This window comes from Lentzea alba, from assembly GCF_011067745.1.
Classification (GTDB): Bacteria; Actinomycetota; Actinomycetes; order Mycobacteriales; family Pseudonocardiaceae; genus Lentzea; species Lentzea alba.
The window spans coordinates 229608-287278 of sequence record NZ_JAAMPJ010000012.1 but is presented as its reverse complement, the minus strand read 5'-3'; the positions used below and the strand labels follow the sequence as shown (position 1 = coordinate 287278).

The following is a 57671-nucleotide window of genomic DNA, read 5'->3' as shown; positions in this document are numbered from 1 at the left end:
ATGACGGACGCCCCGGTCGCGGCAGGCGTCTTCCCCGTCTACAACTTCACCCACGGCTGGGGAAGCAGCCCGCAGAACTCCCTGTTCATCATCAAAGCCCTGGCCGCGGCGGGCTTCGTCGTCCCCGCGCCGCACTTCAACCACAACTTCGGCGACGTCAACAACGGCAACACGTCCAAGGACGTCTCACAGGTCCTCACCAACACGCTCGCCCTCAACGGCAGCGGACCGCTGGCGGGGCACATCAACACCGGTATCGGCGTCGGCGTCTCCGGTCACTCCCTCGGCGGCATGGTCACCCACGGCCTGCTGACCTCCTGGGCCGACAAGCGGATCATCTCCGCCAACCCGCAGTCCTGCGTCGACATGGGCAACCCGTCGAGCTCCGTCAACGCCAAGGTCCTGTTCGTCCACGGCGACAAGGACTCCACCACGAGCTACTCCTCCGCCCGGCAGGCCTACAACGAGATGAGGTGGCCCAAGGCCTTCCTCACCTTCGTCGGCGGCAGCCACACCAGCTTCTGGAGCGACCAGCGCTTCCCGAAGACGGTCGTCGACTGGGCTCGCTGGACCATGTACGGCGACACCGCCGCACGCGACCGCCTCCCGGCCGACGCGTCCGGCTCGAGGACCAGGTGGGAAGCCCAGCTGGGCAGCTAGTCCTGATGATCGCGGAGCCCGTGCCCTCGAAAGGGCACGGGCTTCGCGTTCAGTAGGTGACGCGGAAGGTCGCGTCCTGCTTGTCCACAGTGGAGGAAGAGCTGCTGATGGGGTCGATGCGCAGCACCGAGCTGTAGTGCCGCAGGTAGCGCTCCGGGTAGTTGAACGAGCGGAACGACGTCCAGCTCGCGTCGGCGAACCCCGGCACCTGCCGGAAGGTCGCGTCCGCGCGGAACGTGGAGGAGCCGTCGTTGGCCGCGAGCCGCACGGCGAAGTCGCTGTGCCGCAGGTAGGAACCCGGGAAGTTCACCGACTCGAAGGAGACGCCGGACGAGTCCGCCAGTCCCGGCACCAGCTTCCACAACTGGTCCTGGTACGGGTCGAACGGATAGGCGTCGATCCGGCCGACGTTGCTCGCGTGCCGCACGTACCGGTCGGGGAAGTTGTAGGACTTGACGCGCCGCCACGCCGGCGTGCCCCACCTGGCGGTGAGACCGGACATCTCGGCCGCCGTGATCGGCGTGATGCCGAGGTGTTTGGAGTTCAGGGGCTGCGTGTAGTCGCGGTCGCCCAGCTGTGTCCAGTTGCCCCCGGCCAGATCGGTGATCTGCCAGCAGAAGAACCTGCCGTTGGGGCTCCACGTGTCGCCCCACATGTACCAGCGGTTCTGCGTCAGCGACTTGACGATCTGCGGCGCCTCGACGCCGCGTCCCGGTGAGATGCCGGTCTTGTAGGCGGTGAAGCTGCCGGGGTTGAGCGAGGTCGAGCGCGTACCGACGAGGGTGCTGTTCGTGTTGTTCTTGACGTAGAGGTAGTTGACCCCGTTGACGGTCACCATGTTGCCGTCGATGGTGGCGTGGCCTGGATCGTAGAAGACCTGGGCCGCACCGACGTTCACGAAGTCGGTGGTGTAGTTCACCATGATCACGTCGTGCCCGCCGGACACGGCGGAGTAGATGATCGCGTACTGGTTGCGCGACGGGTCCCAGAAGGCCTCCGGAGCCCAGCTGTGCGTGGCCATCGAGTGCAGCTTCACCCTGCGGTAGCCGGTGAACGTCCGCAGGTCCACCGAGTCCCAGACGTGCACGTACTGGTTCTGCTGCGACCAGTCCGTGCCCTTGAGATCGGTCGCGATCACCACGAACCTGCCGTTCTGCAGGCGCATGATGAACGGGTCGCGCAGGCCGCCGGTGCCCGCGGTCGGGGTGACGACCGGGTTGTTCTGGTTCAGCGGCATCCAGTCGAGGCCGTCGGAGCTGACGGCGAGATGCAACCCGTAGTTGGCCGCCGCCATCGTCGGCGACTCCGTGAAGTAGGCCATGACGTAACCCGAGTACGTGGCCTGGGCTTGAGCGAACCTGGTGCCGAGCGCACCGGCGACCGCGGCTCCCGCCGCACCTGCGAGCAGTCTTCGTCGACCGAACATCGCCAACCCATCTCGTCGGCCGAGCAACCGGAAAACCTGCCCAAAGCTTGATGTTAGCGTTAACATTTCAGCCAGCGGCAGTGCGGTGTTCCCATGCTCGGAGTGAGTGGTCGTTTCTGCGTACCGGGTCGCAGTATGGTTCAGAGACGCCACACTCTTCAAGGTTTGACACTTCGGATTCGACGATCACAATTGCGCGAGGCTCGTGTTAGCGCTCACTTCACCGCGTCGACGACGCGGCCACACCTGGCGAGCCAGGTGCCGACGTGCAGCCACTCGCGGCCCTGGCGGTGGGTGACGAGCACCGTCGGCCGCAGGCAGCGCAAGCAGGGCTGCGGTGGCGAGTCGATGGTCATCGGCGTGTTCTCCGGGATGGTCTCGTGAGGATGGACTGCGGGGTGGACGGTCCGACCGCAGAGGCGCGCTGCGGCGAGCAGACCGTCCACCCCGCCTTGCCCGGTGCGTACCGGTGTCTGTCGGGGGAGGCGACACCGGGTTCGGGAACGACCGGGCACGCTGAGAGCGGCTGAGGGCACTCGAGCCGCCCCGAGCGAGATCAGGCGGCGGGAGCGACGACGCTGTGGTCGGGCAGCATCAGACCGCCGTCGTCGAACAACACGATCCCGTTGCACAGCAGGTACCAGCCCTGCTCGGGGTGGGAGACGACGATCTCGGCCCGTTGGCCACGCGGGTCGGCCGCGACAGGGCACTGTGGCTCGTGCTGGCACATGGCTGACACTCCTGGCGGGACCCGGCGGCCGGTATGTCACCGGTCTGTGTGTTCCGGGCCACATGTAGAAAGGGTGCTGGGCACGCGCCGCGGATACATCGGGAGAAGTACGTAGATGGCTACGGACATCCGTACGGGGCCGTGTTGGCCAAACCGTTGTCTGTTCTCCCCTGCGCGTCGGGTGACATCGCACTACGGTGCGTTGGTATGAGCACGGTCGTCCGGAGGAGACCGTCGGGATTGCCTCTGGAGCTGAGCAGCTTCGTCGGCCGCAGGCACGAGGTCGGCGAGGTCAGGCGCCTGCTGTCGGCGTCACGCATCGTGACGCTCACCGGACCGGGCGGAGTCGGCAAGACGCGCCTCGCCCTGGAGGTGGGCAGCGCCGTGCACCGGGCCTTCCCGGACGGGGTGGTGCTGGTCGAGCTGGACCAGTTGCGCGACGCGGCGCTCGTGGCGAACGCCGTGGCGCTGGCGGTCGGCATGCGCGAGGCGGGCCGGACGTCGGTGGAGATGCTGACCTCCTACCTGGAGTCCCGCCGGCTGCTGCTGGTGCTGGACAACTCCGAGCACCTGGTCGACGCGGTCGCCGGGCTGTCCCGCACCTTGCTGCGGCACTGCCACGAGATGCGGATCCTGGCCACGAGCAGGGAATCGCTGGGCATCGCGGGCGAGGTCGTCATGCCCGTGCCACCGCTCACCCTCCCGGACCCGGAGCGGCCGGTCACCGAGCAGGAGCTCAGCAGATCCGAGGCGGTGACGCTGTTCGTGGAGCGGGCGACGTCCGTGCGGCGCGACTTCACCGTGAACGCCGCCAACGGGGACGCGGTGGCCGAGATCTGCCAGCGGCTGGACGGCCTCCCGCTGGCGATCGAGCTGGCGGCGGCACGGGTGCGCGCACTGTCCGAGAAGGACATCCTCTCCAGGCTGCTGAACCAGTCCCAGCTGCTCACCACCCGGTTGCGCCACCTCCCCGCCCGGCAGCAGACGCTGCGGGCGTGCATCGAGTGGAGCCACGGCCTGTGCTCGGACCAGGAGAAGCTGCTGTGGGCGCGGCTGTCGGTGTTCGCGGGCGGGTTCGAGCTTGAGGCCGCGGAGGCGGTGTGCTCCGGTGACGGGCTCGCCGCCGAGGACGTGCTGGGCACCGTGACGTCGTTGCTGGACAAGTCGATCCTGGTCGGAGAACAGCACGGCGACGCGATGCGCTACCGGATGCTGGAGACCATCCGCGAGTTCGGCATCGAGCAGCTGGAGCGCACCGGCGAGCACGCCAGGCTGCTCCGCGCGCACCGCGACTTCCACCTCGGATTGGTCGAGCAGGCGAACGAGGACTGGGTGAGCTCCCGGCAGGTGTTCTGGTTCGCCCGCCTGGACCGGGAACACGCCAACATCCAGGCGGACGTGGACTACTGCCTCAAGCAGCCGGGAGAGCTGGACGCCGCGTTCCGGATGCTGTCCGGGCTGTTCCACTTCTACTGGTGGGGCCGCGGGTGGGCCAGGGAGGGCCGCCTGTGGCTGGCACGGGCGCTCGACCAGCCGGGTCCGCCGTCCATCCTCCGCGCCGAAGCCCTGCTCACCGACGCCAGCCTGGCGTCCGCGGACGGAGAGTTCGACATCAGCCTGGAGCGGCTGGCAGAGGCCAGGGTCATCGAAGAGGGCGTGAACGACCCGGCCACCACTGCCTTCGCCTGCTGGGTCGAAGGCAACATCGACCTGTACAGCGGTCGTCTCCCGACCGCGATCGCGATCTTCGAGCGGGGCATCGCGGCGCTGCCGCCAGGCGTCAACGTGCCGCGTCGCCTCGACCTGATGGTGAGCTACTCGAGCGCGGTGGGACTCGTCGGCGACGTGGCCCGCGCCACCGCCTGCCACGAGGAGTGGTTGCGGATCACCGAACCGGCCGGCGAGTGTTTCCACCGGTCCTACGCGCTCTGGAGCATGGGGCTGTTCGCGATGGCCAAGGGCGAGCTGGACCGGGCCGCCGAGCTGCAACGGGAGAGCATCCGGCTGCGCCGCGACATCCGCGACCTCACCGGAATCGGGTGGTCGGTGGAGTCGTTGTCGTGGATCGAGTCCGCGCTGGGGCACGCCGCGGTGGCGGCCACGTTGCTCGGCGCGGCGGATCGGATCTGGGAGATCATGGGCCGTCCGCTGCGCACCTACCAGCACATGTACCCGTACCACGAGGGAACCGAGCGTGCTGCTCGGGAGCGCCTCGGCACGAAGGGGTTCGAGGGGGCGTTCGGACGTGGCCAGGCGATGAACGTCGACGAAGCCGTCGCGTTCGCCCTGAACGAGCAGCCACCGGCCGTGGCACAGGCCGAGTCGCCGAGCGTGCTGACCCGGCGTGAGCGGGAGATCGCGGACCTCATCGCCGAGGGCCTGACCAGCCGGCAGATCGCGGACCGGCTGGTGATCTCGGTGCGCACCGCGGAAACCCACACCGAGCACATCCTGGCCAAGCTCGGGTTCCAGTCCAGGGTTCAGGTCGCGACCTGGGTGTCCCAGCAGCGGGCGTCGGGCTGACGCGCGGTGGAGGCCGTCGATCGAGACGCCGGGATCGACCTGGCCGAACTGCTGGCCGCGTTCTCGCTGGCCACCGACCTCGGGCTGGGTCAGCCGATGGAGCACGTGCTCCGGTCGTGGCGGATCGCGGAACGGCTCGCCGAGCGCATGGACCTGCCGGAGGATCAGCGGCGGTCGCTGTTCTACGTCTCGATGCTCGCCTGGGTCGGTTGCATCGCGGACTCCCCCGAGGTGGCGGCGTCGTTCGGCGATGACATCGCCTTCCGCGCGGACAGCTACGAGGTCGATCTCGCCGGGCTCGCGGGGTTCGGTTTCTTCTTCCGCCGTGCCGGCCGCGGCGGGCCGATGTGGCACCGGTTCCGGGTCGCGACGACGATGCTGACGACCGGCGGCCAGAACGTCATGCAGGGCATGCAGTCGCACTGCGTCACGACGTCGACGCTGGCGGAGCGGCTCGGGCTCGGCCCGGACGTCGTGACGGCGTTGCGGCAGTTCTTCACCCGTTGGGACGGGCGAGGGGTGCCGCACGGAGTCGGTGGCACGGACATCGCGCCGACCATTCGCCTGCTGCACCTGGCCGACGTCGTCGAGGTCCGGCACCGGACCGGCGGCATCGAGGGGGCGCTCGACGTCGCGAGAGCGCGGCGCGGCCGTCAGTTCGCGCCGGACGTGGTCGACGCGTCTCTCGCGCACGCGCCCGAGGTGCTGTCCGACACCGGCAGCGGGATCGACCCACGGCTGCGCCGCCCTCTGACTGAGGGCGAGCTGGACACGGCGTTGGAAGCTTTGGCCGACTTCACCGACCTGCGCTGCGCCTCGCGGGCCGGGCATTCCCGCGGTGTCGCGGAGCTCGCCGGCGCGGCGGCCCGGTCGATGGGACTCCCCGCCGGCGACGTCGTCGCCACCCGGCGCGCGGGCCTGCTGCACGACATCGGGCTGCACGGGGTACCGGTGACGGTCCTGGACCAGCCGGGGCCGCTGTCGGCCACCGACTGGGAGCGCGTGCGGCTCAGTTCGTACTACACCGAGCGCGTCCTCGCTCGGCCGGCGGCGTTGGCGAGGCTGGGCGCGATCGCCGCGACGGCCCACGAGCGCATGGACGGCAGCGGCTACCACCGCGGCCTCTCCGGCGCGGCGGTGCCGATGACCGGGCGCCTGCTGGCCGCGCGGCGTGCACGTACCGGGCGATGCTCGAACCGAGGGCGCACCGACCGGCGTTGACGGACAAGCAGGCCGTCAGCGCGATGCGGGACGCGATCCGGTCCGGCGCACTCGACGGTGACGCGGCCGAGGCCGTCCTGTCCGCCGCGGGCAACGGCACCCGGCGGCGGGTGTCCGGTCCGGCCGGGCTCACCCCGCGCGAGGTCGAGGTGCTGATCCTGATCTCGCGCGGCGCGCAGACCGGCGAGGTCGCCGACCAACTGGGGATATCCCGCAAGACGGCGGGCACGCACATCGAGCGGATCTACACCAAGACCGGGGCGTCGTCACGCTCGACCGCGACGTTGTTCGCGCTGCGCAACGGCCTGCTCGACCCGCTCGATCTGTAGGGAGAACGCCCGACGACACGGGACCTTCCGGCTCCTAACGTCCTGTTCCCGACGAAAAGGAGCAGATCATGTCGAACAAAGCAGTCATCAGTCTGGCGACGGGGCTCGAGGACTCGGAGAAGGTGACCGTCGCGTTCCTGGTCGCGATCGGCGCCGCCGAGACCGGACGCGAAACGATGATGTTCCTGAGCAAGGAAGCGGTACGCCTCTCGCTGACCGGCACCGCCGCGGGCGTCGCGTGCGACGGCTGCCCGCCGCTGGCCGACCTGTTCCAGCGCTACGAGGCCGCCGGCGGGCGCTATTACGTCTGCCCGCTCTGCTTCAACGCCAAGCAGCTCGACGCCGGCAACCTCATTCCCGGCGCGGAGATCAACGGCACCATCCCGTTGTGGAAGTGGATCGGCGACGAGCCCGCGACCACGTTCAGCTACTGAAGGCGTTCAACGCCATTCGGTGACGGTGACGCTGTCGCCGACGGCGATCTCGCCGGGAGTGAGCACGGCCGCTTTCAGACCGAAACTGACGCCGTCGGGTTCGCGGCGGTAGCCCGCCAGGGTGCGCAACGGCTCGGGACCGGCGCGCACCCCGGTCGTCTGGTCGACCAGGGTCACCGCGCACCGGATGGCCAGCTCGCCGAAGCCGATCTCGGCGCCACCGATCGTCATCCGGCCCACCCGGTCCTCGGTGTGCGGCTCGGGCCAGCCGCTGATCACGATGTTGGGCCGGAACCTGTCCATCGGAACGGGATCCGCGCCCCGCGCCACGATCCGCGCGTTCAAGTCGTCCAACGAGGACAGTGAGAGGACCAGCAGCGCCGTCGGATCGGTCGCGCCGCGGGCCCGGCTCGCCCGCGCCGGCTCGCGCACCAGCCGGACCGGTCTGCCGAGCACCTCGGACAGCCACTCGGCCGCGTCGTCACCCTGGTCGATCCCGCTGCCCGGCCACTTCTCCACCTCCACCGGCCGGGTTTCCCCGTCGGCCGCCACGTCCAGCACCAGCTCGCCGCCACCGGGCGCGCTCAGCTCCAGCTTCGCGCCGTCGTGCACCAGCCGGCCTCGGATCACGGCCAGCCGCGGCGCCTCGCCCTGCCAGATCGTCGTCCCGTCCGGCTTGACCGGTGCGAACAGCCGATCACAGGCCAGTCCGGTCGCGGTGACTTCGGCCTGCTCCACCGCGATCCCGGCACATCCCTTGATCGGATACAACGTCAGCGCGTGCACGGATGCCATCCGGCCAACATACCGGCGGTGCCGCCGTCGTCGGGTGAAGACGAACCGGTTCGACTCTCTGGTCCCTTGCAGGATATGGCTTGCTGCGCGTACTTTCACTCTTCGATCGAACCGGTTCGAGTCTCCGTCTCCCCTGACCAGTTTCGGAGTCCTCATGGTTCACCGACGAACCCCCACCACCGTCCTGGCCGCGCTGGCCCTCGCGCTCACGGCGGCGGCACCGGCCCACGCCGCGGACGAGTCCGTCAGCGTCAACTTCTCCGTCACCAACGGCACCCCCACCTACCGCGCCTCCGGCTGGATCTACGGCATGACGGAGAACGGCACGGGTCCCGCCGACCACTTCTTCAAGGACGTCAAGTTCCGGTACATGCGCGCCGGCGGTGCCCAGCTCGACAGCCCCGGCGGCTGGGTGTCCGGCAGGTACGACCGCCGCTGGAACTCGACCCGCGCCCAGCTGCTGCGCACCCGTTCGCTGGGCGGCGAGTTCATCCTGCTGGTCCACGACCTGTGGGGCGCCGACGGGTATCCGATCTCGCGCTTCCCCGACGACAACGGCAACTGGGCCGATTACGACAACTTCCTCACCCGCGTGATCGACGACGTGCGAGCGACGGGCGCCCCGGTGCAGTGGGACCTGTGGAACGAACCCAACATCACGCTGTTCTGGAACCGCCCGCAGTCCCAGTACTTCGAGCTGTGGCGACGCACCTACCAACGCGTCCGGGCGGCGTTCCCCAACCAGCTGATCGTAGGCCCGAGCTGCGCGTGCACCCCCTCGACCGGCGGCTGGTGGCCGCAGTACCTGGACTTCGTGCGCGCCAACAACCTCGTGCCGGACATCATCAGCTGGCACTCGCTACCGGGCGACCCGGTGCAGAACGTGAACGTGGCGAACCAGACGCTCGACTCGCGCGGCATCCCGCACCCGCGGCCGTACCAGATCAACGAGTACGGCGCCGGCGACGAACAGAACCCCGGCGACGGCGCGTGGTACATCACGCGCCTCGAACGGGCGGGCGCGGACGGCCTGCGAGCGAACTGGGCCAGCGCCGGCAACCTGCACAACGATCTCGGCAACCTGCTCGTCCGCAACTCGGCCGGGCAGCACCAGCCCAAGGGCGAGTGGTGGGTCTACCGCTTCTACGCCTCGCAAACCGGCCAGATCGTCGCCACGACACCGAGCCAGGCCTACGACTCGTTCGCCACGAAGTCGAACGGCGTGGCGAAGATCCTCGTCGGTGGTGGCGGCACCACCGGCAACGTCGCGGTCGCCCTGCAACGCCTGGACACCACCACCGGCATCGTGCAGAACAACCAGGTGCGCGTGCTCGTCCAGCGCATCCCGCACAACAACGGCGGCGCGGTCCAGGGCCCGGTCACCGTGCAGAACTCGGTGGTGACGCTGAACGGCAACGCGACCACGGTCAACCTGCCGCACAACAACATCGACGAGACCTTCACCATCACCCTGCTCCCACCGGGCAGCAGCGGCTTCCAGACCGTCGCCGCCGCCCAGCACTCCCAGCAGTGCCTCGACAACACGAACCTGAGCACCGCCGACGGCAACCTGCAGCAGCAGTTCTACTGCGAGGGCGGCGACCAGCAGCTGTGGAACTTCACCCCGGTGTCCGGCAGCACCGGCACCTACACCGTCGTGAACCAGCAGTCGGGCAAGTGTCTCGACGTCAGCGGATCCTCGACCGCGGACGGTGTCACCGTCGCGCAGAACACCTGCTCCCCCGGTTCGGCCAGCCAGCAGTACACGCTGCGGAAGGTCACCTACAGCGGCAACGATCCCCACGACTACCAGCTCGTCGCACGGCACAGCGGCAAGTGCGTCGACGTCAACGGGGTCTCGGCCGCGGCCGGTGCCCGGATCATTCAGTGGTCCTGCAAGCCTTCCGGGCAGGGTGGAGAGCTGAACCAGACCTGGCGACTCTGGGGCAGCTCATGAGCTGACCTGACCGGCGTCGACGGGCCGGGTCATTTCATCGCCGCTTCGCGACGATTGCGATTGGGGCTTGACTTCGGGGCCCTTGCGAGGCGCATATCGGCCTAGAAAAGCCGGGCTGATAGAGCGCCCGGCCGATCCGAACACGGTAGCACCTCGCACCCAAAGTCAAGCCCCAATCGCGCCGTGGTCGCGTCATGACCGCTTCCCGGCGTGGCATCAGGCGTTTACGACTCGGCTTCGCCATCGCCCCACCAAGACCGGCGGGGCGATCAGGCGGCGGTATGGAGAAGGTTTCTCCGGGGCTTGCGTTGCTCGTCGAGCCACCGGGGAGGGTAGAACGTGGGGATGCCGTGCTCCATTGTCACGTCCCATTCACTTTGGTGGATGAGCGTGTGGTGATGGCGGCAGAGCAGGACGGCATTGTCGACCGAAGTGTCGCCCCCGTCTGACCAATGACGTATATGGTGCCCGTCGCATTGTCTGGGTGGTCTGCCGCAGCCGGGGAAAGCGCAGCCGCGGTCGCGGGCGACGAGGGTGCGGCGGATTCCGGCGGTGAAGGTGCGGGTCTTGCGGCCGATGTCCATCGGCTGCGACTTCGCCCCCAGCAGCAGCGGGATGATGCCCGCGCTGCACGCCAGCTGACGGACCTGCTCGGCCGGGATGTGCTCGCCGTTGTCCAGCGTCGCGTAGCCGACCTGCTCAGCGAGGTCGTCGTAGCGCATGGTCACGGTGAGCGTGACCGGCTCGCCACCGTGCTCGGGCAGCTGATCGGCACGCAGCATCAGATCGACCAGCTCGGCCAGCGCATCGCCTTCGCGTTCGGACCGTGGCCGCAGGTCGGGGCCGTCCTCGGCGGTCTCCGGACGGGGCTTGGCCAGCGGGTCGAGCAGCGCCTGGTACTTGGCGCCGGTCACCGTGTCCAGCAGGGCCTTGATCTCCAGCATGCCGTTCTTCCACTGCATCACGTGCTGGTTGACCTGCGGCGCGGGCTCGGGCTCACGCGGCTCGGGATCGTTCTGATAGAGCCGGTAGGCCAGGTCCTTGCCGAACTCGCGCACCGCACGCGGCTCATGCTCCCGAGCGAAGCCCACCACGGACTCCTCAGCTTCGGCAGGCAGCGCCTTCATCACCTCGGCGACCACCGCGACATGCTCGATCGACAACGCACCCTCGGCCACCGCCTCGGCGGTCACCGGAAGCGCGGAAGCGAGCTCACTGCCGGTCGGCGTGATCTCGGAACTCAGCAATCCGGCATTCGCGACCCATTTCTTGGCCGTGGCGGGATCCCAGCGGACCGCGTGCCGCAACACCTGCGGCAAATTCTTATACCCGAGCTCGCCCGCAGCCCCACGCCGATCCAACTCGGCAATCATCTGCAAGACAGCATTCTCGCGAACCCGAATCTCCGTCACCACATCAACGAGACTGCGCAGCAGCTCGTCAGTGGAGAGGAGTCGGGTTTCGATCACGTGTTCTATCCTACCTCAAGATCACAACAGGATAACGCCTAAAGGCGACCACGATAGGGTGAACCGCTGGTCAAGCGGTAATAAGGCGACCACCGCGCGATTGGGGCTTGACTTTGGGTGCGAGGTGCTACCGTGTTCGGATCGGCCGGGCTCTCTATGCCCGGCTTTTGAAGGCCGATATGCGCCTCGCAAGGGCCCCGAAGTCAAGCCCCAATCGCAATCGTCGCGAAGCGGCGATGAAATGACCCGGCCCGGTAACGCTCGCCGCGAACCGTGCACGGACATCACGGCGTGGAGAGCTCGAACCGCGACACGGTGACCGCGCCACCGAGCGCCTGCGTGGCGTGGTTGAAGATCCCGAACCGGTAGCCCATGAAGAACTGCCATTCGTTCTTCAACGTGAACCCCGACCCGAGCGGTGAGAAGTTCACCCCGTCCGCACTGTAGGAGAACCGGGCCTGCCGACCGCTGCCCGGACGGATGTCGGCGTTGACGCGCAACCAGATCCGGTTGCCGGTGAGGTTCGCGCTCGCGATCTCCGTGCCGGTCCCGGTGGTGTTCCAGTTGCCGTCCATGGTCAGGCCGTTGACCATGACGACCCGGTTGCGGCCGTTGTCGCGTTTCACCCCGATCCACGCCGAGGAGTCGCGCAACATGACGAGGCCGCTGCGGTCGCCGTCGCGCATCGACGTCACGTCGAGCGCGACGGTGGCCGTCGACGACGGGCCCTGGATGCGGTGGGTCAGGGTGTTGCGGGCGTTGTACAGGTCGTTGGTGACGGTCGCCGTCGAGAGCCGCAAACCGTTGTTGACGCTGTACTTCGTGGTGTCCGGGTTGTGGTTCCACTCCCACTGCGGACCGAGTTTGGTGCCCGCGAACGTGTCCACGCCGATCATCGGTTTGACCTGGCGCGGTGGGGGCGGGAGGTTCGGCATCGGGTAGTTCGCACCCCAGCCGCCGTTGACCGTGGTGATGCGCGGCCAGCCGTCCGCGGTCCAGGTGATCGGTGCGAGCACCGGCATGCGGCCGCCGGGATAGGCGTCGATGAACGCCATGTAGTACCAGTCGCCGTTCTGCGTCTGCACGAGGCCGCCCTGGTGCGGCACTCCCGCGCCCTGGACCGGGGAAGGCATGTTCAGCAGCACCTGCTGGACTGTGTACGGGCCGAACGGGTTGGAGGCCTTGAGCACGTACTGGCCGTTCGCAGGCCTGGTCAGCCAGATGTAGTAGTTGCCGTTGCGCTTGTAGAACCGGGCGCCTTCAAGGGTTCCGATGTTCGACGGGGTCTGGAACACCTGCTGCGAGCGCACCTCGGACTTCCCGTCCGGCGAGAGCTGCGCGACGCTGATCTGGGTGTTGCCGTAGGCCACGTACATCGTGTCGTTGTCGTCGACCAGCATCCCGGCGTCGAAGTAGCACTTGTTGATGGTGGACAACTTGGACCACTGGCCGTCTACCGCCGAGGCGGTGTAGACGTGGGTCTGCGCGAAGTCGACACACCCACCCCAGTAGTAGGTTCTGTTGCTCTTGCGGTAGTTCAGGAACGACGCCCAGATCCCGCGCACGTAACCGCGGCCGCCGTTGAGGTCGTACTTGGCGCCGAAGTCCAGCCGTGGCACGGAGTGTCCGGCGTACTCCCAGTTGACCAGGTCGTAGGAGCGCAGGATCGGCGCGCCCGGCGAGTAGTGCATGGTCGACGCCGAGTAGTAGTACGCGTCGTCCACGCGGATGATGTCGCCGTCCGCGAAGTCCTGCCACACCACCGGGTTCTTGAACGAGGCGGCCTGAGTCGTGCCGGAGGCCGTGCTCGCGGTGAGTCCGCCGGCCGCGAAGACGAGTGCGGCGAGAGTCGCCGCGATCCGTGTGCGCTTCATGATCGTGCCCACTTCTGGTTGGACTGACCGTTGCAGGTCCACAGCACCAGCCGCGAGCCGTTGGCGGTGCCGGACCGTTCGACGTCCAGGCAGAGACCGGCGTTGGCGTTGCGGATCGAGCCGTCGGCCGCCACCGTCCAGCGCTGGTTCGCCTGGCCGTTGCACGACCAGCTGATGACGCGGGTGCCGGTGGCGGTGCCCTGGTTGTAGGCGTCCAGGCACTTGTCGCCGAAGACGCGGATCTCGCCGTTCGGCCACGTGGTCCACTGCTGGCTCGCCGCGGTGTGACAGTCCTGGATCACCGTGTTCGCACCGGCCGCCGTGGAGCCGTTCTCCACGTCGAGGCACCGGTTGGACGATGCGCCGCGCAGCCGGGCGGTGGTACCGGTGATCGGGCTGCCGCCGGACACGCGATAGGCGGCCACGCCGTGTGCCGGGACGGAGGCGGAGATCGCGCCCGAGGTGGTGGACGTGCCGCCGGTCCACAGGTCGGTCAGCGTGAAGCCGGTGCCGGACAGGCCGATCTGAGCGGCCGTGGTGGACACGGTCGCGGTGCCGTTGCCCCGGTTGAACAGTCCGATCGCGACCGAGCCGTCCGACAGCGGTTTGGCGAACACCTCGGTGGCGCCGTCATCGCGCACGCGCCGTCCGCCGGCACCGAGCCGGTCCTGGTTCACAGCGAGCAGGCGCGAGTTGCGCAGGATCGCGCTCACGTCGGCGGACATGGTGCGGATGTCGTTGCCCGCCATGAGCGGCGCGCCCAGCAACGACCACAGCGCGAAGTGCGAGCGGGCCTCGGTGAGCGAGAGGCCGGGGCGTCCGACGACGAGCATGTCCGGGTCGTTCCAGTGGCCGGGGCCGGACTGGACGGCGAGCGGGACGGTGACGTCGACGACGTTGCCCACGCCCATCGGGTAGCTGTTGACGTTGCCGTTCTGCCAGATGTCCAGCAGGTCCTCGGTGGTGCGCCACAGGTCGGCGACCTCACCCCAGTTGTACCTGTCACCGGTGATGGGGTGGAAGCTGTTGGGGTTGATGCTGTAGACGATCGGGCGGCCGGTGGCGCGCAGGGCGTCGCGCATGATCGTGAACCGGGCGACCTGCTCGTCACGGGTGCCGGCGCCCGAACACCAGTCGTACTTCAGGTAGTCCACGCCCCACGACGCGAACGACCGCGCGTCCTGGACCTCGTGGCCCTTGCTGCCGGTCGCACCGGGGTGGGCGCCGGTGCCCTGGGCGCACGTCTTCTCGTTCGGCGCCTGGTAGATGCCGAACTTCAGGCCACGCGCGTGGATGTAGTCGCCCAGCGCCTTCATGCCGCTCGGGAACTTCGTGGGATGCGAACGCAGGTTGCCCGCGGAGTCGCGCTGCGGGTCGAACCAGCAGTCGTCCACCACCACGTACTGGTAGCCGGCGTCGCGCATGCCGGAGGACACCATCGCGTCCGCGGCCTGGCGGACCTGGGCCTCGGTGATGCCGCAACCGAAGCTGTTCCAGGTGTTCCAGCCCAGCGGCGGGGTCAGTGCCGGGCTGCCGGGCGCGGCGGGTGCGGCGGCGGGGCCGGCGGTGATGGTCGCGGCGGCTACCAGCACGGCGGCGACGAGGTGCGGCAGTCGTCTAGTGCCGCGACTGGCAGCCTTTGCCCCGTATTTCGACGTCCAGACGGGTGCATCGCGGTGCCGGCCCCACGTCCTCATCCTGGTTGGCTGTGGGCGTGGGGCCGGTGCCGCGAGGCGCCCTGCTGGGCGTCGGAAGACGCGGCGAAGGTTGCCGGTCGCGGCACTTGGCCGGATGGGCATCGTCGGTCCCTCTCTGGCAGGGTGACGCCGCCGGGGATCCGGGTTCCCGGCGGCGTCGGTCTGGGGGTCAGCAGGTCGAGTTGGTCTGGGTCAGCAGGCCGAGCCGCCACGGCAGCTTGTTGTAGTCACCGCCGGAGTTGGGGTTCATCCCCTGGTAGAGGAAGCGGAGCTGACAGGGGTTGATCTCCATCGTCTGGTCGAGCCCGGCGCGGATCATCTCGCCGTGGCTGATGTCGCGCGTCCACTGTCCACCTGGGAACGTCACGTTGTTCGAGCGGGCGAACGGGTTCGACTCCTCGGCGGCAAGCGTGCTCCACGGACCGGTGATCGCCGGAGCGGTCCAGGTGCGGAACCAGCGGCGGCCGTCCGACCCGATCGCCTCGTGCACCAGCAGCCACTGGTTCTTCCCGGCGACCTTGTAGACGTTGGCGGCTTCGAACAACCGGTTGCGGTTCGAGTCCTGCATCGCGATCACGGTGTTGGTGAACCCGTTGGGGAACTGCCCCATGGTCGTTTCGGAGCGGTAGAGGTGACCGTTGTCGTCGGACGAGAACAGGTAGCACTTGGCGTTGTCACAGACCATCCAGAAGTCGACCCAGTAGCCGTTGCCGATGTTGTCGCGGATGATCTGCGGCATGCCGTTCGCGTAGAAGTTCTTCGGCGCCGACCACGACGACGGGTTCGAGATGTCCGTGGTCGTCGAGTACGACGCGTTCGATCCCGTCTGGTACACCAGGTACCACAGGCGTTGCGGCGCGAAGTAGAACACGTGCGGCGCGGCTTTGTAGCCACTGCCGACCGCCGTGCGGTCCAGGTAGTGGTGTTGTGCCGAGGCAGCCTGCGACCAGTCGGTGAAGCTCGTGTACATGATGTTGTAACCGGTGGTGTAAACCGAGGCGAACACGTGGTATTTGCCGTTGTGGTACACCACGCTCGGGTCCTTGACCGAGTAGACGTTCGGGTGTGCCGAGTCCGGTTTGGGACTGATCAGCGCGCCGCTGGAGGACCACCGGAAGCTCGACGGCAGGTTGCCGACGGGCGGATTGCCCGTCGTGGTGGTCGTGGTGGTCGTCGTGGTCGGGCCGACGTCGCCGGTGCACAGGGTGCCGTTCAGCGTGAACGCGGTGGGGTTCGGGTTGTTCGTGCCGGTGGCGGAACCGTTGAACCCGAACTCCACCTTCCCGCCGGTCGGGATCGCCGCGTTGTAGGAGACGTTTCGCGCCGTCACCTGGGCCCCGGACTGGGCCGCCTGGGCGTTCCACGCCTCCTTGACCTGCTGTCCGGCACCGAAGCTCCAGGTGAGCGTCCAGCCGTCGATCGCGTCACCGAGGTTGGTGACGCTGACGTTCGCGGTGAACCCACCGTCCCATTGGGACGGTGCGGCGTAGGACACCGAACAACCCGGCGCGGCCGCGGCGGGAGGCAGGGTCACCGCGGTGATCACGGACAGGGTGACGAGCGGTGCGGCGGCCGCGGCCGCGAGCCGGGCCCGCCGGGATGCGAACAGTCGTGCGAAGAACATGATCACCCTTCGGCGTTGGAGGGGGCGGAGGCAGGGATCACGGGCTGGAGCAGGTCGGGGCGCCGATCGACGGCGTGCCGGAACCGGAGGCGAGGAAGCCGAACGTGGTGGAGCCACTGGGGTTGATCGTGCCGTTGTAGAGCGCGTTGGTGACCGTGACCGAACCGCTGGCGGTGCCACCCCAGATCTGGGTCACGGTGTACCCGCCCGGCAGGGTGAACCGGACCGTCCAGCCGGTGATGGTCGACGCGGTGGGGTTGGCGACGGTCACTTCGCCCTGGAAGCCACCGTTCCAGCTGCCGGTCACCACCGGCGTCGCGGTGCACGGTCCGCCGGGCTGCGGCGGGTTCGGGTCGCCGATGCTGCCCGGCACGGACGACAGGGCGTTGAACCAGACCGCGGCCATCTTGCTGTAGCCGGCGGCGTTCGGGTGGATGCCGTCGGGCAGATCGGACACCGGCACCGCCGGGTACATGTCCACCACGTGCACCCGTTTGCCCGCCGCCGCCTTGGCCCTCAGCAACGGCACGATGGCGGCGTTGTAGTTGCGCACGGTCGCGTCGGCGAACCGGATCGGGATGATCGTCGAGACGAACACCTCCGCCGAGGGCGCCTGCGCGGTGATCTTGTCCACCAGCGCGGAGAGCCGCCGCGGCGCTCCTGCCGGATCGCTGCCGTACATGTCGTTGGTACCGATGTGCAGCAGGATCGTGCGCGGCGTGTAGGTGCGCAGCCAGTTCACGACGTTCGCGTCGATCTGCGCGATGGTCCAGCCGGGATGGCCTTCGTGGTTGCGGTCGGGCATCGAGGAAGGACCGTCCGACAACGAACCGACGAAGTCGACGGTGCGCCCGGCGGCGCGCAGTTTCGTGCCGAGGTCCAGCCGATAGCCACCGATCGAGCCGCCCTGGGTGATCGAGTCGCCCAGCGGCATGACCCGCACCGGATCGGCGAGCGCGGCCGGTTCCTCCACAATGGACTGGTCAGCGAGAGCCGGTGTCGCCGTCAGCAGGACGGCGACCAACACTCCGCACAGCGCCTTCAGCGGGCTCGACATGGTGAGCCTTCCTGGACAGTCAGCAACAGGGGCGACTTCCAGCAATGTAACGACGGCCGTCACACGCGGTCAAAGCTAAATGTGAGCGTTAACCTTTAGCTACTCGACATCGTCAGTGTCGAATTCTCATTCGACACAAGGGAAATCGAATCATCGACACGGCCGGAAGCCCGCCTGTCAGATCTTGGGCTGTTAGCGTGAACATGAAGTTCACCCGTGCGGCGCCGCCACCGAGCCGCCCTCACGCACCGGCATCGGCACGCGGTGGATCATCGGCGTCCGGGCGCGCCGGACGACCATCTCCACGAGAACCCTGACCGCCCACGCGCCCAGCTCGTGGTGCGGCAGCGCGACCGTGGTCAGCCGCGGCCGCATCCACGAGGCGACGGGATGGTCCTCGAACCCGATCACCGAGACGTCCTCCGGTACCGAGAGCCCGGCCTCGGCGAGCGCCTGGTAGGCACCGAACGCCAGGTGGTCGTTCAGGCACACCAGCGCTTTGGGCCGGTGCTCGCTCAGCAGTGCCGCGGTGGCGGCGAAACCGTGTTCCGGTGTCCACTTCGGACACCAGCGCGCCCCGGCCACCTCGACGTCCGCCTCGGCGAAGACCTCGCGCAGACCGCGGAGGCGCTCGGAGGCGGCGATGCTCTGCGGCGGACTGTCGTGCCTGGACGCCCCTGCGCCGATCAGGTGAATGTCGCGGTCGTGCCCGGCCTCGACCAGGAGGCGCGCTGCGGAACGGCCGGCCTGCACCTCGTCGGGCAACACCACCGGAACGGCCACGGCGGTCGCGGAGGTGGCGTTGAGCAGCACGGCGGGCACGTCGGTCAGGCAGTCCGGAACCACGACCGCCCTGGTGTGCGTGGACGCGATCACCACGCCGTCCGCGCGCCGGTCCCGCATCGCGTCGACCAACGTCCGTTCGACCAAGGGATCTCCGCCGGACTCCCCCACGAACAGCATGAACCCGTGCCGGTACGCCGCGTCCACCGCGCCCTTGATCATGTCGGCGGCCCAGCCGGACGACGTCACGCTGTCGGACACGAACCCGATCGTCTGCGATCGGCCTCCGCGCGGGCCCGTCGCCAGGACGTTGCGCCGATAACCCAGTTCGTGCGCCGTCGTGCGCACTCTCCGCTCGGCTTCCGCCGAGATGCGGAGCTCACGCGCTCGTCCGGTCAGGACGAGCGACGCCGTCGTGACCGAGACTCCGCTCGCCGCCGCGACGTCGGCCAATGTCACGCGCGCCCGTCTCACCGCGGATCCGCCTCCCGTTGCCGTGCGGGGCCAGGCCGCGCAGCACGCAGCCGGGTTCCACGAAATGCTTGCGAGCAACCGTTTTCGCCGGGCGATCCTGGGCGGTGGAACCGCCCGGCGAGCACGCTCACCGCTTCAGTCGGCCAGGCTCCCCTGCGTCACCGCGGCGCACGAGCCACGCCTCGGTGATGTGGGTGAACATGGCGTCGGCCGCACCGGCCGCGTCCTGGGCTGCGATGCGTTCGAAGATGCGCCGGTGCCCCGCGTTCGAGGCCTTGCACAGCTCACGGCCGCTCTTGCCGTGGTAGCCGGCGGAGTTGATGGCCTGCCCCTCCAGCGAACGCACGACACCGCGGGCGATGCGGTTCCCCGACGCCTGCATGATCGTGTCGTGGAAGAGGCGGTCGTGCTCCTCGTACGCCGGGACGTCACCGACCAGCTCGTCCATCCGGTCCACCAGTGCCCGCAACCGCTCGACGGTGTCCTGGCCGGCGGTGCGCGCGGCGACCTGCGCCATGTCCGACTCCAGCAGCCGCCGGGTCACCACGAGATCGTCGAGCACCGCGAGGCTCTCGTCGTCGGCGATCGCGGCGGCGAGCACCAGTTCGTCGAGCATGTTCCACTGCACCGGTGGGTTGACCGTGGTGCCCGAGCCCTGCCGCACCCGGACCAAACCCTTCTCCTGCAGGACTTTCACCGCCTCGCGGATCACCGTCCTGCTCACCGAGAAGGTCTCGCAGAGGACCGGCTCCGGGGGCAGGGTGACGCCGGTGCCGTAGCTGCCGCGGACGATGCGCTGCACGAGCTCGGCGGTGACCGCCGCGGCGAGACTGGCCGGTCTCCGCGTCCACCCCGGCGTCGTGGACTCGTCCGATGCCGGTTGGCGACCTGTCGCTGTCATCTTTGACTCCGTTGCGCCGCGGTCCGTCGATCAGGGCCAGAGTATACGTAACACCATTGACGTCACACGTCATACGAGTTACGTTCGCGTTGATTCACCCGGCCGCCGACGGCCGGCTTCTCCTGCGCGGAAGCGCTCCCTCGCCGGCCCGGCCGCCACAGTCCACAAAGGACATCTTCCTGCCCCGCCCGCCGCCACGGGAGAACGATCCACGACTCAGGAGGTCACTTGTCCACGTCCTCGTTCCCCACAGCGCGGCGGCGCACGGCACTCGCCGCCGTCGCGGTGGTGGTGACCGCCGCGATCGCCACCGCTCCCCCGGCCTCGGCCGCCACGACCACCCTGTACGCCTCGCCCGCGGGCACCGGCACCGCCTGCACCGCCACCGAGCCGTGCTCGTTGCCGGCCGCGCAGTCCGCGGTGCGGTCCCGCAACAGCACGATGTCCGGCGACATCGTGGTGGAGCTGGCCGGCGGGGTGTACCGGCTCTCGCAGCCGTTCCGGCTCACCGCGGCCGACTCGGGCAGCAACGGTCACCGCGTGCTGTGGCAGGCCGCCGCGTCGGCTCGTCCCGTCATCAGCGGTGCCAAGGCGGTCACCGGGTGGTCGGTCGCCGACGCCGGCAAGAACATCTACCGGGCGAACGTCGGCACCGGTCTGGACAGCCGCCAGCTCTACGTCGACGGCACGATCGCGACTCGGGCGCGAACGCAGGTGAACCGGTCCGACTTCACCTTCACCGACACCGGCATGCGTTTCTCGACCAGCGCGCTGGGCTACCTGAACAACCTGGCGAACCAGAACCGGGTCGAGGTGGAGAGCGTCAACTCGTTCACCGACAGGTACTCGCCGGTGCAGAGCATCAGCGGCAACTTCCTCACGATGCAACAACCCGCGTGGAACAACAACACATTCGGCTACGACGCGCTCAACAACCCGTTCCGCGCCGGGCCGCTGTACCTGGCGAACGCGTACGAGTTCCTCGACGCGCCAGGCGAGTGGTACCTCAACCCGGGCACCGGCGTGCTCTACTACATCCCGCGCGCCGGGCAGAACATGAGCAACGTCAGCGTCGAACTGCCGACGTTGCAGTCTCTTGTCGACGTCGGCGGCACCTACGACGCGCCCGCGCGGGACATCTCGTTCAGCGGCATCACCTTCACCGGCACCTCGTGGCTCGGTCCCAGCAGCAACCAGGGGTTCGCCGACCAGCAGACCGGTGCCTACATCGCGGGCAACTGGAACTGGCCCGCCGATCGGTTGAACACGTGCAAGAGCGGCTGTCCGTTGTTCGAGGCGGTCCGGCCGCACTGGTTCCAGATGCCCGCCGCCGTCCAGATCTCCGCGGCCAGTCGCATCACCTTCACCGACTCCCGCTTCGTCAACCTCGGGCAGACCGCGATCGGCATCGGCAACGACGCCAACGCGCACGCCAGCGGGGTCGGCCTGGGCGCGTCCGGCATCACGATCACCCGGTCGGAGATCGCCCACAACTCGGCGGGCGGCGTCGTGGTCGGTGGCGTGCGCGCCGACGCGCACCACCCGAGCGACCAGCGGATGGTCAACCGGGACATCACGGTCAGCTACAACCGCGTCCACGACCTCGGCATCGAGTACCGGGGCATCGTGTCGGTGCTCAACACCTACGTCACCAACGCGACAGTGGCCCACAACGAGGTCTACAACCTGCCGTACAGCGGCATTTCCCTCGGTTACGGCTGGGGTTCCAACGACGCGGGCGGCAGCAACCACTACGCCAACCGAGGCCTGTACAACTACCAGCCCCGTTACTCCACGCCCACCACCGCGTCGAACAACAAGCTCATCAACAACTACGTCCACGACGTGATGCAGCAAATGACCGACGGCGGCTGCATCTACACGCTCGGCTGGAACCCGAACGCGGAGATCAGTGGCAATCACTGCCTGCGCACCAACGGATTCTTCGGGCTCTACTTCGACGAGGGTTCGAAGTACTACCGCGCGACCGGCAACGTCTTCTCCGCCACCGGCACGTGGGCCACCGCGAACTACGGAGGTGGCGAGAACATGGGCAACTGGACGGTCACGAACAACTGGTCGACCAACGGCAGCACCAACATTTCCAACGGTGACCGCGGCAATGTCGTGAGCGGCAACGTCACGGTCTCGAACGGCAACTGGCCGGCCGGCGCGCAGGCCGTGATGGCCAACGCCGGACCGGGCGGCACCGGTGGCGGTGGCCGCGAGAACGTCACCGTCGTCGGCGCCCAGTCGAGCCGCTGCCTCGACGTCGCCGGCACGGGCAACAACGCCAGGGCGAGGCTCTGGGACTGCGGCAGCGGCGCGAACCAGCGGTGGAGCTACACGTCCGCCAGGCAGTTCACCATCGGCGGCAAGTGCCTGGACGCCTCGGGCGGGGGCACCGCCAACGGCACCGCCGCGATTCTCTGGGACTGCCACGGCGGCCTGAACCAGCAGTGGAACGTCAACGCCGACGGCAGCGTCACCGGCGCGCAGTCCGGGTTGTGCCTGGACGCCAGCGGCAACGGCACCGCGAACGGCACGCTGATCCAGCTTTGGGCGTGCCACGGCGGCCTGAACCAGCAATGGAGCCTCCGCAGTTGATCTGACCGTCCACACGCGACGGTTCCCCGTCCCGGTCGGCGCTGGCCGGGACGGGGAACCGTTCTTCTCCCTGCCGCAGGGAGGTCTCAGGAGCAGGCGGTGCCGTTCAACGCCGGTGAGGCGAACGGTGGCGTCGTCCCGCTGTAGTTCGCGTTGTACCCGATGGTCACCTGGCCGCCGGCCGGCACCGAGCCGTTCCACGACGCGTTGCCGACGCGGACCACGTCACCGGTGTCGTTCCACGTCCCGTTCCAGCCCTGCGTGACGGTGACGCCGGGAGCCGAGAACGTGAAGGTCCACCCGGTGAGGGCCGGTCCGCGGTTCTCGATGACGATCTCGGCGCCGTAGCCGCCCTGCCACTGGCTGGTCACGCGATGGCTCGCCCGGCACCCGCCGCCGGGGTTGTTGCCCGTGGTCGTGGTGGTCGTGGTGGGACCGGGTCCCGCCGCCGTCGCGAGTTCGTAGGCCCGCTGCGGCACGAACTGACCCGCCGGCGCGATGCAGCCGTCCGCCTCGCCCGGCAGCTTCACCCACAGGAACGCGTCGATCCTCGAGTCACCCGTGTTCACGGTGCTCGGGGTGCCGATCGCACGACCGGGAGGATCGCACCACTCGGTGCCCTGCGGGCCGTTGCCGTTGCGACTGGTGTCCACCACGGCCTTGAGGCGGCCGTCACCGACGGCGTTGAGCACGTTCTTCGCGAAGTTCACCTCGTCGGAGGTCGTGCGGTAGTTCGACACGTTCGTCGAGATGCCGTCGGCGCTGTTCGAGATGTCCGCGCCGCGCAGCCTGGTGGCGGCCTCCGCCGGGTTCAGCCAGGCGGAGTTCCCGATGTCGAAGTAGACCTTGGCCCGCGAGGAGCCGGACTTCAGCTTCTTGCCCGCGTAGGCCATCGACGCCTTGGTCTGGTTCTGCTGGTCGGCGTTCTGGCAGTTGCTCATGATCGGCAGGACGTCCGGTTCCAGCACGATCGTCGCCGGCCGTCCGGCGAGCCCTGCCGCGATCTCGTCCACCCACGCCCGGTACGCCTGGTGGGACGGCGCTCCGCCACCGCTCGCGCCGCCGCAGTCGCGGTTGGGGATGTTGTAGACCACCAGGATCGGGATCTTGCCCGCCGCGGCGGCCGCCCCGACGAACGAGCTGATCTCACCGCGGATCGACGAGGTGTTGGTGGTCGTGTACCACCGCGCCTGCGGTACCGAGGCGATCCGGTCGCGGATGACCGCTGCCCGCGAGTCGCCGGGGTTGGCGGCCACCCATCTGGCGCTGGAGCTCATCGGGTCCACGTAGAACGCCGACTCCGCGGCGTTCACCGCGACGCCGCCGCCCGCGGCCAGGGCGACGGTGCCCGCCACGAGCACGCCGACGGCGGCGGACGCGCCCGTCACAGGCTTCCACCGGACAGATTTGCTTGCTCTCATTCAGGTTCCTCGCAGCGTCGTCGCTGGTGCGGGATGAGCCGAACAGAGTGAGAGCGCTCTCAAATGGTCAACCTAGCCGCGTCACCACACCTGGTCAATGCTAAAAATGTTAGCGCTAACTTTAGCAAAATCGATTCGTTGAACCCGATCGAAACGTATTCGACTCTATTCGACGTGCACATTGGGAGCGCTCCCTTGTTTTTGTAACCCGTACAGCTCAATCTACCCGCCGAGTTGTACGCACCTTCTTGTGAGCGTGAACATGCAGCTGCCACACTCCTGCTGGGCGCTCTCCCAGTCGCATGGACCGAGGAAACGGTCCTGTCCGTCATGCCCGCATTCCGGGCACGTTCCCGAAAGTGTGGAGATGAAACTGACATCGAGGTCAGTGTCACTTGTCCCGATCGTTTCAACAGTCGCGGCGGCGGCCCTCGGCGCCACGCTCGTCGTGACCGCCACCGCGAACGCGGCCACCACTCTCGGTGCCGCCGCCGCGCAGTCCGGCCGCTACTACGGCACCGCGGTCGCGGCGGGCAAACTCGGCGACTCGACCTACGTGAACATCCTCAACACCGAGTTCAACATGGTCACCGCCGAGAACGAGATGAAGTGGGACGCCACCGAGCCCAACCGCGGCCAGTTCACCTACTCCAGCGGCGACCGCATCCTCAACCAGGCCGTGAGCAACGGCAAACGGGTCCGCGGCCACGCACTGCTGTGGCACCAGCAGGAACCGGGCTGGGCACAGCGCATGGAAGGCTCCGACCTGCGCCAGGCCATGCTGAACCACGTGACCCAGGTCGCCACCCACTACCGGGGCAAGATCTACGCCTGGGACGTCGTCAACGAAGCGTTCGCCGACGGCGGCAGCGGCGGCCGGCGCGACTCCAACCTCCAGCGCACCGGCAACGACTGGATCGAGGCCGCGTTCCGCGCCGCCCGCGCCGCCGACCCCGCCGCGAAGCTCTGCTACAACGACTACAACACCGACGGCATCAACGCGAAGTCCACCGGCGTCTACAACATGGTCCGCGACTTCAAGTCCCGCGGCGTGCCGATCGACTGCGTCGGCTTCCAGGCCCACCTCACCAACAACGCACCCTCGGACATGCGGGCGAACCTGCAGCGTTTCGCCGACCTCGGTGTCGACGTCCAGATCACCGAGCTCGACATCGCCGGAGCCAACCAGGCCAACGCCTACGCCGCGGTCACCAAAGCCTGCCTGGCCGTCACCCGCTGCACCGGCATCACCGTCTGGGGCATCCGCGACACCGACTCCTGGCGCAGGGGCGAGAACCCCTTGCTGTTCACCGGCTCCGGCGCCAAGAAACCCGCGTACAACGCGGTGCTCGACGCGCTCAACGCCGGTGGCCCCGGCCCCACTACGACCACGACCACGACCACGACGTCGAACGATCCCGGCCCTGGTGACTGCACCGCGTCGGTGTCGCTGAACCAGTGGGGCGAGGGGTTCGTCGCCACGGTCAAGGTCACCGCCGGATCCTCCGCACTGCGCGGCTGGCGGGTCACGACGACCCTGTCGAACGGCACGGTCACCAACTCCTGGGGCGCCAACCGCAGCGGTACCAGCGGAACCGTCAACTGGACCAATGTGGACTACAACGGCAGCGTGCCGGCCGGTCAGTCGACCGAGTTCGGTTTCCAGGGCGCCGGCAGCGGATCAGGGCTCAACCCGACCTGCGCCGCGAGTTGACGTTCCGCAGCACACAACCGGAGGGGACCGCCCCGCGGATCGGCCGAACAGCCCGGTCCGCGGGTGCCTTCCCCGCCCTCGGGGAGACGATGATGGCCACGAAACGTTGGTTCTGGACGACCATCGCCGCGGTGGCGGGCCTGGTCCTGACGATGATCGCCCCGGCGAGGGCGGACAACCCGATCGTGCAGCACATCTACACCGCTGACCCGGCTCCGCTGGTCCACAACGGACGGGTCTACCTCTACACCGGACACGACGAGGACAACTCGACCTGGTTCACCATGAAGGAATGGCGGGTCTGGTCGTCGGCCGACATGGTGAACTGGACCGACCACGGCTCACCCATGAGCCTCGCCACCTTCAGCTGGGCCAAGCAGGACGCGTGGGCCGGGCAGGCGATCGAGCGCAACGGCAAGTTCTACTGGTACGTCCCCGTCGTCACCAAGGCCAGCGGCCGCCCGGCCATCGGGGTCGGCGTCGCCGACAGCCCCACCGGCCCGTTCCGCGACGCCCTCGGCCGTCCCCTGGTGGAGAACGGCGAGATCGACCCCACGGTCATGATCGACGACGGTGGTCAGGCGTACCTGTACTGGGGCAACCCGAACCTCTCGTACGTCCGCCTCAACGCCGACATGATCTCCTACTCGGGCGGTGTCAACCGGATCCCGCTGACCACGGCCGGGTTCGGCACCCGCACCGGTGACCCGAACCGGCCCACCCTCTACGAGGAAGGACCCTGGGTCTACAAGCGCAACGGCTTGTACTACAACGTTTTCGCGGCCAAGTGCTGCTCGGAGTTCATCGCCTACTCCACGGCTCCCGGCCCCACCGGCCCGTGGACCTACCGCGGCACCGTGATGCCCACCCAGGGCAGCAGCTTCACGAACCACGCCGGCATCATCGACTTCAAGGGCAGCTCGTACTTCTTCTACCACAACGGCGCCCTGCCGGGCGGTGGTGGCTTCACCCGCTCCGTCGCGGTCGAGAAGTTCAGCTACAACGCCGACGGCACCATTCCGACGATCACCATGAGCACCGCCGGACCACCCGCCGCGGGCACGCTCGATCCCTATGTCCGCCAGGAAGCCGAGACGATCGCCTGGGGCAGCGGCATCGAGACCGAGGTCTCCAGCGAAGGCGGCATGAACGTCGGCTTCATCGACAACGGTGACCACATCAAGGTGAAGAACGTCGCTTTCGGTTCCGGCGCGACGACGTTCACCGCTCGGGTCGCGTCCGTCGTCGCCGGCAGTGCCGTCGAGGTTCGCAGCGGTGGCCCGACCGGGGCGCTCGCGGGCCGTTGCTCGGTGCCCAACACCGGCGGCTGGCAGAACTGGACCACCGTCACGTGCCCGGTGAACGGCCTGACCGGCACCCGCGACCTCTACCTGAGGTTCAGCGGTGGCAACGGTTTCCTGCTCAACGTGAACTGGTGGCAGTTCGGCCGGGGTTCGGCGTCATGACCGCCCGGTCGTGCTCGGAGAGGTTCGGCCTCATCGCACTCGTCGCGGCGCTGGTGCTGCTGATCGCCGCCGTCGCACTTTCGCTGGTGCCGCAACCCGAACTGGCCGCGTCCGCCAGCGGATCCACGCTCAACCGCGAGCAGTGCGCCGTCGGCTGACCCCGCCTTCTCCCCCTCGACCACTGGAGGACCGACATGTCCGACCTGAACCGGCGGCAGCTCATGAAGCTCGGTGCGGGGGTCGTGCTGACGCAGGCGGGATGGACGGCGACCGGGACCGCCGCCGCCGCCGAGGTGCGGGCGAACGACCTCTCGCTGTGGTACGACCGTCCCGCGGGCAACGACTGGCTGCGCGCGCTGCCGGTGGGCAACGGCCGGCTCGGCGCGATGGTGTTCGGCAACACCGACACCGAACGCCTGCAGCTCAACGAAGACACGGTCTGGGCAGGCGGTCCGCACGACTACAGCAATCCGCGAGGTGCCGGGTCCCTGGCCCAGATCCGGCAGCTCGTGTTCTCCAACCAGTGGACGCAGGCGCAGTCGCTGATCGACCAGACGATGCTCGGCAACCCGGCCGGGCAGCTCGCCTACCAACCGGTCGGCGACCTCAGGCTGGCCCTGCCGTCCGCGACCGCGACCGCGTATCAGCGCTCACTCGATCTCACCACAGCGACGACCGTGGTGACCTTCACGGCGAACAACGTGCGTCACCGGCGCGAGGTGTTCGCGAGCGCGCCGGACCAGGTGATCGTCGTGCGCCTGACCGCGGAGACGCCGGGCTCCATCTCGTTCACCGCGACGTTCGGCTCTCCGCAGCGCACGACGACGTCGAGCCCGGACGGCACGACGATCGCGCTGGACGGTATTTCCGGTACCCAGCGCGGAATCGCGGGCACGGTCCGGTTCCTCGCCCTGGCCAAGGCCGTGGCGGAGGGCGGCTCCGTCACCAGCTCGGGCGCGACGTTGCGGGTGAGCAACGCCAACGCGGTGACCCTGCTGATCTCCATCGGCACCAGCTACGTCGACTTCCGCACGGTCAACGGCGACCACCAGGGAATCGCCCGCAGCCGCCTGAACGCCGCGCAGGGCCTCGCCTTCGACACCCTGCGGGCCCGTCACGTCGCCGACTACCAGGCGTTGTTCGGGCGCGTGACGCTCGACCTCGGCCGCACGACGGCGGCCGACCAGCCGACCGACGTCCGCATCACCCGCCACGCGAGCACGTCCGACCCGCAGTTCTCCGTGCTGTTGTTCCAGTACGGCAGGTACCTGCTGATCTCGTCGTCACGCCCCGGCACGCAACCGGCGAACCTGCAGGGCATCTGGAACGACCAGATGGCCCCGTCGTGGGACTCGAAGTACACGATCAACGCCAACCTGCCGATGAACTACTGGCCGGCGGACACCACCAATCTCGCCGAGTGCCACCAGCCGGTGTTCCGCATGATCAACGACCTCACCGTCACCGGCGCCCGCACCGCGCAGGTGCAGTACAACGCGCGCGGCTGGGTCACCCACCACAACACCGACGCCTGGCGCGGTAGTTCGGTCGTCGACTTCGCGGCGGCGGGCATGTGGCAGACCGGCGGGGCGTGGCTGTCGACGATGATCTGGGACCACTACCGGTTCACCGGCGACGTCGCCTTCCTGCGCACGTACTACCCGGCGCTCAAGGGATGCGCGCAGTTCTTCCTCGACACGCTCGTCACCGAGCCGAGTCTCGGTCACCTCGTCACCAACCCGTCGAACTCGCCGGAGCTCAACCACCACGCGAACGCCAGCGTGTGCGCCGGGCCGACGATGGACATGCAGATCCTGCGCGACCTGTTCGACGGCTGCGCGAGCGCGTCCGAGGTGCTGGGTGTCGACGCCGACCTGCGCGCGCAGGTGCGGGCGGCACGGCAGCGGCTGGCCCCGACGAAGGTCGGCTCGCGCGGCAACGTGATGGAGTGGCTCCACGACTGGGTCGAGACCGAGCCGAACCACCGGCACGTCTCGCACCTGTACGGCCTGCACCCCAGCAACCAGATCACCAAGCGCGGCACTCCGCAGTTGCACGCCGCGGCCCGCCGCACCCTCGAACTGCGTGGGGACGCGGGCACCGGCTGGTCGCTCGCCTGGAAGATCAACTACTGGGCGCGGCTGGAGGAGGGCAGGCGCGCGCACGACCTGCTCCGGTCCCTGGTCACGACCGAACGCCTCGCGCCCAACATGTTCGACCTGCATCCGCCGTTCCAGATCGACGGCAACTTCGGCGCGACCTCCGGCATCGCGGAAATGCTGCTGCACAGCCACAACGGCGAGCTGCACGTGCTACCCGCGCTGCCACCCGCGTGGCCGGCCGGCAGTGTCACGGGCCTGCGCGGGCGTGGCGGGTACACGGTCGGTGCGACGTGGAGTGCCGACGGCGCGATCGTCCTGACCGTCACACCGGACCGCGACGGTGCCGTCCGCCTGCGGAACCGGATCTTCACCGGCACGTTCGAGCTGCGCGACACCACGGTCGGCACGGTGATCCAGCCGGCCCAGCCGGAGGCGGACGTCGCCGAGTTCCCGGTACTGGCGGGACACGTCTACCGCGCTTCGGGCCAAGGCTCGGGATCGGTCGTTCGACCAGGCGTGCACTACCGGCTCGTCGCGCGGCACAGCGGGAAGTACGCCGACGTCAGCGGTGTGTCCACCGCGCCGGGCGCACTGCTCCAGCAGTGGTCGCGGACGAGTGGGTTGAACCAGCAGTTCGACTTCCTCGACTCCGGCGGCGGCTACTACCGGATCCGGGCGAGGCACAGCGGTCTGGTGCTCCAGGTCGCGAGTTCGAGCACCGGCGCCGACATCACCCAGCAGACCGACACCGGCGCGGCCGGCCAGCAGTGGCAGGTGCTCGACCAGGCCGGCGGGGTGATCAGCCTCGTCAACCGGCAGAGCGGGCTCGCCATGGACGTCTGGAGCGCGGGGACCGCAGACGGCGTCCGCGTGTCCCAGTGGACCCGGACGGGCGCGGAGAACCAGATGTTCCAACTCCAACCAGTGTGACAACCGGAGGGACAACGATGTTCCAGCAACGGATCGCGATCGCCCTGGCCGCCGCCAGTGCCGTGGTCTTCCTGGGTGCGGCGGGAATCGCGCTCGGCGGCCCGGACCCCGGCCACGTCGGCGCGATGGCGGGCACAGCGGGGTGCGGCAAGGCTCCCACGCTGACCAGCGGCCCGCACACCATCACCAGTGGCGGCCAGAACCGCTCGTACGTCCTGCGGTTGCCGCCCGGCTACGACAGCAACCGCCAGTACCGGCTGTTCGTCGGCCTGCACTGGCGCGGCGGCACCATGAACGACGTCGACTCCGGCGGTTCCGACGGCTACAACTGGTCGTACTACGGGCTGCGGCGGCTTTCCGACCAGGCGAACAACGGCACGATCTTCGTCGCGCCCCAGGGCAACGGCAACGGCTGGGCCAACCCCGGCGGGCAGGACCTCACGTTCATCGACGACCTGGTCCGGTTGCTGGACAACGGACTGTGCATCGACACGACCCAGCGCTTCGCCGGTGGCTTCAGCTACGGCGGCGGGATGTCGTACTCGATCGCCTGCTCTCGCGCGAACGTGTTCCGCGCGGTGGTCGTCTACTCCGGCGCGGAGCTCAGCGGCTGCAACGGCGGCAACCAGCCGATCGCGTACATGGGCATCCACGGCATCAGCGACAACGTGCTCGGCATCGGCCTGGGCCGCGGGCTGCGCGACAGGTTCGTGCGCAACAACGGTTGCACAGCCCAGAACGCGCCAGAACCGCGTGCGGGCAGCCGGACGCACATCGTCACCAACTACAGCGGCTGCCGGGCGGGCTATCCCGTGGTGTGGGCGGCGTTCGACGGTGGGCACACGCCGGGCCCGATCGACTCCGGCGGCGACGGCTGGCGGACCTGGACGTCCGGCGAGGCGTGGAAGTTCATCACCTCTCTCGGGGGCGGCGGCGGCCCCACGAGCACCACGACCACGACGACGACCACCACCACCACCACCACCACGAACCCGCCCGGTGACGCCGAATGCAAGGTCGGCGACGCGATCAACGCGTGGAACACCGGCCTGACCTCGACCATCACCATCACGAACACCGGCACCACGCCGATCAGCGGGTGGTCGCTGGTCTTCACCCTGCCCGGCGGGCAGGCCATCACGTCCAGCTGGAGCGCCACCTACTCCCCGGCGTCGGGCCAGGTGACGGCCAGGAACGTCTCCTACAACGGCGACATCGCTCCTGGCGCGTCGATCAGCATCGGCTTCCAGGCCACCCACACGGGCAACACCTCGGCTCCGCCCTCGTTCGCCCTCAACGGGAAGACGTGCGCGGCCGCCTGACCACCATCGAGGAGAGTGCGAACAAAACCATGCGACAAAAGAACAGTTCCCGTCCGGCGTGGTGGCTGATCGTGGCCGCCGCGCTGGCGTTCTCCGGCGCCGGCGTCGCCACCGCGCAGCCGCCCTCCGAGCCCGCGGCCCTCGCCGCGAGCCCCGGCTGCGGCAAGGCTCCCACGCTGCGCAACGGCAACCAGACCATCCAGAGCAGCGGCAAGAACCGCTCCTTCATCCTGAGCATCCCGGACAACTACGACAACACCCGCCAGTACCGGCTGGTCTTCGGGTTCCACTGGTGGGGCGGCACCGCGGACCAGGTGGCGGGCGGCGGCAGCGACGGCGACGTCTACGCCCACTACGGCCTTCGGCGGCTGGCGAACAACTCCGCGATCTTCGTGGCACCGCAGGGCATCGGCAACGGCTGGGCCAACTCCGGCGGCGAGGACGTCAGGTTCACCGACGACATGATCAGCCGGATCGAGAACGACCTCTGCGTCGACACCACGCAGCGCTTCTCGCTCGGCTTCAGCTACGGCGGCGCGATGAGCATCTCGCTCGCGTGCTCGCGCCCGACGATGTTCCGCGCCATCGCCGCCATCGCCTCACCCGGCGAGATCAGCGGGTGCGCCGGCGGCACCGCACCCGTGGCGTACATGGGCATCCACGGCATCAACGACAACATCGGCTCGGGACGCGGCCAACGCGACCGCTGGGTCCGCAACAACGGCTGCACACCGCAGAACGCCCCCGAACCGGCACCGAACAGCCGCACGCACATCACCACCACCTACTCGGGTTGCCGGACCGGCTACCCGGTCGTCTGGGCCCCGTTCGACGGCGGACACCAGCAGGGACCGGTGGACGGGTGCGCGGGCTGCGAGAGCGGTGCCCGCAGCTGGGTCAAGACCGAGGTCTGGAAGTTCTTCACCGGCGACACGACTCCCGGCCCGACCTCGTTCCGGCTGCGTGGCGAGGCCTCCGGTCGTTGCCTCGACGTCAACGGCGCGGGCACGGCCAACGGCACGCAGATGATCACCTGGGACTGCCACACCAACGCCAACCAGCAGTACACCCAGAACGGCCAGACCCTCCAGGTCACCGGCAAGTGCCTCGACGTCCCGAACAACGCGTCTTCCGGCACCAGGGTCCAGATCTGGGACTGCCACGGCGGCGCCAACCAGAACTGGAACGTCACCAACGGCACCATCACCAGCGTCCAAACAGGACTCTGCCTGACCTCGGGCGGCACGAACAACGGCGCGGCCGTGACCGTGGCGACCTGCCAGGGAGGCGCCAACCAGCGCTGGGCCAAGGCCTAGCGTTTCGGCAAGTCTCGTTCACAGGTGTAGCGGGCGAGAGGCTCCTGCCTCTCGCCCGCTACCGTTGTGCAACCAGTCGTCACAGCGCCGGGTAGGCGTTGCGCATGAGCTCCTGGAACTGCGCGGAGAACCACTTGCCGGACAACGGCGCGTCCGGCAGAGCGCCCGACATGTTGTTGCCGTTGCGCACGTTCCCGGTGTAGGCCGGGTCGCACATCTTGTCGGCGCCCTTGCCCTCGTTGTTCGGGATCTCCTTGCTCGCGCCGTCGGACTCACCCGGCGGCTTCATCCACACGTAGGCGTCGATGCCCGTCGCGGGTGCGGTCTTCGGCCGTTCGCCCAGCCCGGCACCGGCCTGGTTGCACCAGTTGCCGAGGTGGATGCGCCGGTCCAGCCTGCCGCCGTTGACGTAGGCGTCCACACTCGTCCTCGGGCCGGGTCCGGCCGGACGCGCGGCGCCGCCCCAGCCGTTGCGGCTGGTGTCGATGAGCATGCCGACGCCGGCGTCGAAGCCCGCCTGCACGGCCCGCTGCCGGAACGCCTGCGCGTAGGACAGCTCGTCGACGTAACGGTTCCAGTCCACCCACTTCGACTCGCGCACGGACTTGTTGTCCACCGAGTCGTTGATCGTGAAGTTGGGCTCGCGCACCGCGCCGTAGTTGGCGGTGTTGGCGATGAACCCGTGCACGTTCGCCTTGGTGCTGCCGGAGGCGTTCGCCGCCTGGTACAGCAGCTCGGCCGTCGGGCCGAAGTTGTCGTCCCAGCCGATCCAGCCGTGGTGGCCGATGTCGAGGTAGTTGTAGACGTTGGGCACCGCGCCGAGCTTCGCGAGCGCGTAGCCGACACCGGTGATGTAGTTGCCGTTGGCCTTCATCACGTCGCACTGCGGCACGGCGGTCGGCCGCGGCGAGACGTTGGTGATCAGGTTCGGCAGCGAGTCGATCTCCACCGTCGTGACGATCCGCAGGTCCCTGTACGCGGGCCTGGCGAAGATCGCCGCGATCGGGTCGATGTACTCGGTCTTGTACCGGTCGATCTCGGTGGGCTTGAGCTCACCGTTGGACGCGAGCGCCGAGCAGTCGCGACCGGGCAGGTTGTAGATCACGAACTGGATCGTGAGCGGTGAGCCCGCCGCCTGGCGCACCGCCTCGTCCAGATGTCCCGCGATGCCGCGGGAGTCGACGGTGCCGGTGATCGCCGCGATGCGGTCGATCCACACACCGGTCGGCTGGTTCGCGACCCTGCTGCCACCGGGTTCGGCGGCCGCCTTCGCCGACCAGTCCGGGTTGACGTACATCTTCGCGTCCACGTACGGGTTGTCGACGCGGTTGCCAGGACCCGGTCCCGGGTCGCCGGTCGTCGTCGTGGTCGTCGGCGGCTGCTGGCCGGTGCAGACCGTGTCGTTCAAGGTGAACGAGACCGGATCCACGTTGTCGGAACCGGTGTAGCTGCCGTTGAAACCGATCTCCGCCGACGCACCGGTGCCCAGGGTGCCGTTCCACGACATGCTCGTCGCGGTCACGTTCGCACCCGACTGCGACCAGTTCGCACTCCACCCCTGGGACACCTTCTGCGTCCCGGGGAAGGTGAACTTCAACGTCCAGGAGGACAGGGCGTCACCGAGGTTGGTGATCTTCACCTTGCCACCGAAACCGCCACCACCCCAGTTGTTCGCCGTGTAGTCGACTCGGCAGCCCGCCGCGGCACCCGCGGGAGGCGCGCTCAGCGCCACCCCGAACGTCGCGACGGCGGTGGCGACCACGACTCCCGCCGCGGCCCACCGCCTTTGTCCGTTGAGCTTCATTGCCACGGATCTCCTGTCTGTCAACGTTGTGCAGCTCTGGGAGCGCTCCCAGACCGAGTGGCACTGTAACGACGCTGCTAAACGGCCAACGAGCCCGTGGCACAGTCGAAGCTAGCCCGAAGAGCGCTGCCCATACCGCGACATGGCGCATGCGCGATCGCCTGTCGGACGCTGCGACTGCTCCACCTGAGTGGAATTGTGGGAACGCTCCCAGACTTTTAGCATGATCACGAACGCTGACCGGCGAACCGTCAACCGGCGGCGACGATCCGCCACTGCTGGTTCGCGCTGTTGCTGTCCGCCCACTGACCGAGCGCGGCGGAGGCCGCTGTGCGGCCCATGCCGTCCAGGTGGAGGCCGGTGGCGCGGTTCCTGATGCGCACGTCGTTGCCCCGGCTCTTGCCGGTCACCACCGTCCACTGCTGGCTCGTGGCGGTGGTGCCCGCGCGCTGGCCCACCTCGGCACCGTTGGACGAGCGACCGGCACCGTCGAGGTACAGGCCGGTGACCGCGTTCCTGAACCGGACGTGGGAGCCCGCGTTCTCGACGATCCACCGCTGGTTCGCACTGGTACCGCCGGTTCCCTGCCCCGCCGCGGAGTCGGTGGTGCGCCCGAGGCCGTCGACGTACCAGCCTGTGCCGATGTTGCGGATCTCCACCGTGGTGCTGCCCGCGTCGCCCACACCCCAGGCGTGGCGCAGCTGGCGCAGCCCCGACGGGTTCGTCAGCGACAGCGCGATGTTCTGGCCGCTGCCGCTCCTGCTCGTCATGCTGTACCAGTCGCCGTCGCGCAAGCCGGGCCAGTACACGCTGCCCATCCCGAGTTCACGCAGTTTCGCACTGACACCTCGGACGTAGTCGGCCATGTACGACCCGCTGGGGATGCTGTAGTCGATGGCGTCGAAGTACACGCCGTTCTTCGTGCCCGGTCCCATCGCACCACCCCACTCCGTGGCGATCGTGCGATCCGCGTGACGGCCGATGTAGCTCGCGATGTGGTTCCCCCACTCGGTTTCGCTCTCGTAGCCGGCGAAGAACGAGTAGTCGTGCACCGCCAGCAGCGTGCCGTTCAGCCTGCTGTCGTCGCCGACCGCGGCGACGTTCTGGGCGAGACCGGCGCCGTCGAGGATCACCCTGCCTCGCGGAACGCCCGAGTACCTGGCGAGCCAGCCGTTGTACATGTTGTTGAGATCAGCCGTGCTGTAACCGTGCGGCTCGTTGATGACCTCGAAGTAGGCGTTCGGGTTTCCGCCGTACTTCGCGATGACCTCGTCCCACATCCGGTTGAACGCGGTCGCGTTCGGCGGCCTGCCACCGGTGTGCGCCCAGTACGCGAAGATCACGTTGCCCTTGGTGAGCGCGGTGTCGAGCGCGCCGGTGTAGGTGCCCCAGTAGTTCGCCACGGTCGGCTCGTTGATCGGGATCCGCACCGTGTTGGCGCCGGTGATCGAGTACAGCCCGCCGATCACCCGGTCCGCGACCACGGCCGCCGAGGAGTAGGTGTCCGTGGCGCCGAGTCCGGACGGGTACAGCACGCCGTTGACGAAGTTGTCCCTCTGGTCGGCCCAGTTCACTCCACGGAACTGACTCGTGGAGGCCCGCGCCGGGCTTGAAATGCTGGTCACCAGGCCGGCGGCCAGCAGTGCCGAGGCCAGTAGCCGTAATGCGGTAAGCGCTTTCCGTCGACTCATCGGCTGCTCCACTCAGGTGTGTCGCTCATCGTGATCTGTCGAGTGCGGGCCGTGCCCGGCGGTTCATCAGAGCAGCCAGCCGAAGAGACCGTCAACAGAATGAGCATGCTCATTTTGGGCCCGGCGTCGACTACTCGATCAGCCCCTGACCAGCTTCGACACCTCGTTCGATGGCGTGTCCTGCTCGTTTCCTGCTCGTTCGACACGCATGTATTCTGGTTCGACGGACGACAAAGTCGTACTCATGAAGGAGCCGTCTCGGTGGACACCGAAGCCGCGCACGTGTCACCCGCCCCCTACCGGCCGGGTTACGAACGGGTGGCGGAGCGGATCCTGCAGCTCATCGCCGAGCTCGAACTGCGCCCCGGCGACCGCATGCCGACCGAGAACGACTTGGCCGGACGGATGGGGACCAGCCGCACCGTGGTGCGGGAAGCGGTGAAGATCCTGTCGGCACTCGGCCGGGTGCGCGCACACAAAGGGCGCGGGCTCTACGTGGCCGATGACGAGGGCGTGCTGGGTTCCCCGCGGTGGGGCGGCTTCTTCCTGCCGACCGACCTCGACCACGTCTACATGCTCTTCGAGTTCCGCCGGGTCCAGGAGGTCGCGGCGGCGCGGTACGCCGCGACCCGCGCCACCCCCGCCGAACTGCGTGCCGTCGAGGTCGCCGCCGAACTGTGCCGGGACGGGCACGTGACGGGGCAGGCGGCCCTGTTCGACCGCGGTGACGAGGAGTTCCACCTGGCCGTCGCCACCGCCTCGCACAACCAGTTCCTCGTCGCGGCGGTGCGCGAGGCCCGCCGCCTGCAGCGCCAGTCCAACATCATCGGGCTGCAGGGCGCGGTCGGCAGCCACACCGCGGAAGCAGTGGAGGAGCACGCCGCGATCTACCGGGCGATCCGCGACGGCGACGAGGACGCCGCGGCGGCGGCCGCCGCCGCGCACGTGGACCGGACCCTCGAGGACTACCGGCGGGAGATCCAGCGTCGCGTCTTCGGCTGACCTGGCCCCGTCTTCCTGATGTGTGCTACGACCTGTTCGGTGTTCGGTGATGTGCGATTCGCACTCCAGCGCCTCTGAAAGTCGCAACGCCCGTCTTTCGTCCACTGTGGACGAAAGACGGCCCGGTGCGACACCCGGCAAAAACTGTCATGTTCTTGGCCTGTATTGGATCGGCGGGCGCACCTAGCATGGTGCCGTGTGACGACAGCCGATGAGCCACCTCGGAACGAGCACAGCCCGGCCGCTGGGCAGATCGCGTTGCTGGAAGCGGCTGTGGGACGACATGTCACGGCGGTGGGGGCGTCTCCTCTCCTCAACGGCAAAGCGCGCCCGTTCCTCGAAGAGGTCGCCTTCCGGTGCCTTGAGCGTCCTTTCCCTGCCGCACTGGCGAGAACGGCAGCGGCTCATCGGCTTGACGACCCGGAGGGCACCTCGCTGCACGACCTGCTGTCCGACGGCGGGGTGGTCGCCGAGCACGACGGTGGCATCCGGTTCGTCCCCGACGGCGTCGGGGACTACCTCGCCGCGTGTCACGTGGTCCGCCGGCATCCGCGCGGACCGAGCGTGCTGCACCCGCACCGCAAGTTCCTGCGCCCCCACGCCACCTGGCCGTGGCAGGACAGCGAGACAGCGCTCTTCCAAGTGGCGCTGTGGTGGCCCGTCGCGGAGACCAAGATGCGCAAGCGGCTCAACGACCTGCTGAGCCGGAGGCACTGCGATCCCAACGTGCACTTCGTCGCCGCGCTGCTGCACCGCGGCCTGGTGAGCGCGGACGACCTCCGCGAGAAGACCGTCGAGATCCTGCGGCAGCACCTCGCCGAGGACCGCAGGGAGAGCGGAGCGTGGCGGGCGACGGTGGGCGCGCTGGAGCTGCTCGAACCCCAGCAGACCGCCGCCGCGCTGGAAAGCCTGGCCCAGCAACGATCCCGCAGGGCTCTCCGCCGGCTCGACGCCGTCGACGAGTTGACCGAACGCGATCCGGTGCGCGGCAAGCACAACCTCGGCCTGCTGGCGAAATCACTCGCCGGGGACCGGTACGAGCGGCTGGAAGTCGCCAAGATGATCGGACAGCGCGACACCGAACTCGGCGAGGTGGCCATCCGACGTCTCGCGGACGCCCAGGACATGGGCGATCTGCGCGTGGAGGCGGCCGAGCTCACGGGTGACCTCGCGCTGTGGGCGAAGCTGGTCGGCGACGAGGGCGGCATCTCCGACGAGGCACGGCTGAGGCTGCTGGCCGCACTGGTGAAAGCCGACAAGGCAGCGGCCGTCACGACAGCCGAGCGGTTCGCGGAAACCGCGACCGACGAGGCGACACCGGTGGAGATCGCCAGGACGATCCGGAAGGTGGACCCGCAGGCCGCGCTGCGCATGGCGGACGCGATCGCCTGGCCGACGCGGCGTGAGGTCCCCGGTCCGGTGCGACGGGCAGCGGTGCACCTGATCGGCAAACTCGTGCCCGCCCGCCGGTTCGCGGACCTCGACCGGCTCTCCCGCGAGGTGCCCGACGAGGAGACGCAGTTCAACGCCGCGGCCGACATCGTCGAACAGGGCGGCCCCAGCACAGCGCTGCACGACTTCGCCGCGAACCCGAAGAAGAGCCGCGACCGCCGGATCCTGGCCGCCAGAGGGGTCGGCAAGGTCGACACCGACAGCGGTGGCCGACTGCTCGTCGCCATCGCGAAGAGTTACAAGTCCACGGATCCCGCGCAGCTGAAAGTACTGCGGGAGGCCCACGCACTCGCGCCCTCCCCCGCCGCGAAAGCGCTCGAGGACATCGCGAGGGACGAGCGGAGACCAGCGTCGTTCCGCATCAGCACCGTCGAACTCGGCCTCTTCGGCAAGAACAAGACCATCGAGCTCTACGAACACATCGCGATCACCACGCGCGACAAGGAAGACGCTCGCACGGCCGCGCGCAAGGTCCTCGTGATGAACCAGGACACCGGCGAACAGCTGATGGCGCGTCTGGCGAAGAAGTTCACCGCGGACCCCGCCTTCCAGGTGAACCTCGCCCGAGAAGCCGGCACGCGGGGCAAGACCCTGTTGCACCAACTGGGGCTGCACACGCCGTCGATCGAACTGCGGTTGGAGGCCGCCGCCGCGCTGCTCGACATCGACCGGAGGCTCGCCACCGAGGTGATCAACAAGATCGTCCGGACGCGCCGGGGTGGTGAGATCCGGGTCAGGGCGGCCTGCCTGCTTCCCGACAAGCAGGCGCTCGAAGCGTTGCGCCACATCGTTGACGACCAGGACCACGAGGACGTTCTCGTCACGGCGGGCGTGAGGGCCATGGAGATCAACAAGGAGCTCGGGAAGCGGATGCTGCGGGGCCTGTCCGAGAGCCGCCGGCTCTCCCCGCGCACTCGCGACAAGATCCGAAAATTGGTGGGTCACTGAGGTCCCGACTGGCAGACTCCGGGGTCACCGCTACCCGCAGGAGCCGCAGTTGACCGTCGAGACAGCCCCGGCGATCGACGCCGTCCTGGCGAGGCGGCTCGTCGACACCCAGTTCCCGCGGTGGGCCGAACTGCCGCTGGCCGTCCCCGTAGTGGTGGAGGTGGGAGAACCCGACTTCGGCTGCCCGTGGACGGTGTCGCGTTGGCTGGACGGCGAGGTGGCGACCGTCGACGCCCTGTCCGGCTCGCACGAGGCAGCCGGCGTGCTGGCCGAGTACTTGACCGCACTCCACCGGTTCGACGCCGAACCGCCCGAGGACCTCGCCGGCAGGCCGTTGGCCGCACGGGACACGGCGACGCGATCCGTCATCGCGGAAGCCGGCGACGCCTTCGACACCGCGGCGATGACGGAGCTGTGGGACGCGGCGCTCGCGACCCCTGAACGGAACCCGGCCTGGCGCCACGGGGACTTCCACACCGGCAACCTGCTGACGACCGACGGCCGCCTCAGCGCCGTCATCGACTTCGGTGCGTTCGGCGTGGGCGATCCCCGCGTCGCCGCCCAGACCACCCGCCAGATCACCGAGGCGCTCGCCGGAGGATGAGAGAAGTGCAGTCACCCACGATCCGCGAGGCACACGACGGCGACTGGCCACAGATGTGGTCGATCATCCGCGACGTCATCACCGAACAGCGAACCATTCCCTACGACCCAGGCATGAGCGAACCCGACGCCAGGCGGATGTGGCAGCTGCCCGCACCGGCCCGAGTGGTCGTGGCCGCCGACGACCACCGGGTGGTCGGTACCGCGAACATGTACGCCAACCGGCAGGGTCCCGGCAGCCACGTCGCGTCCGGCACCCTGATGGTCGCCGCACAGGCGCGGGGCACGGGCGTGGGTCGAGCCCTCACCACGGACATGATCGACTGGGCGCGGCGCAACGGGTTCGCGGCCGTCCAGTTCAACGCCGTCGTCGACACGAACAAAGCCGCCGTCCGCCTCTACGAGAGCCTCGGATTCGTCACGCTCGGCGTTGCCCCTGGCGCATTCCGGCATCCCACCCAAGGTTTTGTCGGCCTGCGCATCATGTGGCTGGACCTGTGATCCAAGGGGGTTGACCTCCAGCACGCTCGAGGTTGAACACTGCGTTGCATGACTTCGATCAACACGCTGTCGGCCGAGGACGAGCACGCCATCCGCGATCTGGTGTCGCTGGCCGACCGCTCCCAGGCCGACCCCGCCGTGCTCCCGGGCCTGCACACCGAGTCGACGGTGATCGTGAACTTCTACGGCCGCCGCCTGTTCGGGCGGGACACCTTCACGACGGCGATGAGCGCGGCCCTCGGCAGCGGCCTCGGGGATGTCCGCACCAGCGTTGAGATCATCGACGTCCGGGCGCTCACCGCCGATGCCGTCCTCGTCAGCTGCGTCAAGACGGTGCACGACCAACGTCCCGGCGCCGAGACGACTCCGCCCGCCACCGGCGCCCTCACCTACGTGGTGGTGCGAACCTCCGGCGGCTGGGAGATCGGCCTGGCACAGACGACTCCGATCGCGTCGGCGTGAGCGGCGATCGGGCGACACGGTAGCCACGTACGGGTGACACCGCGCCCCTGAAGCCGACATACCGCGCAGATCGGACACCGATCGACGCCGTCGGCAATACCATCCGACGCATCATGCGCGAACGCACGGACGACCCCTCAGGCAATGGCAACGGCACCATCCACGACCCCTTGCTCACCACCCCGGTGGCCAGACTGATGGCACTGGCGATGGGCACGAACGTCCGCGTGTTCGAGATTCCCGCGGCACGCAGTGTCGGACTCGCGGGTCTGGTCGGTCTCGGCACCGACAAGAACGGCGAGCCGCGGTGCATGATCGGACTCACCGACGACCTGGACGACGACCTGCGCGCCGACGTGCTGGCGTACGGCCTGGCGGTGCTCGTCGGCACACCGGAACTCCTCGACGAGAGCCCGGACGGCGTCCTCGGCATCAGCAGGGAACGACTCCCCCAGGCGGACAACGGCCCCGGCAACCTCGCCTGGCACATGGTGCAGACGTGCGGGCGCGAGTCGCCGTCGACGACGTTCCGGCTGATGATCCTTCAGCCCGACGAGTAGGAAAACGCTGCCGTGCCGCGGCGTGGCTCACCACGCCGCGGCACAACGCAGCGCTGACTACACCTGCTCGCCCTCGACCGTCGTCGCGGGCTGGCTACCGGGCTGCTTCCGGTTCTCGAGCTTGATCTCGCACTTGCCGACCAGCGCGACCCCGGCACCGATCGTCGTGGCCACCGGCGCGGCCAGCGCCGCGACCAACCCCAGAGCCACCGGCACCTCCAGGACCACGTCGTCCTTGCTGTCCCGCACCACCACGTGGCGGTTGAGGCCCTCGCTGACCAGCCCGCGAACGGCGTCGACCACCGAGTCGACGGCGGTACGGGTGTACTCGGGCTTGGATTCGCTCATGACTCTCCTCGAACTGCGGATCTCTCGTGACACCTCCAGAGTGCCCGTGGCCGGGTGTCCCTGCCATCAGGGTTTCCCCCTGACCTCCGCCTGATTTCCCTCTCAGCCTCTAGGCTGACGAGCCGGGGGAACTCGTGCGAATCACGCCGCACGTGCAGGGAGCGCTCGCGGCCGTCACCGCGCTGGCGTACGCCCACGACACTGCGGGCACCAACGCCATCCCCGGAACTCCGGCACCGCTGTCGATCGAGTCGATGCGCACCATCGTGGACCGCAGACTGCCACGAGCGTCGACGCCGGCTCACCTGGATGAAGGGACCCTTCATCGCCAGCTCGTGCTCAGCGGTCGCCGAGGAACTCCGCCGGACGGAACGCGACGAAGGCGGCCGGGCCGAGATCGAGCGCTTCGGCGCGGGTCTGCAACCGGCGCGGATCGGCCAGCCCGTCCCAGCGACCGGTCTCGATGCGCTGGTCCATGGTGAGCACCGCCGCGACCAGTTCGGCGGTCGTGAAGGTGCAGTGTCCCGCGTGCTCGGTGTACGCCTGCCGGAGCAACGCGCCGGAACCGCTGCCGCGCACGTCTTCCGCGTACTCCTCCTCGTGCTGCACCGGGAGGAGGCCGTCATCGGTCGTGTGCATCGTGAGTACCGGCATGGCCAACCGTCCGGTCAAAGTGGACGTCCGCTGCATCCAGCTGAGCGCCGCCGGGTCGGCCGTCACGTTCGCCGTGCGGGTCAACAGGTTCAGGTCGGCGGACAGATCGGCGCCGGCCCGCCCGTACAGCTGCGCCACCTGGCCGAGGCGTCCCGACTCGGCGAGTTGCCGCCAGTAGTTCACACCCTTGTTCCACGAGGGGTTGCCGCCCGCGCTCCGCTCCATGTCGGAGCGGCCGAGCAGGATGAACGGCATGATCGCGCGCAGGTTCTGGTACTGGCCCGTCACCTGGGCGTCGACGTCGCCCGGCGCCGGCTTCGGCTGCCCGGCGACCCACGCGGGTTCCTGGAACAGGGCCGTGATCAGGGCGAGCCGGGCGCGGCCGGCCGGGCTCGCCTGCGCCAGGTCGAGGGCGGCGATCATCCGGACCGATGTGGCGGCGGCCTCGGCGGGGCCGGTGAACCGGACGAGCGGGACCTGCTGCCCCGCGAGCAGCAGTTGCGCGATCGCGTGCGACCCGTCCAGCTGGTAGTTGTGCAGGTCGATCCCGGCGCCCATCATCCCGCAGGTCGCGACGGCGCCGTCGAGCTGTCGTCCGGCTCGTTCGGCGAGCTGGCCGGTGATCATCCCGCCGAACGACGTCCCGAGCGCGATGGCGCGGCGGGGCTTGCCGATGATCCCGGTGACCGCCTGGAGCGTGTCGAGCCCGTCCTGGGCCGCGGTGTCGGCGACCCAGCCGGGCCGGGAGTACGACGAGCCGGCCAGCGCGTAACCGCGCGCCAGCAGGGCTTCCGCGGTGGCGGGGTTGGGGCTGTTGGTCGGCGGGTTGACCGGGGTGGGGTTGTAGCCGTGGCTGTAGAGCAGCAGCGTGCCGTTCCAGGTCGCCGGCACGTCGGCGATCCAGGTCGCGCCGTTCGGCAGCACCCCGTCGTACCGGGTCGCCGGTGCGGCCTGGGCCGCGGCGGGCACCAGGCCCAGCACGGTCAGCGAGGTGATCATCGCGACGAACAGTCGTCGAAGAGTCTTCACAGTGCTCTGCCCCTTACCTCGGGAGGACGGCGAGCGATGCCGAGAACGTTAGGCACATTCGTGACGCCCGTCAATGGAACGGCGCACGTGACGAGGTCGGCTTTCCGCACCCCCGTCAGGCACCCATGATGACCAGATGGACGTGAACGAGGTTCTCCTGCCAGGCGTGGGCCTGCGCTACGAGTTCACCAACGCCGACCGCGACCACATCGCCATCGTCGCGCGCAGAGAAGGCACCTTCGAGGTCAGCCGCTACGCCTCCGACGACCCCGACGAAGCGCAGCCGCTGTTCCGCCTCACCGCGGACGAGGCGGACACGGTGGCCGAGATCCTCGGCGCGCCGCGCATCGCCGAACGCTTCGCCGACCTCACCAAGGAGGTGCCCGGCCTCAGCGCCGGACAGATCGCCGTGCCCGCCGCCTCCTCCCACGCGGGCAAGCCACTCGGCCACACCAGGGCACGCACCCGCACCGGCGCCTCCATCGTCGCGATCGTCCGCGGTGACCACGTGATCGCTTCGCCGACACCGGACGAGGTGCTGCGGCCCGGCGACGTCCTCGTGGTCATCGGCACCCACGACGGCATCAACGGCGTGCGGCAGATCATCGAAAGCTGACGATGCACACCTCTCTCGCGCTGCTCCTCGAACTCGGCGTCATCCTCGTCGGGTTGAGCGTGCTGGGCGCGGCCGCGCGGCGGTGGTCGTTCTCGCCCATCCCGCTCTACCTGCTCGCGGGTCTCGCACTCGGCGAGGGAGGGATCGCGCCGGTGTCGGCGGCAGGCGAGTTCGTCGAGGTGGGCGCCTCCATCGGCGTGGTGCTGCTCCTGCTCACCCTGGGCCTGGAGTTCAACACCGCCGAACTGACCCACAGCCTGCGCCGCCACGTCCCGTCGGCGGTGGTCGACCTCGTCCTCAACGCGACGCCCGGCGCCGTCGCGGGCTGGCTGCTCGGCCTGAGCTGGCCCGGGGTCCTCGCCCTCGCGGGTGCCACCTGGATCTCGTCCTCCGGCATCATCTCGCGCCTGCTGACGGACCTGCGCCGGCTCGCGAACCGCGAAACGCCCGCCGTGCTGTCGGTCCTCGTCATGGAGGACTTCGCGATGGCGATCTACCTGCCGGTGCTCGTGGTGCTCGCCTCCGGCGGCACCTGGTGGCAGGCGCTCATCGGGGTGCTCATCGCCATCGGCAGCGTCACGGCGGCGTTCGTCGCCTCCCACCGCTGGGGCCACCACGTCAACCGCTGGCTCGCCCACCCGGACGACGAGCAGCTCATGCTTCGCGTGCTCGGCAGCACCCTCGTCGTGGCGGCACTGGCGGAACTGGTCTCGGTTTCCGCCGCGGTCGGCGCGTTCCTCGTCGGGCTCACGCTCACCGGCACCACCGCCGAACGCGCCCGCGCCGTGCTCGCCCCGCTGCGCGACCTGTTCGCCGCCGCGTTCTTCCTCGCCATCGGTTTCGCCGTCAGCCCGGCCGACCTGCTCCCGGCACTGCCGGCCGCACTCGCCCTCGCCGTGATCGGCATCCTCACCAAGGTCGCCACCGGCTGGTACGCGGCCCGCCGCGACCGCATCGCCGTCCGCGGCCGGCTCCGCGCCGGAACAGCCCTGATCGCCCGCGGCGAGTTCTCCGTCGTGATCATGAGCCTCGCCGGTGCCGCGAGCCCAGGTCTCGGCCCGGTGGTCACCGCCTACGTGCTCGTGCTCGCCACGATCGGGCCGCTGCTCACCCGTTGGTCCGGCGACTGGCGGTGGGCGCGCCGAACGCGTGTGCGTGGCAAGGCCTGAGCAGGCTCAGGACCTGCGGCTCCTGCCGCGAGGCGCGGTCGTGGCGGGGGCGCGGAGGTCGTCGAGGAGTTCCATCTGCCCGGTGATGACTCCGGTGAGGATGAGCCGCGCGACCGCGAGCAGCTCGGCGACGTGCGGGGTCGTGAGCGAGTAGAAGACGTTCGAGCCTTCCTTGCGCGTCGTGACGAGGCCCGCACGGCGCAACACGGCCAGTTGCTGGGAGAGGTTGGCGGCTTCGATGCCGACCTCGGGCAACATCTCGGCGACGGAGTGCTCGCGCTGGCTGAGCAGTTCGAGCACGCGGATGCGCGCCGGGTGGCCGAGGGTTTTGAAGAACTCCGCCTTGACCTGGTACAGGGGCCTGCTCATCGGTGCCCCTTCCCGTCGACCGTCGTCATGGTGCCGATCCTCCCTCGTGGATCCCCGCCGTTGCGACTCGGGATGCGGTTCAACCGACGCGTCATCGGGCGGCGCCTCGGTGCAACGCGGCCGTCGCGGCATCCGCGATCTGGCGGGTGAGGGCGTCGTCGGACCGTCGGGGCACCTGTTCGCCCGGCGGGGTGGCGGCGGACAACGCGACAGCGCAGGCGTGCTGCACGTCCGGCGTGAGCCTCGCGTGCGGATGCCGGGTGAGCGCGTGCAGCAGGCCGGGAAGCGCCAGCACCGGGTCCCTGGCGGGATCCGGCACGATCACGGCCGGCGCGGCGTGCCGCGGCCACGCGAAGCGGCCTCCTCCGCCGACCAGGTTGATCACCGCGTCGGCGTCGGAGGCGATGCGCCGCAACGGAAACGCGAGCGCGTCGGCCGGGTTCCAGGTGGTGATGTCCCGGATTCCCGCGGTCAGCAGCACGGGGTTCAGCATCGGCATCGTGTTCGCACCGGCGACGACGACCCGACTGGTCTCCGGTGAACGGCCGGCGCGGGTCAGCGTGGTGAGCAGCGCGGCGGTCAGCGCGATCGCGGTGGTGTCCTGGTCGGTGAGCACCGGAACGCCGATGATCGAGTCGCGGGCCTTCTTAGCGCGCTCGGCCGTGGCGCGGACGAGCAGCACCGCGTTGGTGCCGGGTGGCAACGCGGGCAGGCCGTAGTCGGACGCGACCACGCGGGTCACCGCACCGGCCTGTTCCTCCACGAGCGCGGCATAGCGGCGCAGCACGGCGGAGGTGGCGCCGATTCCGCCGACCACCGCGACAACGGTGTGTTCCACGGTCAGCACCCGGTTCCGGAGTTCTCCAGCAACGCCGCGGCGATCCACCCGGTGGTGTCGATGCCGTGCCGGGTGGCCAGGTCGAGCAAGTCGCGGATCCGGGCGGTGTGCAGGTGGATCTCGTAGTCGTGGCCTGCCTGCCGGGCCTCGTGCAAAGTCCGCTCGGCCTCGGCGACCTTGTTCCGCAACTCCGCTTCGAACTCGCTCATCGTCCCCAAATCTCTTCAAGAGTTGCTAATCTTCGCAAGTCCGAATCAGCATAACTCGACAGGACCGCATCCCGTGACCGGAGCTCCCGCCCCGCTGAGAGTTCTCGTCGCCGACGCCTCACCGTTGTTCCGCGACACGTTGCGGGACGTGCTGCGCGACGCCGCCGGCATCGAGGTCGTCGCCGTCGCCGGATCGGCAGACGACGCGATCCGCCTGGCCCAGCAGCACCGGCCCGCCGTCGCCGTCGTGGACGTCCACCTGCCCGGCGACGGCCTGCACGCCATCCGCCGCCTGCACCAGAAGGCCCCTGCGGTCCGGCTGGTCGCACTGTGCGGCCTCATCGACGCCCCGTCCGAGACCGAGCTCAGGGACCTCGGCGTCGTCGAGTACGTGATCAAGGGCGTGCCGAACCGAAAGATCGTCGCGGCTGTCCGCAGGGCAGCCGAGGACTGAGCATCCGGCGCTGCTGGACCGTTCGTCGTGAACCAGCCTGTTGGTGCATTTGCACCAGTACCGGCCGCATCTACCGTGGTCGACATGGCTGGTGGGAGTCCGGCACTCAGATCGACCGTCGTCGCGGTGCTCACCCCGGTGATCGGCACCGCGGTCGCGGTCGTGGTGAACTTCGCGACCACGGTGCCGGACAACGTGCTGCTCTGGGTGGCGGTCGGTGTGCTCACGCTCGTGCTGTCCGTGCTCGCGGCCATGAGCGCCGGGCAGGCGCCGCCTCCTCCTGGGACCCGGCAACGCACGCGTGGCCCGTCCAAAGGGCGCGCGGCCCTCATCGGGTTCGCGGTCTGCCTCGTCATCGTCGCGGTGCTGGTGCCGGGCGCCCGTTACGCCTACGGCTGGGTCACCGGCAACGAGACCGGTGTCGACCGGCTGGCCGAGCCGCGGTCGGTGACCGCGGGCCGGCTGACCATGTCGGTGGACCGGGTCGAGGTGACGTCCCACTTCACCAAGGTCACGATGACGGTCACGAACGGCTACGAGATGACGGTGAACCTGCCCGTCTTCGGCTACTCGCAACTGACCAGCGGAACCCTCACCGCCGAAGGAGAACCGTTCCGCAGCAAGTGGAACACCGACATTCCACCTGACCAATCGAGGACCGGCACGATCGCTTTCAGCGAGCCGCTCGAGCCGGCGGCGACCTCGGTGACGGTCACGTTCACGCACGTGTTCGGAGCCGGTGAGCCCGGCGCTCCCAACTCGCTGGCGGTGCGGGACGTGCCGCTGAAACCCGCCTGACGATTCGGCGACTCACGCAGCGGTCGACACCGGAGCGGTGAGCATGCCGATGATCAGGTCGACCAGCTCCGCGGCCGAGTGCGGATCGTCCGGCGGCAGGTCGCCTGCGCACACGGCCCGCTCGCGGTCGGCGAGCAGAGCGAACAGCACGGTGGGCAGGACGCGCAGCCGGCGGCGCCTGAGTGCCGGCGGCAGGTCCCGCAGCGCGCGGTCGAGGCGCACGATGATCAGCCGGACCGCGGCTCGTCCCGCCCGGTCGAGGTTGGCGTCCGCGGCCAGCGCGGGGTGGGTGCGGACCTGCTCGAGGAACCGGGCGTAGTGGGTGGCGCCGTGTTCGTAGGGGATGGTCAGCATCGGCACGACCAGTGCTGACACCAGGGCGTGCACGTCCTGCGCCTCGCCGGTCGCCTCGCTCTCGGTGAGCAGTTCCAGGCGACGCTGCTCCAGGTCGGCGATGCGGTACTGCGCGACGGCGTCGATCAGCCCGTCCCTGGAGCCGAAGTGGTACTGCACCGCGGAGTTGTTGCGCTGGCCCGCGGCCGTCGCGATGTCGCGCAACGGCACGTCGGGACCGTGCTCGGCGATCAACCGCTCGGCGGCGACGATGATCCGTTCTCTGGCGTCCGCGCTGGCCACGGCACCAAGTTAACACGTGAAAGCGCGAGCGCTTGACTTTTAAGCACCAGGGCTTAACAGTGGCCGGGTGGTGATGGACATGTTCGCGCTGCCCGACGCGGTGGCGGTGGTGACCGGGGCGGGCCGCGGGATTGGTGCGGCATCGGCGGTGGCGCTGGCCGAGGCGGGCGCGGACGTGGTGATCAGCGCACGTACCGGCGAACAGCTGGCGGAGGTCGCGGGCCGAATCGAGGCACTCGGGCGGCGGGCCGTGGTCGTGGCGGCCGATCTGTCCGATGTGGACGCTGTGGCGGCGTTGGCGCACACGGCCGCCGAGCGGTTCGGGCGGCTGGACGTGGTGGTGAACAACGTGGGCGGCACCCTGCCGAACACGTTCCTGACGACCACACCGGACTTCCTGGAAGACGCCTTCCACTTCAACGTCACCACCGCGCACGCGCTGACCGGTGCGGCGGTACCGATCATGCTCGACGGTGGTGGCGGGTCGGTGGTCAACATCGCCTCGGTGATGGGGCGGCTCGCCGGTCGCGGATTTCTGGCCTACGGCACGGCGAAAGCGGCTCTGACGCACTACACGAGCCTGGCCGCCACGGACCTCGCGCCGCGGATCAGGGTGAACGCGATCGACGTCGGCTCGGTCCACACCTCGGCACTGGACGTGGTCGCCCGCGACGAGAAGATCAGGACGTCGATGGAACAGGCGACCCCGCTGCGCCGGCTGGGGCGCCCGGAGGAGGTCGCGGCCGCGGTGCTGTTCCTGGCCTCGCGGGCGTCCGGTTACACCACGGGCTCGGTGCTGCGGGTCGACGGCGGGATCGGCGCGCCCAACCTCGACTTCAACCTGCCGGACCTCTGAGGAGCCGCACATGGCGCATCGCGTGGTGCAGTGGAGCACCGGCAACGTCGGCAAGTGGGCGTTGCGCGGCATCATCGACCACCCCGGCCTGGAGCTGGCCGGCGTGTGGGTGTCCAACCCCGCGAAGGACGGCCGTGACGCGGGAGAGCTGGCCGGAGTGGACCCGGTCGGGATCCGCGCCACCACGGACGCCGATCGGTTGATCGCGGCGAAGCCCGACTGCGTGGTCTACACGGCGATGGCGGACCACCGGCTCAACGAGGCGATCGACGACCTGTGTCTGTTGCTGCGGAACGGGATCAACGTGGTGGCCAGCGGCCCGGTGTTCCTGTCCTATCCGGACGGAACGGTGCCGCCCGAGGTGGTCGAGCCCGTCCGCCAGGCCGCGAGCGAGGGCGGAAGTTCCCTCTGGGTCAACGGAATCGACCCCGGCTGGGCCAACGACTGGTTGCCGCTGCTGCTGTCCGGAACCTGCCAGCGCATCGACCTCCTCCGCTGCTCGGAGATCCTGGACTACTCCACCTACGACAACCCGTTGGTGCTGTTCGACATCATGGGCTTCGGGTCGTCGCCCGACCACACTCCCCTGCTGCTGCAACCCGGCGTGCTCACGCTCGCCTGGGGCAGCGTGGTCCGCCAGCTGGCCGCCGGTCTGGACGTCGAGCTGGACTCGGTCGTCGAACACCACGAGCGGTTCCCGGCGCCGGAACCGTTCGCGGCCGCGGGCCGCACGATCGAGGCGGGCACCATGGCGGCGCTGCGGTTCACCGTCAGCGGGATGATCGCGGACCAACCCGTGCTGGTGCTCGAACACGTCACCAGGCTGCGCCCGGACCTCGCGCCGGACTGGCCGCAACCGGCCGGTACCGGCTGCTACCGCGTGGAGATCACCGGCGAGCCCAACTACGTGCTGGACCTGCGGCTGACCGGCGGGGACGGCGATCACAACACCGCGGGGGTGGCGGCCACGGCGATGCGTCTGGTGAACGCCGTTCCCGCGGTCGTCCAAGCCCCGCCCGGCCTGCTCACCGCGCTCGACCTGCCCCTGATCACCGGCCGCGGGCTGGTCTCGGCGCAACAACATCGGATGTATCAAAAGCAAGCCACCCGCTGAAGCGACCTCACAAAGGCGCAAATCGTGCACAACGTTCCCTAATTACAGGGGAAAGCCCAGGAAGAGAGACGAAAACAGAAACGACCTCAGGAGCTATCGCTTCCCCACACATCGGACCTATGCTGCGCAGGTCAGTAGACGGAACCGGCCGGATGTCATCCGGTCTGTCCCCAGCACCCAACGGAGGGTGTCCGTGCACAGGTCGTTCATGAGGTCGAGGATGTCGGCCGCCGTCCTGGTCACCGTGGCGTCGGCGGGGCTCGTCGTGGGCTCCGAACCGAGCCCTGCCGCCCACGCCCAGCAGGCGGCCGACGGCCACACGCTGTGGTACGACGAGCCGGCCAACGACTGGGAGAGCCGGGCCTTGCCGATCGGCAACGGCGCGTTGGGCGCGATGGTGTTCGGCGGCGTGACTTCGGAACAGTTGCAGTTCAACGAGAAGTCGCTGTGGACCGGCGGTCCCGGCGCCTCCGGGTACAACTTCGGCAACTGGACCTCGCCGCGTCCCGGCGCGTTGGACGAGGTCGTGAACTCGATCAACCAGAACGGCCAGGCCGACCCGAAGTGGGTGGCGGGCAAGCTGGGCCAGCCCAAGACCAACTTCGGCGCGTACCAGACGTTCGGCGACCTGCGCCTGGACATGGCGGGGCAGTCCACCTCGTTCTCCGGCTACCGGCGCGAGCTCAACATCGGCGACGCCACCGCCAAGATCAGCTACACCAACAACGGGGTCCGCCACGACCGCGAGTACTTCGCCAGCTACCCCGGTCAGGTGGTGGCCGGACGGCTCGGCGCGGACCAGCCCGGCAAGGTGTCGTTCACCCTGCGCTACACCTCGCCGCGCAGCGACTTCACGGCGACCGCGTCCGGCGGCCGGCTGACGATTCGCGGCACGCTGGCCAACAACGGCATGATCTTCGAGGCGCAGATCCAGGTGCGCACCGACGGCGGAACCGTGACCAGCAACGGAAACGCCGTGACCGTGTCGGGCGCGAACAGCGCGACGTTCGTCCTCGGCGCGGGCACCAACTACGCCGACACCTACCCGAACTACCGCACCTCGGATCCCTCCGCGCGCGTCAAGTCCACTGTGGATGATGCGGCCGCGAAGTCGTTCGCCACGTTGCGCGCCGCCCACGTCGCGGACCACAAGGCGTTGTTCGACCGGGTGAAGCTGAACATCGGCCAGGTCATGCCGAACAAGCCCACCGACGACCTGCGCACCGCCTACACCGGTGGCTCCTCGCCGGACGACCGGGCCCTGGAAGCGCTGTTCTACCAGTACGGCCGCTACCTGCTGATCGCCTCCTCGCGCAGCGGCTCGCTGCCCGCGAACCTGCAGGGCGTCTGGAACAACTCGACCTCGCCGCCGTGGTCGGCCGACTACCACACCAACATCAACATCCAGATGAACTACTGGCTCGCCGAGCAGACCAACCTGGGCGAGACGGCGGAACCGTTCGTCCGGTTCGTCGAGGCGCTCAAGGCACCCGGCCAGGTCACCGCCAACTCCATGTTCGGCACCGGCGGCTGGGTCGTGCACAACGAGACCAACCCGTTCGGCTTCACCGGGGTGCACGACTGGGCGACCGCGTTCTGGTTCCCCGAGGCAGGCGGCTGGCTGGCGTCCCAGGTCTACGACCTGTCGGCGTTCAGCAAGAACCCCGCGCTGATCAACCGCGCCTACGCCCTCCTCAAGGGCGCCAGCGAGTTCTGGATCGCCAACCTGCGCACCGATCCGCGCGACGGCAAGCTCGTCGTCACCCCCAGCTACTCCCCCGAGCACGGCCCCTTCACCGCGGGCGGATCCATGGCCCAGCAGATCGTGCAGGGCCTGTTCACCGACACCATCGCCGCCGCCACCGAACTCGGCGTCGACCCCGCGTTCCGGGCACAGCTGCAGGACAAGCTGAACGCGATGGACCCCGGCCTGCGCATCGGCAACGGCCGGCTGCAGGAGTGGAAGAGCAACGCCATCACCGGCGAGCCGCAGCACCGGCACGTCTCGCACCTCTACGGCCTGCACCCCGGCCACCAGATCGCGGCCGGCACCACGTTCGGCGACGCCGCCAAGGCCACTCTGCTCGACCGCGGCGACGGCGGCACCGGCTGGAGCAAGGCGTGGAAGATCAACTTCTGGGCGCGGCTGCTGGACGGCGACCACGCGCACAAGATGGTCTCCGAACAGCTCAAGAGCTCCACGCTGGCCAACCTGTTCGACACCCACCCGCCGTTCCAGATCGACGGCAACTTCGGCGCCACCGCCGGCATGACGGAAATGCTGCTGCAGAGCCAGAACGGCGACATCCACGTCCTGCCGGCCAAGCCGGGCGCCTGGACCTCCGGCTCGGTCACCGGACTCAAGGCCCGCGGCAACGTCACCGTGGACGCGTCCTGGACCACCGCCGGCGGACTCGACTTCACCGTGAAACCCACGCGCACCGGGCCGCTGACGTTGCGCAACGGCATCTTCGCCGGCCAGTACACGCTGATCGACACCTCGACCGGACAGCCCGTCGCCACCACCGGCACCGGCGACCGGCGGACCTTCACCGCCACCGCCGGCCGCACCTACCGCGCCACCGGCTCCATCAGGAAGCCCGTCAACCTGGCGCTGAACGCAGCGGCCAGCCAGTCGAGCACCTACTCCACCGGAGCGGTCGCGAGCAGGGCGGTCGACGGCAACACCAACGGCGCGTTCTGGTCCAACTCGGTCACCCACACCTCGGAGAACCCGCTCGACACCAACCCGTGGTGGCAGGTCGACCTCGGCGCCTCGAAAGCGGTGAGCACGGTCGAGCTGTGGAACCGGACCGACTGCTGTTCCGACCGGCTCCGCCAGTTCTACGTCTTCGCCTCCGACACACCTTTCACGTCGACCGACCCGCAAACCACGGCGGCACAACCCGGAGTCTGGAGCCACTTCCAGACCACCGCTGTCGGCACCTCGCTGTCCTTGCCCGTCAACCGCACCGCGCGCTATTTCCGCGTACAGCTCGTCGGTTCGGACCGGCCGCTCTCACTAGCCGAAGTACACATCTTCGACTGATCCACATTCGTGATCACACCGCGTTAACCGACAACACACCGATTCACTCGAACGCTCGGTCGGCGCCCGCCTGCAGCCGTTGTACCTGCATCGAGGCGCCGATCCAGCGGTTACGACGATCGGGTGAAACGACGTAACCCTGACCGACCAGAAAGCGAGGTGCATATACCAACTCGTCCTACGGAATCGAGGGTGTCGCCATGACGCTGCGCCTCGCGACCTTCAACGTGGAGAACCTGTTCGCCCGCGCCAAAGCCCTCGCCACGACCACGTTCGCCGAAAGTGAACCGGTGCTGTCCGCCTTCACCGCGTTCAACAAGATCGCGGCCAAGGCCGATTACGACGACGCCGACAAGGCCGCCATGCTCGACGCGCTCGAGGTCATGGAGATCCTCGTCCGCACCCGCAACAACAGACGCGTGCTCAACCCGAAGCCGTTCGACGCGTGGGCGCTCTTGCGGGAGAACCGCGGCGACTTCCTGAAGCAGCGCCGCAACGCGGACGTGGAGATCGTGGCGAAGGGGCGCGGCAGCTGGATCGGCTGGGTGGACCTGATCACCGAGCCGGTCGACGAGGTGGCCACCCGCATGACCGGCAAGGTCATCGACGAGGTGCGCGCGGACGTGCTGTGCGTGGTCGAGGCCGAGGACCGCCCCTCGCTGGTCCAGTTCAACAGCCAGCTGCTGAACGGCCGGTACGGGCACATGATGCTCGTCGACGGCAACGACCCGCGAGGCATCGACGTCGGGCTGCTCACCACCGCGCCGATCAACGTCCACTCGATGCGCAGCCACGTCGACGTGCCGGATCCCGAGTCACGGGAAGGACGGCCGCTGTTCAGCCGGGACTGCCCGGTCTACCAGGTGCGGCTGCCCGGTGGCCGTGACCTCTTCCTGCTGCTCAACCACCTGAAGAGCCAGTCGTTCTCGAGCGGCAACCCGGATCCGTTGCGGCGCAGGCAGAGCAAGGAAGTCCGCCGGATCTACGACGACCTGCGCGCCGAGGGCGCCGAGCTGATCGTGGTGCTCGGCGACCTCAACAAGGGCCCCACCAACGACGTGCCGCCGCGCCACCCCACGTTGGAGGCGCTGCTCGACCCCGGCACGCCCCTGGTCGACACGGCGAGCCTGCCCGGGTTCGACTCGGGCCCCCGGCCCGGCACGTTCCAGTCCTGCTCACTGCGCAACCGGCTCGACTACGTCCTCGTCTCGCCCGCGCTGGCCGAGCTCGTGACGGCGGGCGGCGTCGACCGCAGCGGCCTGTGGGGCACGCCGACGAACGTCAACCCGCCGCGGCAGTGGCAGGTCTTCCCGGAGATCACCGAAGCGAAGCACGGCGCGTCCGACCACGCCGCCGTGTGGATCGACCTGGATCTGTGAACCGCAGAAGGGCTTGCCGATGAACGAGAACCGCAGGCTGCCCGTGATCTACGTCCGCGGGTTCGCCGGAAAACCTTCCGGGATCGACCGTGCGATCGACGATCCGCTGTACGGCTTCAACGAGGGCTCGGTGCACGTGCGGGTCGACGGCCACGCGCAGCCGCAGTTCTACCAGTTCGAAGGACCGTTGCTGCGGCTCATCCGCGACAAGAAGTACGAGCTGCACGTGCACGGCAACCAGCGCGGGCACCTGGAGTCCCGGCCGGACGACTCGGTGCCGCCGGCCACGATCTGGGTGCACCGCTTCTACGACCAGGCAGCGTCGAGCCTGCACCCCAAGCCGGTCGAGTTCCGGCTCGAACAGGCGGCAGAGGACCTGTTCGAACTGGTGAAGCTGGTGCGGCTGAAGACCGGTGCGCCCAGGGTGTTCCTCGTCGCCCACTCCATGGGCGGACTGATCTGCCGATCGATGATCCAGCGGGTGATCCCCGAGAACCAGAACGGCTCCAGCACGCCGCTCGACTACGTCGACCGGCTGTTCACCTACGGCACACCGCACGGGGGCATCGAGTTCTCGATCGGCTTCGGGTTGCTGGAGAAGCTGCGGGACACGTTCGACCTCGGCGACGCCGCGATCTTCGGACCGGAACGCATGTACCAGTACCTCACTCCACACCGGCGCCCTGATGAAGACCCGCCGGCGGGCTGGAATCCCGCGGTCATCCCCGCCGACGTGTTTCCGCCCGAGCGGGTGTTCTGCCTCGTCGGCACCAACCCGCAGGACTACGAGGTCGCGCTCGGGTTGTCCTCCAAAGCCGCGGGGGTGCGCAGCGACGGCCTCGTGCAGATCGAGAACGCCTTCGTCCCGGACGCCAACCGGGCCTTCGTCCACCGCAGCCATTCCGGGCGCTACGGCCTGGTCAACTCCGAGGAGGGGTACCAGAACCTCTGGCGCTTCCTGTTCGGCGATCTGCGGGTCGACGTCGAGCTCGTCAACCTGAACCTGCCGGGCACCCGTGAGGACGACACCTCCTGGCAGCTCGACGTCCAGCTGGCCATCCGCGGCCTGCCGATCCTCGTGCACGAGCAGATCGCGGCGCACCACTGCCCGATCCAGATCGAGTGGCCGGAGGTGGGCGACCTCGCCGACCGGCCGTGGCCGCTCGTCACGACCTTCTTGTCCGCCAACGTCGACGAACGCCCGATCGGTGCCGACTCACTTCGTTACGCACTGCACGTCCGGCTCCTCTCGATCGTCGAACGCACCGGTCTGCTCGACTTCACCAGCCATCTCGAGCAGACGGCCGACTTCGACGACACGCTCGTCGTCGACCTGAAACCCAGCAACGGCGTGCTGTCCGCGTCGGCGAGGTGGAACTCCGAGATCCCCGGTTCGATTCGCGACTTCCACCCGGACCCCGATCCGATCAACGACCAGAACCCGGCAGACGATCTCTGGCAAACCGACGTTCTCCTGCCCGCGGCGCAACGACAGGTCTTCGGCGAGACGGCGGCCGTCAGGTTGACCATCCGGCCGTGGAACTGATCTGAAGGACGGCCGCCGAGCCGGTGAACGGAGTATTTCCTTCAACCAGCGGACTTTTCCCTGAACTGGTCCCGCTTGCGGCGCGTGTTCCAGCTGCGGCAGGTTTTCCCACCTGACAGGGAGGCGCTGTGCCCGAGAGCGCGAAGTGGAGCGAGCTCAACGACAGGATCGCCCGAATGTCCGTGACCGAGTCGTCCCGGGACGGGACGGTTCAGGTCACGGTGTCGACCTCCGGTGTGCTGACCGGTCTGGTGCTCAAGGAGCGGTGGCAGCAGCCGCAGCCGGCGGGTGCGGTGGCGGCACAGATCATGGAGTGCCTCGCGCGAGCGCAGGCGAGAATTCCGAACCTGTTGGGGCAGGCCATGTTCCAGACGATCGGACCGAACGTGCCCGCCGCGGAGCTCGTGATGGCCGATGCCAGGAAGCGGTTTCCCGAGCCACCGCCCCAGGTCGAGCGGCAGCCGCCGCGAGCGGAGTGGCAGCCGCCGCCTCAGGCCGAGTGGCAGCCGCCGGCGCCGCGGCATCCTAGGCAGCCGGACCGGGTCGACGACGACTGGGACGGGCGGACCGTGATGGAGGAGGACGGGGTCTGACGGGCGACTCTTGAACCACTGTCTGGAGGCAGCGCTTCGAGAGGCTCGACTTCTCGTCGCCGGACGAGCTCGGGTCCGCCTCACATTTCCGCGGCGCGCCTGCGATCAGCCCGAGCGGCGGCACTGTGCCGGGCAGCCGCGGCCCGATGATCCGCGGCA

49 protein-coding genes and 1 pseudogene (2 of these 50 cut by a window edge) are annotated in these 57671 nt (G+C 68.9%); 29 read left to right on the top strand and 21 right to left on the bottom strand.

Annotated elements, in window-relative coordinates; genetic code table 11:
• Positions 1–660 carry the 3' portion of an alpha/beta hydrolase family protein gene (locus G7043_RS36185; RefSeq protein ID WP_207312184.1) on the top strand. 222 nt of this gene lie to the left of the window's left edge, so 660 of the gene's 882 nt are visible here — the last part of the coding sequence; its start codon lies beyond the left edge, outside the window; its stop codon occupies positions 658–660.
• A gap of 49 nt (positions 661–709) precedes the next feature.
• On the opposite strand, the gene G7043_RS36180 is transcribed toward G7043_RS36185, so the two are convergent.
• The 3 genes from G7043_RS36180 to G7043_RS36170 all read right to left on the bottom strand — a co-directional run bounded on the left by G7043_RS36180 (position 710) and on the right by G7043_RS36170 (position 2816).
• Positions 710–2086, bottom strand: a complete 1377-nt coding sequence (locus G7043_RS36180) for a glycoside hydrolase family 43 protein (RefSeq protein ID WP_166053166.1) — start codon at positions 2084–2086, stop codon at positions 710–712.
• Between the two features lie 215 nt (positions 2087–2301).
• Entirely contained in the window at positions 2302–2442 is a 141-nt protein-coding gene (locus tag G7043_RS36175; RefSeq protein ID WP_166053165.1) for a hypothetical protein, read from the bottom strand.
• 200 nt (positions 2443–2642) lie between these two features.
• Complete coding sequence (locus G7043_RS36170; protein ID WP_166053164.1) at positions 2643–2816, bottom strand: DUF5999 family protein; 174 nt, start codon at positions 2814–2816, stop codon at positions 2643–2645.
• Between the two features lie 207 nt (positions 2817–3023).
• On the opposite strand from G7043_RS36170, the gene G7043_RS36165 reads away from it, so the two are divergent.
• From G7043_RS36165 to G7043_RS36155, 4 genes are all read left to right on the top strand, one after another.
• The gene (locus G7043_RS36165) at positions 3024–5339 is read left to right on the top strand and encodes an ATP-binding protein (protein ID WP_166053163.1); all 2316 of its coding nucleotides are present in this window, start codon (positions 3024–3026) and stop codon (positions 5337–5339) included.
• Between the two features lie 6 nt (positions 5340–5345).
• A complete protein-coding gene (locus G7043_RS48810; protein WP_313888239.1) occupies positions 5346–6560 on the top strand; it encodes an HD-GYP domain-containing protein in 1215 nt (404 codons plus the stop codon).
• Positions 6557–6889, top strand: a complete 333-nt coding sequence (locus G7043_RS48805; protein ID WP_242643044.1) for a helix-turn-helix domain-containing protein — start codon at positions 6557–6559, stop codon at positions 6887–6889. Before G7043_RS48810 ends, G7043_RS48805 begins: the two co-directional genes overlap by 4 nt.
• Positions 6890–6957: 68 nt before the next feature.
• On the top strand, positions 6958–7323 hold the full coding sequence (locus G7043_RS36155) for a DsrE family protein (protein WP_166053162.1): 366 nt from the start codon (positions 6958–6960) through the stop codon (positions 7321–7323).
• A 6-nt stretch (positions 7324–7329) separates the two neighbouring features.
• On the opposite strand, the gene G7043_RS36150 is transcribed toward G7043_RS36155, so the two are convergent.
• A complete protein-coding gene (locus G7043_RS36150) occupies positions 7330–8118 on the bottom strand; it encodes an MOSC domain-containing protein (protein ID WP_166053161.1) in 789 nt (262 codons plus the stop codon).
• Between the two features lie 154 nt (positions 8119–8272).
• Between G7043_RS36150 and G7043_RS36145 the strand changes: the two genes are divergently transcribed.
• Positions 8273–10075, top strand: a complete 1803-nt coding sequence (locus tag G7043_RS36145) for an RICIN domain-containing protein (RefSeq protein ID WP_166053160.1) — start codon at positions 8273–8275, stop codon at positions 10073–10075.
• Positions 10076–10344: 269 nt separating this feature from the next.
• Here G7043_RS36145 and G7043_RS36140 read toward each other — a convergent pair whose 3' ends face one another.
• From G7043_RS36140 to G7043_RS36110, 7 genes are all read right to left on the bottom strand, one after another.
• Positions 10345–11544, bottom strand: a complete 1200-nt coding sequence (locus G7043_RS36140) for an HNH endonuclease signature motif containing protein (protein ID WP_166053159.1) — start codon at positions 11542–11544, stop codon at positions 10345–10347.
• Between the two features lie 284 nt (positions 11545–11828).
• A complete protein-coding gene (locus G7043_RS36135; protein ID WP_166053158.1) occupies positions 11829–13418 on the bottom strand; it encodes a glycoside hydrolase family 43 protein in 1590 nt (529 codons plus the stop codon).
• On the bottom strand, positions 13415–15115 hold the full coding sequence (locus G7043_RS36130; protein WP_166053157.1) for a glycoside hydrolase family 27 protein: 1701 nt from the start codon (positions 15113–15115) through the stop codon (positions 13415–13417). Before G7043_RS36130 ends, G7043_RS36135 begins: the two co-directional genes overlap by 4 nt.
• Positions 15116–15284: 169 nt before the next feature.
• Positions 15285–16739 carry a non-reducing end alpha-L-arabinofuranosidase family hydrolase gene (locus G7043_RS36125; RefSeq protein WP_166053156.1) on the bottom strand — a complete coding sequence of 485 codons (1455 nt, stop codon included), beginning with the start codon at positions 16737–16739 and terminating at the stop codon, positions 15285–15287.
• 37 nt (positions 16740–16776) lie between these two features.
• Positions 16777–17796 carry a GDSL-type esterase/lipase family protein gene (locus tag G7043_RS36120; RefSeq protein ID WP_166053154.1) on the bottom strand — a complete coding sequence of 340 codons (1020 nt, stop codon included), beginning with the start codon at positions 17794–17796 and terminating at the stop codon, positions 16777–16779.
• Between the two features lie 210 nt (positions 17797–18006).
• Positions 18007–19053, bottom strand: a complete 1047-nt coding sequence (locus tag G7043_RS36115; protein WP_207312183.1) for a LacI family DNA-binding transcriptional regulator — start codon at positions 19051–19053, stop codon at positions 18007–18009.
• Positions 19054–19180: 127 nt separating this feature from the next.
• The gene (locus G7043_RS36110; RefSeq protein WP_166053153.1) at positions 19181–19954 is read right to left on the bottom strand and encodes a FadR/GntR family transcriptional regulator; all 774 of its coding nucleotides are present in this window, start codon (positions 19952–19954) and stop codon (positions 19181–19183) included.
• 228 nt (positions 19955–20182) lie between these two features.
• Here G7043_RS36110 and G7043_RS48800 point away from each other — a divergent pair, with 228 nt between their 5' ends.
• Complete coding sequence (locus G7043_RS48800) at positions 20183–22561, top strand: RICIN domain-containing protein (protein WP_242643043.1); 2379 nt, start codon at positions 20183–20185, stop codon at positions 22559–22561.
• Positions 22562–22647: 86 nt separating this feature from the next.
• Here G7043_RS48800 and G7043_RS36100 read toward each other — a convergent pair whose 3' ends face one another.
• A complete protein-coding gene (locus tag G7043_RS36100; RefSeq protein ID WP_166053152.1) occupies positions 22648–23982 on the bottom strand; it encodes a glycoside hydrolase family 6 protein in 1335 nt (444 codons plus the stop codon).
• A 367-nt stretch (positions 23983–24349) separates the two neighbouring features.
• On the opposite strand from G7043_RS36100, the gene G7043_RS36095 reads away from it, so the two are divergent.
• The 6 genes from G7043_RS36095 to G7043_RS36070 all read left to right on the top strand — a co-directional run bounded on the left by G7043_RS36095 (position 24350) and on the right by G7043_RS36070 (position 32832).
• Positions 24350–25696 carry an endo-1,4-beta-xylanase gene (locus tag G7043_RS36095; RefSeq protein ID WP_207312182.1) on the top strand — a complete coding sequence of 449 codons (1347 nt, stop codon included), beginning with the start codon at positions 24350–24352 and terminating at the stop codon, positions 25694–25696.
• Positions 25697–25788: 92 nt separating this feature from the next.
• Positions 25789–27162 carry a glycoside hydrolase family 43 protein gene (locus G7043_RS36090; RefSeq protein ID WP_166053150.1) on the top strand — a complete coding sequence of 458 codons (1374 nt, stop codon included), beginning with the start codon at positions 25789–25791 and terminating at the stop codon, positions 27160–27162.
• Positions 27159–27320, top strand: coding sequence for a hypothetical protein (locus G7043_RS36085; RefSeq protein ID WP_207312181.1), 162 nt, complete (start codon positions 27159–27161; stop codon positions 27318–27320). The genes G7043_RS36090 and G7043_RS36085 overlap by 4 nt, the downstream gene beginning before the upstream one ends.
• 36 nt (positions 27321–27356) lie before the next feature.
• On the top strand, positions 27357–30194 hold the full coding sequence (locus G7043_RS36080) for a glycosyl hydrolase family 95 catalytic domain-containing protein (RefSeq protein WP_166053148.1): 2838 nt from the start codon (positions 27357–27359) through the stop codon (positions 30192–30194).
• Positions 30195–30211: 17 nt separating this feature from the next.
• The gene (locus G7043_RS36075) at positions 30212–31516 is read left to right on the top strand and encodes a cellulose binding domain-containing protein (RefSeq protein ID WP_166053147.1); all 1305 of its coding nucleotides are present in this window, start codon (positions 30212–30214) and stop codon (positions 31514–31516) included.
• A gap of 29 nt (positions 31517–31545) precedes the next feature.
• Positions 31546–32832 (top strand): ricin-type beta-trefoil lectin domain protein, encoded by a 1287-nt coding sequence (locus G7043_RS36070; RefSeq protein WP_166053146.1) that lies wholly within the window; start codon positions 31546–31548, stop codon positions 32830–32832.
• A 79-nt stretch (positions 32833–32911) separates the two neighbouring features.
• Here G7043_RS36070 and G7043_RS36065 read toward each other — a convergent pair whose 3' ends face one another.
• Both G7043_RS36065 and G7043_RS36060 read right to left on the bottom strand, forming a co-directional pair.
• The gene (locus tag G7043_RS36065) at positions 32912–34636 is read right to left on the bottom strand and encodes a glycoside hydrolase family 6 protein (protein WP_166053145.1); all 1725 of its coding nucleotides are present in this window, start codon (positions 34634–34636) and stop codon (positions 32912–32914) included.
• A gap of 251 nt (positions 34637–34887) precedes the next feature.
• Positions 34888–36327 (bottom strand): RICIN domain-containing protein, encoded by a 1440-nt coding sequence (locus G7043_RS36060; RefSeq protein ID WP_166053144.1) that lies wholly within the window; start codon positions 36325–36327, stop codon positions 34888–34890.
• Positions 36328–36588: 261 nt separating this feature from the next.
• Here G7043_RS36060 and G7043_RS36055 point away from each other — a divergent pair, with 261 nt between their 5' ends.
• From G7043_RS36055 to G7043_RS36030, 6 genes and pseudogenes are all read left to right on the top strand, one after another.
• The gene (locus G7043_RS36055) at positions 36589–37329 is read left to right on the top strand and encodes a FadR/GntR family transcriptional regulator (protein WP_313888237.1); all 741 of its coding nucleotides are present in this window, start codon (positions 36589–36591) and stop codon (positions 37327–37329) included.
• A 198-nt stretch (positions 37330–37527) separates the two neighbouring features.
• Complete coding sequence (locus G7043_RS36050) at positions 37528–39729, top strand: hypothetical protein (RefSeq protein WP_166053143.1); 2202 nt, start codon at positions 37528–37530, stop codon at positions 39727–39729.
• Between the two features lie 37 nt (positions 39730–39766).
• Positions 39767–40333, top strand: a pseudogene (locus G7043_RS36045) (phosphotransferase); the annotation flags it as partial.
• Positions 40334–40338: 5 nt separating this feature from the next.
• The gene (locus G7043_RS36040) at positions 40339–40833 is read left to right on the top strand and encodes a GNAT family N-acetyltransferase (protein ID WP_313888236.1); all 495 of its coding nucleotides are present in this window, start codon (positions 40339–40341) and stop codon (positions 40831–40833) included.
• Between the two features lie 48 nt (positions 40834–40881).
• Positions 40882–41295, top strand: a complete 414-nt coding sequence (locus tag G7043_RS36035; RefSeq protein ID WP_166053141.1) for an SgcJ/EcaC family oxidoreductase — start codon at positions 40882–40884, stop codon at positions 41293–41295.
• A 113-nt stretch (positions 41296–41408) separates the two neighbouring features.
• Positions 41409–41855: a hypothetical protein gene (locus tag G7043_RS36030; protein WP_166053140.1), complete on the top strand. Its 447-nt coding sequence runs from the start codon at positions 41409–41411 to the stop codon at positions 41853–41855.
• Between the two features lie 57 nt (positions 41856–41912).
• Here G7043_RS36030 and G7043_RS36025 read toward each other — a convergent pair whose 3' ends face one another.
• Positions 41913–42203 (bottom strand): DUF4342 domain-containing protein, encoded by a 291-nt coding sequence (locus G7043_RS36025; RefSeq protein WP_166053139.1) that lies wholly within the window; start codon positions 42201–42203, stop codon positions 41913–41915.
• 339 nt (positions 42204–42542) lie between these two features.
• Positions 42543–43886 carry an alpha/beta hydrolase gene (locus G7043_RS36020; protein ID WP_207312179.1) on the bottom strand — a complete coding sequence of 448 codons (1344 nt, stop codon included), beginning with the start codon at positions 43884–43886 and terminating at the stop codon, positions 42543–42545.
• 136 nt (positions 43887–44022) lie between these two features.
• Here G7043_RS36020 and G7043_RS36015 point away from each other — a divergent pair, with 136 nt between their 5' ends.
• Together G7043_RS36015 and G7043_RS36010 are read left to right on the top strand one after the other, a co-directional pair.
• Entirely contained in the window at positions 44023–44502 is a 480-nt protein-coding gene (locus G7043_RS36015; RefSeq protein ID WP_166053138.1) for a cation:proton antiporter regulatory subunit, read from the top strand.
• 2 nt (positions 44503–44504) lie between these two features.
• Positions 44505–45671 (top strand): cation:proton antiporter, encoded by a 1167-nt coding sequence (locus G7043_RS36010; protein WP_166053136.1) that lies wholly within the window; start codon positions 44505–44507, stop codon positions 45669–45671.
• A 6-nt stretch (positions 45672–45677) separates the two neighbouring features.
• Here G7043_RS36010 and G7043_RS36005 read toward each other — a convergent pair whose 3' ends face one another.
• The 3 genes from G7043_RS36005 to G7043_RS35995 form a co-directional block, all read right to left on the bottom strand.
• Positions 45678–46040: an ArsR/SmtB family transcription factor gene (locus G7043_RS36005; protein ID WP_166053135.1), complete on the bottom strand. Its 363-nt coding sequence runs from the start codon at positions 46038–46040 to the stop codon at positions 45678–45680.
• Positions 46041–46131: 91 nt separating this feature from the next.
• The gene (locus G7043_RS36000; RefSeq protein WP_166053134.1) at positions 46132–46878 is read right to left on the bottom strand and encodes a hypothetical protein; all 747 of its coding nucleotides are present in this window, start codon (positions 46876–46878) and stop codon (positions 46132–46134) included.
• Positions 46879–46880: 2 nt separating this feature from the next.
• Positions 46881–47087 (bottom strand): hypothetical protein, encoded by a 207-nt coding sequence (locus G7043_RS35995; protein ID WP_166053133.1) that lies wholly within the window; start codon positions 47085–47087, stop codon positions 46881–46883.
• Positions 47088–47160: 73 nt separating this feature from the next.
• Here G7043_RS35995 and G7043_RS35990 point away from each other — a divergent pair, with 73 nt between their 5' ends.
• The gene (locus G7043_RS35990; protein ID WP_313888235.1) at positions 47161–47541 is read left to right on the top strand and encodes a response regulator; all 381 of its coding nucleotides are present in this window, start codon (positions 47161–47163) and stop codon (positions 47539–47541) included.
• Positions 47542–47625: 84 nt separating this feature from the next.
• Positions 47626–48339: a hypothetical protein gene (locus G7043_RS35985; protein ID WP_166053132.1), complete on the top strand. Its 714-nt coding sequence runs from the start codon at positions 47626–47628 to the stop codon at positions 48337–48339.
• A 12-nt stretch (positions 48340–48351) separates the two neighbouring features.
• Here the strand turns inward: G7043_RS35985 and G7043_RS50120 are convergent, their stop codons facing one another.
• On the bottom strand, positions 48352–48975 hold the full coding sequence (locus G7043_RS50120; RefSeq protein WP_166053131.1) for a TetR/AcrR family transcriptional regulator: 624 nt from the start codon (positions 48973–48975) through the stop codon (positions 48352–48354).
• 67 nt (positions 48976–49042) lie between these two features.
• Here G7043_RS50120 and G7043_RS35975 point away from each other — a divergent pair, with 67 nt between their 5' ends.
• From G7043_RS35975 to G7043_RS35950, 6 genes are all read left to right on the top strand, one after another.
• Entirely contained in the window at positions 49043–49831 is a 789-nt protein-coding gene (locus G7043_RS35975) for an SDR family oxidoreductase (protein WP_166053130.1), read from the top strand.
• Between the two features lie 10 nt (positions 49832–49841).
• Positions 49842–50945, top strand: coding sequence for an NAD(P)H-dependent amine dehydrogenase family protein (locus tag G7043_RS35970; RefSeq protein ID WP_166053129.1), 1104 nt, complete (start codon positions 49842–49844; stop codon positions 50943–50945).
• A 193-nt stretch (positions 50946–51138) separates the two neighbouring features.
• Positions 51139–53994, top strand: a complete 2856-nt coding sequence (locus tag G7043_RS35965) for a glycosyl hydrolase family 95 catalytic domain-containing protein (RefSeq protein WP_166053128.1) — start codon at positions 51139–51141, stop codon at positions 53992–53994.
• A 200-nt stretch (positions 53995–54194) separates the two neighbouring features.
• Positions 54195–55373, top strand: a complete 1179-nt coding sequence (locus tag G7043_RS35960; protein ID WP_166053127.1) for an endonuclease/exonuclease/phosphatase family protein — start codon at positions 54195–54197, stop codon at positions 55371–55373.
• A 19-nt stretch (positions 55374–55392) separates the two neighbouring features.
• Positions 55393–56919, top strand: a complete 1527-nt coding sequence (locus tag G7043_RS35955; RefSeq protein WP_166053126.1) for an esterase/lipase family protein — start codon at positions 55393–55395, stop codon at positions 56917–56919.
• Positions 56920–57047: 128 nt separating this feature from the next.
• Positions 57048–57512, top strand: coding sequence for a YbaB/EbfC family nucleoid-associated protein (locus G7043_RS35950; protein WP_166053125.1), 465 nt, complete (start codon positions 57048–57050; stop codon positions 57510–57512).
• Between the two features lie 80 nt (positions 57513–57592).
• Here the strand turns inward: G7043_RS35950 and G7043_RS35945 are convergent, their stop codons facing one another.
• Positions 57593–57671, bottom strand: partial view of a hypothetical protein gene (locus tag G7043_RS35945; RefSeq protein WP_166053124.1) — the end only. Its footprint extends 269 nt past the window's final position; the window shows 79 of its 348 coding nt (coding positions 270–348); its start codon lies beyond the right edge, outside the window; the stop codon is at positions 57593–57595.

Bases quoted from the DNA above. Each gene is read 5' to 3' on its own strand.
- G7043_RS36010 (WP_166053136.1), top strand. From the start codon at position 44,505: ATGCACACCTCTCTCGCGCTGCTCCTCGAACTCGGCGTCATCCTCGTC.
- G7043_RS36035 (WP_166053141.1), top strand. From the start codon at position 40,882: ATGACTTCGATCAACACGCTGTCGGCCGAGGACGAGCACGCCATCCGC.
- G7043_RS36075 (WP_166053147.1), top strand. From the start codon at position 30,212: ATGTTCCAGCAACGGATCGCGATCGCCCTGGCCGCCGCCAGTGCCGTG.
- G7043_RS36180 (WP_166053166.1), bottom strand. From the start codon at position 2,086: ATGTTCGGTCGACGAAGACTGCTCGCAGGTGCGGCGGGAGCCGCGGTC.
- G7043_RS36015 (WP_166053138.1), top strand. From the start codon at position 44,023: ATGGACGTGAACGAGGTTCTCCTGCCAGGCGTGGGCCTGCGCTACGAG.
- G7043_RS36070 (WP_166053146.1), top strand. From the start codon at position 31,546: ATGCGACAAAAGAACAGTTCCCGTCCGGCGTGGTGGCTGATCGTGGCC.
- G7043_RS36005 (WP_166053135.1), bottom strand. From the start codon at position 46,040: ATGAGCAGGCCCCTGTACCAGGTCAAGGCGGAGTTCTTCAAAACCCTC.
- G7043_RS36145 (WP_166053160.1), top strand. From the start codon at position 8,273: ATGGTTCACCGACGAACCCCCACCACCGTCCTGGCCGCGCTGGCCCTC.
- G7043_RS35995 (WP_166053133.1), bottom strand. From the start codon at position 47,087: ATGAGCGAGTTCGAAGCGGAGTTGCGGAACAAGGTCGCCGAGGCCGAG.
- G7043_RS36155 (WP_166053162.1), top strand. From the start codon at position 6,958: ATGTCGAACAAAGCAGTCATCAGTCTGGCGACGGGGCTCGAGGACTCG.
- G7043_RS35970 (WP_166053129.1), top strand. From the start codon at position 49,842: ATGGCGCATCGCGTGGTGCAGTGGAGCACCGGCAACGTCGGCAAGTGG.
- G7043_RS36130 (WP_166053157.1), bottom strand. From the start codon at position 15,115: ATGAGGACGTGGGGCCGGCACCGCGATGCACCCGTCTGGACGTCGAAA.
- G7043_RS36175 (WP_166053165.1), bottom strand. From the start codon at position 2,442: ATGACCATCGACTCGCCACCGCAGCCCTGCTTGCGCTGCCTGCGGCCG.
- G7043_RS36120 (WP_166053154.1), bottom strand. From the start codon at position 17,796: ATGTCGAGCCCGCTGAAGGCGCTGTGCGGAGTGTTGGTCGCCGTCCTG.
- G7043_RS36080 (WP_166053148.1), top strand. From the start codon at position 27,357: ATGTCCGACCTGAACCGGCGGCAGCTCATGAAGCTCGGTGCGGGGGTC.
- G7043_RS35985 (WP_166053132.1), top strand. From the start codon at position 47,626: ATGGCTGGTGGGAGTCCGGCACTCAGATCGACCGTCGTCGCGGTGCTC.
- G7043_RS36165 (WP_166053163.1), top strand. From the start codon at position 3,024: ATGAGCACGGTCGTCCGGAGGAGACCGTCGGGATTGCCTCTGGAGCTG.
- G7043_RS35960 (WP_166053127.1), top strand. From the start codon at position 54,195: ATGACGCTGCGCCTCGCGACCTTCAACGTGGAGAACCTGTTCGCCCGC.
- G7043_RS36090 (WP_166053150.1), top strand. From the start codon at position 25,789: ATGGCCACGAAACGTTGGTTCTGGACGACCATCGCCGCGGTGGCGGGC.
- G7043_RS36110 (WP_166053153.1), bottom strand. From the start codon at position 19,954: ATGACAGCGACAGGTCGCCAACCGGCATCGGACGAGTCCACGACGCCG.
- G7043_RS36170 (WP_166053164.1), bottom strand. From the start codon at position 2,816: ATGTGCCAGCACGAGCCACAGTGCCCTGTCGCGGCCGACCCGCGTGGC.
- G7043_RS36060 (WP_166053144.1), bottom strand. From the start codon at position 36,327: ATGAGTCGACGGAAAGCGCTTACCGCATTACGGCTACTGGCCTCGGCA.
- G7043_RS36150 (WP_166053161.1), bottom strand. From the start codon at position 8,118: ATGGCATCCGTGCACGCGCTGACGTTGTATCCGATCAAGGGATGTGCC.
- G7043_RS36135 (WP_166053158.1), bottom strand. From the start codon at position 13,418: ATGAAGCGCACACGGATCGCGGCGACTCTCGCCGCACTCGTCTTCGCG.
- G7043_RS36125 (WP_166053156.1), bottom strand. From the start codon at position 16,739: ATGTTCTTCGCACGACTGTTCGCATCCCGGCGGGCCCGGCTCGCGGCC.
- G7043_RS35955 (WP_166053126.1), top strand. From the start codon at position 55,393: ATGAACGAGAACCGCAGGCTGCCCGTGATCTACGTCCGCGGGTTCGCC.
- G7043_RS36065 (WP_166053145.1), bottom strand. From the start codon at position 34,636: ATGAAGCTCAACGGACAAAGGCGGTGGGCCGCGGCGGGAGTCGTGGTC.
- G7043_RS36100 (WP_166053152.1), bottom strand. From the start codon at position 23,982: ATGAGAGCAAGCAAATCTGTCCGGTGGAAGCCTGTGACGGGCGCGTCC.
- G7043_RS36085 (WP_207312181.1), top strand. From the start codon at position 27,159: ATGACCGCCCGGTCGTGCTCGGAGAGGTTCGGCCTCATCGCACTCGTC.
- G7043_RS36025 (WP_166053139.1), bottom strand. From the start codon at position 42,203: ATGAGCGAATCCAAGCCCGAGTACACCCGTACCGCCGTCGACTCGGTG.
- G7043_RS36095 (WP_207312182.1), top strand. From the start codon at position 24,350: ATGAAACTGACATCGAGGTCAGTGTCACTTGTCCCGATCGTTTCAACA.
- G7043_RS36030 (WP_166053140.1), top strand. From the start codon at position 41,409: ATGCGCGAACGCACGGACGACCCCTCAGGCAATGGCAACGGCACCATC.